At 69.6% G+C, this 57,671-nt stretch carries 50 protein-coding genes and 1 tRNA gene (1 of these 51 running past the window's edge); 18 read left to right on the forward strand and 33 right to left on the reverse strand.

Features of this window, described 5'->3' with window-relative positions:
• The 7 genes from CBQ26_RS19975 to purF form a co-directional block, all read right to left on the reverse strand.
• Positions 1–777: IS66 family transposase (locus CBQ26_RS19975; RefSeq protein WP_088250420.1), on the reverse strand; the 777-nt coding region annotated here is incomplete at its 3' end.
• Positions 778–1,014: 237 nt separating this feature from the next.
• A complete protein-coding gene (locus tag CBQ26_RS19980; RefSeq protein ID WP_229844357.1) occupies positions 1,015–2,166 on the reverse strand; it encodes a M48 family metallopeptidase in 1,152 nt (383 codons plus the stop codon).
• 195 nt (positions 2,167–2,361) lie between these two features.
• The gene (locus CBQ26_RS19985; RefSeq protein WP_088250366.1) at positions 2,362–2,553 is read right to left on the reverse strand and encodes a hypothetical protein; all 192 of its coding nucleotides are present in this window, start codon (positions 2,551–2,553) and stop codon (positions 2,362–2,364) included.
• A 182-nt stretch (positions 2,554–2,735) separates the two neighbouring features.
• Positions 2,736–3,296, reverse strand: coding sequence for a hypothetical protein (locus tag CBQ26_RS19990; protein WP_088250367.1), 561 nt, complete (start codon positions 3,294–3,296; stop codon positions 2,736–2,738).
• Positions 3,297–3,360: 64 nt separating this feature from the next.
• Positions 3,361–3,561: a YwbE family protein gene (locus CBQ26_RS19995; protein WP_088250368.1), complete on the reverse strand. Its 201-nt coding sequence runs from the start codon at positions 3,559–3,561 to the stop codon at positions 3,361–3,363.
• Positions 3,562–3,699: 138 nt separating this feature from the next.
• Entirely contained in the window at positions 3,700–5,025 is a 1,326-nt protein-coding gene (locus CBQ26_RS20000; protein ID WP_088250422.1) for an SIR2 family protein, read from the reverse strand.
• 11 nt (positions 5,026–5,036) lie between these two features.
• Positions 5,037–6,455 (reverse strand): amidophosphoribosyltransferase, encoded by a 1,419-nt coding sequence (purF, locus tag CBQ26_RS20005; RefSeq protein ID WP_088250369.1) that lies wholly within the window; start codon positions 6,453–6,455, stop codon positions 5,037–5,039.
• 107 nt (positions 6,456–6,562) lie between these two features.
• Here purF and CBQ26_RS20010 point away from each other — a divergent pair, with 107 nt between their 5' ends.
• Positions 6,563–6,916, forward strand: a complete 354-nt coding sequence (locus CBQ26_RS20010) for an endonuclease domain-containing protein (RefSeq protein ID WP_088250370.1) — start codon at positions 6,563–6,565, stop codon at positions 6,914–6,916.
• A gap of 101 nt (positions 6,917–7,017) precedes the next feature.
• Here CBQ26_RS20010 and purL read toward each other — a convergent pair whose 3' ends face one another.
• The 6 genes from purL to CBQ26_RS20040 all read right to left on the reverse strand — a co-directional run bounded on the left by purL (position 7,018) and on the right by CBQ26_RS20040 (position 13,444).
• Positions 7,018–9,246 (reverse strand): phosphoribosylformylglycinamidine synthase subunit PurL, encoded by a 2,229-nt coding sequence (gene purL, locus CBQ26_RS20015; protein WP_088250371.1) that lies wholly within the window; start codon positions 9,244–9,246, stop codon positions 7,018–7,020.
• 127 nt (positions 9,247–9,373) lie between these two features.
• Positions 9,374–9,847, reverse strand: coding sequence for a DinB family protein (locus tag CBQ26_RS20020; protein WP_088250372.1), 474 nt, complete (start codon positions 9,845–9,847; stop codon positions 9,374–9,376).
• Positions 9,844–10,515 (reverse strand): phosphoribosylformylglycinamidine synthase subunit PurQ, encoded by a 672-nt coding sequence (gene purQ, locus CBQ26_RS20025; RefSeq protein WP_088250373.1) that lies wholly within the window; start codon positions 10,513–10,515, stop codon positions 9,844–9,846. The genes CBQ26_RS20020 and purQ overlap by 4 nt, the downstream gene beginning before the upstream one ends.
• On the reverse strand, positions 10,512–10,787 hold the full coding sequence (purS, locus tag CBQ26_RS20030; RefSeq protein WP_088250374.1) for a phosphoribosylformylglycinamidine synthase subunit PurS: 276 nt from the start codon (positions 10,785–10,787) through the stop codon (positions 10,512–10,514). Before purS ends, purQ begins: the two co-directional genes overlap by 4 nt.
• A gap of 94 nt (positions 10,788–10,881) precedes the next feature.
• Complete coding sequence (gene purC, locus CBQ26_RS20035; RefSeq protein ID WP_088250375.1) at positions 10,882–11,610, reverse strand: phosphoribosylaminoimidazolesuccinocarboxamide synthase; 729 nt, start codon at positions 11,608–11,610, stop codon at positions 10,882–10,884.
• Between the two features lie 370 nt (positions 11,611–11,980).
• Entirely contained in the window at positions 11,981–13,444 is a 1,464-nt protein-coding gene (locus tag CBQ26_RS20040; RefSeq protein WP_088250376.1) for a DR2241 family protein, read from the reverse strand.
• Between the two features lie 47 nt (positions 13,445–13,491).
• Between CBQ26_RS20040 and CBQ26_RS20045 the strand changes: the two genes are divergently transcribed.
• Positions 13,492–14,058, forward strand: a complete 567-nt coding sequence (locus CBQ26_RS20045) for a peptidylprolyl isomerase (protein WP_172418186.1) — start codon at positions 13,492–13,494, stop codon at positions 14,056–14,058.
• A gap of 113 nt (positions 14,059–14,171) precedes the next feature.
• Here the strand turns inward: CBQ26_RS20045 and rpoZ are convergent, their stop codons facing one another.
• The 3 genes from rpoZ to CBQ26_RS20060 form a co-directional block, all read right to left on the reverse strand.
• Entirely contained in the window at positions 14,172–14,471 is a 300-nt protein-coding gene (gene rpoZ, locus CBQ26_RS20050; protein WP_055363817.1) for a DNA-directed RNA polymerase subunit omega, read from the reverse strand.
• 130 nt (positions 14,472–14,601) lie between these two features.
• On the reverse strand, positions 14,602–16,089 hold the full coding sequence (gene gnd / locus CBQ26_RS20055) for a decarboxylating NADP(+)-dependent phosphogluconate dehydrogenase (RefSeq protein ID WP_088250378.1): 1,488 nt from the start codon (positions 16,087–16,089) through the stop codon (positions 14,602–14,604).
• Positions 16,090–16,184: 95 nt separating this feature from the next.
• Positions 16,185–16,259, reverse strand: a tRNA-Thr gene (locus CBQ26_RS20060).
• A 109-nt stretch (positions 16,260–16,368) separates the two neighbouring features.
• On the opposite strand from CBQ26_RS20060, the gene bshB1 reads away from it, so the two are divergent.
• Positions 16,369–17,103 carry a bacillithiol biosynthesis deacetylase BshB1 gene (bshB1, locus tag CBQ26_RS20065; protein WP_088250379.1) on the forward strand — a complete coding sequence of 245 codons (735 nt, stop codon included), beginning with the start codon at positions 16,369–16,371 and terminating at the stop codon, positions 17,101–17,103.
• Between the two features lie 21 nt (positions 17,104–17,124).
• Here the strand turns inward: bshB1 and CBQ26_RS20070 are convergent, their stop codons facing one another.
• Genes CBQ26_RS20070 through CBQ26_RS20080 form a run of 3 tightly spaced genes read right to left on the reverse strand, consistent with a single transcriptional unit; the run spans position 17,125 to position 19,195 of the window.
• Positions 17,125–17,703, reverse strand: coding sequence for a hypothetical protein (locus CBQ26_RS20070; protein WP_143342221.1), 579 nt, complete (start codon positions 17,701–17,703; stop codon positions 17,125–17,127).
• 47 nt (positions 17,704–17,750) lie between these two features.
• Positions 17,751–18,740: a ParA family protein gene (locus CBQ26_RS20075; RefSeq protein ID WP_088250381.1), complete on the reverse strand. Its 990-nt coding sequence runs from the start codon at positions 18,738–18,740 to the stop codon at positions 17,751–17,753.
• Complete coding sequence (locus tag CBQ26_RS20080; RefSeq protein ID WP_088250382.1) at positions 18,740–19,195, reverse strand: peroxiredoxin; 456 nt, start codon at positions 19,193–19,195, stop codon at positions 18,740–18,742. Before CBQ26_RS20080 ends, CBQ26_RS20075 begins: the two co-directional genes overlap by 1 nt.
• A 213-nt stretch (positions 19,196–19,408) precedes the next feature.
• Here CBQ26_RS20080 and CBQ26_RS20085 point away from each other — a divergent pair, with 213 nt between their 5' ends.
• The 3 genes from CBQ26_RS20085 to CBQ26_RS20095 all read left to right on the forward strand — a co-directional run bounded on the left by CBQ26_RS20085 (position 19,409) and on the right by CBQ26_RS20095 (position 23,138).
• Positions 19,409–20,500, forward strand: coding sequence for an acyl-ACP desaturase (locus tag CBQ26_RS20085; RefSeq protein ID WP_088250383.1), 1,092 nt, complete (start codon positions 19,409–19,411; stop codon positions 20,498–20,500).
• A gap of 335 nt (positions 20,501–20,835) precedes the next feature.
• Positions 20,836–21,750, forward strand: a complete 915-nt coding sequence (locus tag CBQ26_RS20090) for a polysaccharide deacetylase family protein (protein WP_088250384.1) — start codon at positions 20,836–20,838, stop codon at positions 21,748–21,750.
• Positions 21,747–23,138, forward strand: coding sequence for an MFS transporter (locus CBQ26_RS20095; protein WP_088250385.1), 1,392 nt, complete (start codon positions 21,747–21,749; stop codon positions 23,136–23,138). Before CBQ26_RS20090 ends, CBQ26_RS20095 begins: the two co-directional genes overlap by 4 nt.
• On the opposite strand, the gene prmC is transcribed toward CBQ26_RS20095, so the two are convergent.
• The 12 genes from prmC to CBQ26_RS20155 form a co-directional block, all read right to left on the reverse strand.
• Entirely contained in the window at positions 23,135–23,992 is an 858-nt protein-coding gene (gene prmC / locus CBQ26_RS20100; RefSeq protein WP_088250386.1) for a peptide chain release factor N(5)-glutamine methyltransferase, read from the reverse strand. The genes CBQ26_RS20095 and prmC overlap by 4 nt on opposite strands.
• A gap of 4 nt (positions 23,993–23,996) precedes the next feature.
• Complete coding sequence (locus CBQ26_RS20105) at positions 23,997–24,578, reverse strand: Jag family protein (protein WP_088250387.1); 582 nt, start codon at positions 24,576–24,578, stop codon at positions 23,997–23,999.
• A gap of 24 nt (positions 24,579–24,602) precedes the next feature.
• On the reverse strand, positions 24,603–25,085 hold the full coding sequence (locus CBQ26_RS20110) for a low molecular weight protein-tyrosine-phosphatase (protein ID WP_088250388.1): 483 nt from the start codon (positions 25,083–25,085) through the stop codon (positions 24,603–24,605).
• Positions 25,075–26,346 (reverse strand): DUF418 domain-containing protein, encoded by a 1,272-nt coding sequence (locus tag CBQ26_RS20115; RefSeq protein ID WP_088250389.1) that lies wholly within the window; start codon positions 26,344–26,346, stop codon positions 25,075–25,077. Before CBQ26_RS20115 ends, CBQ26_RS20110 begins: the two co-directional genes overlap by 11 nt.
• 88 nt (positions 26,347–26,434) lie before the next feature.
• Complete coding sequence (locus CBQ26_RS20120; protein ID WP_280522613.1) at positions 26,435–27,574, reverse strand: cytochrome P450; 1,140 nt, start codon at positions 27,572–27,574, stop codon at positions 26,435–26,437.
• 5 nt (positions 27,575–27,579) lie between these two features.
• Positions 27,580–29,019, reverse strand: a complete 1,440-nt coding sequence (locus CBQ26_RS20125; protein ID WP_172418187.1) for a phytoene desaturase family protein — start codon at positions 29,017–29,019, stop codon at positions 27,580–27,582.
• A gap of 82 nt (positions 29,020–29,101) precedes the next feature.
• Positions 29,102–29,818: a hypothetical protein gene (locus CBQ26_RS20130; protein ID WP_088250391.1), complete on the reverse strand. Its 717-nt coding sequence runs from the start codon at positions 29,816–29,818 to the stop codon at positions 29,102–29,104.
• A gap of 108 nt (positions 29,819–29,926) precedes the next feature.
• Entirely contained in the window at positions 29,927–31,042 is a 1,116-nt protein-coding gene (locus tag CBQ26_RS20135; protein WP_088250392.1) for a glycosyltransferase family 2 protein, read from the reverse strand.
• Positions 31,039–31,746 carry a 1-acyl-sn-glycerol-3-phosphate acyltransferase gene (locus CBQ26_RS20140; RefSeq protein ID WP_308430636.1) on the reverse strand — a complete coding sequence of 236 codons (708 nt, stop codon included), beginning with the start codon at positions 31,744–31,746 and terminating at the stop codon, positions 31,039–31,041. The genes CBQ26_RS20135 and CBQ26_RS20140 overlap by 4 nt, the downstream gene beginning before the upstream one ends.
• Complete coding sequence (locus CBQ26_RS20145; protein ID WP_229844359.1) at positions 31,736–32,782, reverse strand: carotenoid biosynthesis protein; 1,047 nt, start codon at positions 32,780–32,782, stop codon at positions 31,736–31,738. The genes CBQ26_RS20140 and CBQ26_RS20145 overlap by 11 nt, the downstream gene beginning before the upstream one ends.
• A complete protein-coding gene (locus CBQ26_RS20150) occupies positions 32,779–33,204 on the reverse strand; it encodes an NUDIX domain-containing protein (protein ID WP_342351790.1) in 426 nt (141 codons plus the stop codon). The genes CBQ26_RS20145 and CBQ26_RS20150 overlap by 4 nt, the downstream gene beginning before the upstream one ends.
• Positions 33,205–33,296: 92 nt before the next feature.
• On the reverse strand, positions 33,297–34,832 hold the full coding sequence (locus tag CBQ26_RS20155) for a phytoene desaturase family protein (protein ID WP_088250394.1): 1,536 nt from the start codon (positions 34,830–34,832) through the stop codon (positions 33,297–33,299).
• A gap of 98 nt (positions 34,833–34,930) precedes the next feature.
• Between CBQ26_RS20155 and CBQ26_RS20160 the strand changes: the two genes are divergently transcribed.
• From CBQ26_RS20160 to CBQ26_RS20175, 4 genes are all read left to right on the forward strand, one after another.
• The gene (locus CBQ26_RS20160; RefSeq protein ID WP_088250395.1) at positions 34,931–35,338 is read left to right on the forward strand and encodes a GNAT family N-acetyltransferase; all 408 of its coding nucleotides are present in this window, start codon (positions 34,931–34,933) and stop codon (positions 35,336–35,338) included.
• A 78-nt stretch (positions 35,339–35,416) separates the two neighbouring features.
• Entirely contained in the window at positions 35,417–35,689 is a 273-nt protein-coding gene (locus tag CBQ26_RS20165) for a helix-turn-helix transcriptional regulator (protein ID WP_088250396.1), read from the forward strand.
• The gene (locus CBQ26_RS20170; protein WP_088250397.1) at positions 35,686–36,171 is read left to right on the forward strand and encodes a hypothetical protein; all 486 of its coding nucleotides are present in this window, start codon (positions 35,686–35,688) and stop codon (positions 36,169–36,171) included. Before CBQ26_RS20165 ends, CBQ26_RS20170 begins: the two co-directional genes overlap by 4 nt.
• 145 nt (positions 36,172–36,316) lie before the next feature.
• The gene (locus CBQ26_RS20175) at positions 36,317–36,547 is read left to right on the forward strand and encodes a hypothetical protein (RefSeq protein WP_088250398.1); all 231 of its coding nucleotides are present in this window, start codon (positions 36,317–36,319) and stop codon (positions 36,545–36,547) included.
• A 22-nt stretch (positions 36,548–36,569) separates the two neighbouring features.
• On the opposite strand, the gene CBQ26_RS20180 is transcribed toward CBQ26_RS20175, so the two are convergent.
• Together CBQ26_RS20180 and CBQ26_RS20185 are read right to left on the reverse strand one after the other, a co-directional pair.
• The gene (locus CBQ26_RS20180; RefSeq protein ID WP_088250399.1) at positions 36,570–37,178 is read right to left on the reverse strand and encodes a GNAT family N-acetyltransferase; all 609 of its coding nucleotides are present in this window, start codon (positions 37,176–37,178) and stop codon (positions 36,570–36,572) included.
• Positions 37,175–37,600 carry a ketosteroid isomerase-related protein gene (locus CBQ26_RS20185; RefSeq protein WP_088250400.1) on the reverse strand — a complete coding sequence of 142 codons (426 nt, stop codon included), beginning with the start codon at positions 37,598–37,600 and terminating at the stop codon, positions 37,175–37,177. The genes CBQ26_RS20180 and CBQ26_RS20185 overlap by 4 nt, the downstream gene beginning before the upstream one ends.
• Positions 37,601–37,804: 204 nt before the next feature.
• Here CBQ26_RS20185 and CBQ26_RS20190 point away from each other — a divergent pair, with 204 nt between their 5' ends.
• The 8 genes from CBQ26_RS20190 to CBQ26_RS20225 form a co-directional block, all read left to right on the forward strand.
• Positions 37,805–39,214 (forward strand): hypothetical protein, encoded by a 1,410-nt coding sequence (locus CBQ26_RS20190; protein WP_308430637.1) that lies wholly within the window; start codon positions 37,805–37,807, stop codon positions 39,212–39,214.
• Between the two features lie 137 nt (positions 39,215–39,351).
• Positions 39,352–40,416 (forward strand): A/G-specific adenine glycosylase, encoded by a 1,065-nt coding sequence (gene mutY / locus CBQ26_RS20195; RefSeq protein ID WP_229844361.1) that lies wholly within the window; start codon positions 39,352–39,354, stop codon positions 40,414–40,416.
• Positions 40,417–40,506: 90 nt separating this feature from the next.
• The gene (locus CBQ26_RS20200; protein ID WP_088250402.1) at positions 40,507–41,337 is read left to right on the forward strand and encodes an isoprenyl transferase; all 831 of its coding nucleotides are present in this window, start codon (positions 40,507–40,509) and stop codon (positions 41,335–41,337) included.
• A gap of 391 nt (positions 41,338–41,728) precedes the next feature.
• Positions 41,729–42,226 carry a hypothetical protein gene (locus CBQ26_RS20205; protein WP_088250403.1) on the forward strand — a complete coding sequence of 166 codons (498 nt, stop codon included), beginning with the start codon at positions 41,729–41,731 and terminating at the stop codon, positions 42,224–42,226.
• A 52-nt stretch (positions 42,227–42,278) separates the two neighbouring features.
• The gene (locus CBQ26_RS20210) at positions 42,279–44,600 is read left to right on the forward strand and encodes a DUF11 domain-containing protein (RefSeq protein ID WP_088250404.1); all 2,322 of its coding nucleotides are present in this window, start codon (positions 42,279–42,281) and stop codon (positions 44,598–44,600) included.
• 164 nt (positions 44,601–44,764) lie between these two features.
• Positions 44,765–47,554, forward strand: a complete 2,790-nt coding sequence (locus CBQ26_RS20215) for a DUF11 domain-containing protein (RefSeq protein WP_308430639.1) — start codon at positions 44,765–44,767, stop codon at positions 47,552–47,554.
• A gap of 2 nt (positions 47,555–47,556) precedes the next feature.
• On the forward strand, positions 47,557–52,326 hold the full coding sequence (locus CBQ26_RS20220) for a DUF11 domain-containing protein (protein WP_088250405.1): 4,770 nt from the start codon (positions 47,557–47,559) through the stop codon (positions 52,324–52,326).
• Between the two features lie 937 nt (positions 52,327–53,263).
• On the forward strand, positions 53,264–57,671 hold the 5' portion of the coding sequence (locus CBQ26_RS20225) for a beta strand repeat-containing protein (RefSeq protein ID WP_172418188.1). Its footprint extends 512 nt past the window's final position; 4,408 of the gene's 4,920 nt are visible here — the first part of the coding sequence; the start codon lies at positions 53,264–53,266; the stop codon falls past the right edge of the window.

Raw genomic sequence — 57,671 nt, forward strand, 5'->3', positions numbered from 1 at the left:
ACGGAACGTCCCCACCCAGGCGTTCTGAGCGCCGATCCGCCAGCCGGTGTCGTCGTGATGCACGTAGGGTGCTTGCTGGATCTGTGTCTGCAGCGCGTCGACGTGGGCCGCCAGGGCGCTGCCGTCGGCCGCAAGCCGCTGTGCGGCTTGCGTGATCGCACCCTGCGTGATCTGGAGGCCGCCGAGGAGATCCATGACCCGACCGATACGGCGGACCGGCAGGCCCAGCTCGTGATGCAGGGTCTGAAGGGTGGCGTGCAGGACGGGTCCCAGGCGGTGAGAGGTCGCACCGACCTGATTGGCTTTCAGGTCGGGATGGTCACCACGCGGTGCGTGGTGACACTGCGGGCACTCCATGACGCGCACGTGGTACTCGGTGACCTGCATGGCGTTGTGGGGGACGAGTTCCGTGACCCAGGCCTTGTCCTGACGGGTGAAGATCAGCAGGCCCGTGAACCCACATCGAGGACAGGTGTTGGGCGTTTTGACTTCTACGGTGGCTGTGATCTGCTCTGGCGTGGGTGGGGCCTTGTGGGTGAAAGTACCTTCACCAGGACGGCGTCCTGGTGATTTGGGATCGGCGGTGCGCTTCTCCCGGCTGAAGGGGGCGGCGTACTTGCGTTCCCGCCGTTCGAGTTCCTCCATGCGCTTCTTCAGGCGGGAGATTTCCGCTTTGAGTGCTTTGTTCTCGGCGATCAGTTGGTCGATCTGCTCGGACTGACGACGGATGATCTCGAAGAGATCCTTCTCAGTCGCCCCAGTGCCCATGGACAGCATGGTAACGGCAGGAGTGCCCGGCCGGAAGCCGGGCACCCGAGCGACCGCTAATCACAGACCGCCGGCAATCCGGTGAAGTTCCGGATTGCCGGCTCCACGTCCGGAACCCGTTTTACTCCTTCTCGCTTCGCTCGGATTGAACGGGCTTTGCAGCCCATTCAATCGGAGTCCGTATCAGTCGGCTGCGCCGACAGCTCCCCTCAAGGGGAGCCAGGGGCAGGGCAGAGGGGGTGGCGGTCAGCTGTGCAGGAGGTACTGCCGCCACTCCTGCGCCTGCGTCTCGATGGGACGCACGAACGGCCCGAGTTCCAGGCGGATCCACTCGGCCGTCTTCGGCGGGAGATGCACCGTGCCCGGTTCCGGGCGGGCCTGCACCACCTGCATGCGGTCCACGGTGGCCGGGTGCGAGTCGTCCAGACTCGTTCGGGCCAGCGCGGCCCGCTGCGCCGCCCACTGCTCTTCCGGGACGGTGTCCAGCATGAACGCATACTCCGCGAACGCGTGCGGACGCTCCGGCATGTGCCGCTGCTTGTGCAGCGCGCTGTCCAGCAGGTGCGCCATGTGCATCCGGTCCAGCATCACCACCACCGCGTCCGACCCTGCCACGCGCGCCGCCATCAGGTCCGCGCGAAACTCCGCGGCCTGACTGTCCGCGCCGATCAACCAGGCCAGATACCCCGCCTGAAGGTGCGCTATCAGCAGCGGCAGCAGCGACAGGAACGTCACGTAGCCACGCAGCAGCATGGTCAGGCGAGCCTCGCGCGGGCGATCCGCCCCGACCCCCACCAGCAGCGAGAACGCCAGTCCGATCACCCCGCCCCGCGCGGGGTCGCCGTTCCGCAGGTGCGCCAGCTCGTGCGCGACCAGCCCCACCTGCCCCTGCGGGGACAGCGACCACCACAGCGGCAACCCCAGCACCAGCACCGGCTCGCGCCGCCACCCCGCCAGACCCATCGACGCGTTCACCTGACCATTCACGAACACCCGTACCGGGCGCGACACGCCCAGCTCCGCCGCGACGTGACCCACCAGCGCGTGCAGTTCCGGTGCGTCCTGCGCCGACACCTCATGCCCTTCCGGGCGGTACGGACGCGGAAACGCCAGCCACATGAACCCTAGCAGCCACAACGCCCCGAACGCAGCCACCCACCGGACGAGTCTGGAATGCCCACCCCACCCCAATGCGACCAGCAGCCACCACACGCCCACCAACGCCACCACGGCAGCCACCAACACCACCAGCCACGCCACCACCAGCCCCCACACGGCCCGGCCCGACGTACGCGGCGACGCCGCCGCCAGGAACGCGTCCCGCACCCGCGCGGACTCCCGGTCCACCACGCCCTGCCACACGCGCCCCAGCGCCCCCTGACCACCCTGAACCGTCATAACCGGCCCAGCATAAGCAGCCGCACGCGCCCGGACCGCCGCATCCTGGGCACACCCCGGTGGGGGCACACGCCAGAGCGGGCGCACCGGGGAAACCCAGCAGGACCACCCAGGTCAGCCCGGCGAGGGTATCCACATGGACGCCCGGACGCGTCGTCCACATGGACACAGCATCCGGGCGGGCCAGAGAGCGTATTACTCTGTCAGGCTGCGGTTCAGGCGGGCCTTGTCCTCGGCGATCTTGCCCAGGATGAAGAACGTCGGCGCCCAGTGACCCACGAACAGACCGTCGCGTTCCTTGTCGGAGGACTCGTTCTGGAAGTACTGCGTGGCACTCAGGACAATCGAAACGAACCCGGCCGCGTACAGAATGTTATGCAGTTTCATAGACTCCACCCCTCACCGGCCCGCCGCCCACAGGCAACCCACCGGCCCCACCGAAAAGACCGCACCCCACCCGGCGCGGGGTGCCTCGACCATCCCAGCAGACTCCACACCCGGCCCGCCGAACGTACCCGATGCGACCCTGTGAACCCACACCCAAGAACACCTGAACGCCCCGCCGCCCATTACCCCCCGCAGCGCCCGAAGCGACCCAGCGCCGCGCGCCCCTCCGGCGTGCCGCCCGGCACCTCCGCGCCCGCCAGCGAGATGAACGACCACCCGCCCCGCGCGCCATGCTCGACCACCAGATAGTGCGTTCCGGCCCCCAGCGTCCGCGCCAGCGTCGGCCCGCGCCACCCCACCACGCCATGCCCCGAGTACGCCGAGTACGGCCCGGACACGCCCACCGCGCCCCAGCCGTCCGGCACGAAGTCCGGCTGCCCCGACCCCACCGGCACGCCCGGCCCCACCAGCCACAGGCGAGGACGGTAAGCCGCATCGCACGCCGAACTGACGAACACCGCCACGTCCAAGCGGAAGCCCGCCCCGGTCGATAGGGCGTACCAGTCGCGGCCCCCCGCGCGGCCCTGCACGGTGATGACCTTCGACACGGTCGGCTGCGGGACCCGGAACGCCGAATCCAGGGTGCCGCTGCCCGGATTGAACAGCGGCTGATGCGCCCCCGCCCCCGCGCAGAGAAGGAAACCAGCGAGGGTCAGGACGCGCCATACCCGGAGGTTGCTCATGCCCGCAGTGTGACGGCAGGCAACGGCACGTTCCGTAGGCGAAGGCGCAACCGGCAGGGGAGACCTACTCGCCTGGCGTGACCACCGCCTGTACGCGCCCGACCTGCCCGCTCGTCAGGCGCACCTTGATCCCGTGCGGATGCGACGGCGAACGCGTGAGCAGTGCCGCCACCACGCCCCGCGTCAGCCGTCCGGTCGGCTGATCCTGCTTCTGAACGATATCCACGGTCACGCCGGGCTGAATCTGCGAACGAAGAGGAGTCATGAGGACAGGGTACGGGAGACTTGTGCGCATGTCATCCGCCGACAGTGAAAGTAAATATGTCTACTTTGGACAGAAATTTGTTAAATTTCCAGTTCCCAATCAATACCGCTCATTACTTTGCCGAGTAATATAATTGCATTATCCGAATACTTGTGTATGCCGTTCTTGCCTGTCGATATATTGATGATATTTGTTGTCGGTAGATTTTATGTCCATTCCGGTATTCTCAAAAATCGTTTTAAATAGTCGTTGTAGTATGTGTTGATTTATTCCCAATTCTCTTTTTATGTCATTGAAACTAAATCTAAACAATGTGCTTAGATTATCTTCTTCAAGAGGTGTTATCCCCAGTAAAGAAGCTAGCTCATCTTGATCGTCTGCTGCTTTTGATATGGTTTCAAAGCTATAATCTATTTTTCTCTGCGGTATATCGGTTCTAACTAATTGACACATTCTGCTCATCAAGTTGTTGAGTAGATTCGGGTCAACTCCGCTAAGGGTGGTTTGTTCTCCAAATAATTGAAAAACCCATCTAAAGTCTTTGGCGACAATGCAATTCACTCGAATGGATCGGTCTTCGCTTAAAAATATGACCTCTTCTCTTTTTAGGTCTTTCGATGATATTTCACTTTCGTATTTTAAGAAATATATATTATCCATTCCTATATTATTCTTGCTGAGAATTAAATCTATATCTTGCAATATTAGTTTAATGTTTCTGTCGTCAATGCTATAGCCGACAAATAGAATCGGATGTTCAATAAAATAGGTCAGTAGTTTAGCGCTAAGGTACTTTTTGGTATCAATGAATTCATTATAGTCATCGATTGTGGCAATGATACTTTCTGGAGCGGAAACGCTTCCGTGAATTTTATATATTTTTCCAACCCAAAAAGGCTGAACAGTTAAGACATCCTCGCCAATGATTGATGAGTAATTGTCAAAAATTGATTCCAGTATACAATCATAATTAGTTGTAATTACGGTATTTGGTCTAATGTGTCTTAGGAGAACTATTTCCTCTTGGTATTCTGAGGATAAACTATCGTGATCAAATATAAATGACTTTATAACTTCACATATTGTATGCTTAAAAAATATTTCTTTGTATCTACTATTGAACAAATGATCTGGAAATTCGGACTTGCCATCAGACCAAGCATATTCATAGAATGATGAAGCCAGAGTGGTTCCTATTTGCTCCTGAGTCTGACCGCTTTGCTTGTAATAGTTATAATCCCTAAGTAGGGGATTATTGGAGCTGACTGCTGACAGTAGTCCGTGCCAGTCTGGGGCATCGGAGTAGCGCCTGCTTAAGCCAGATCCAACAAATAGAACTGGCTGCGTCATTTTCTGACGCAGCACTTCCCTCACTCTAGATGTTATGCCACTCCTGTAACCTAAATACTCTTCGGATTTCTCAAAATTGAGTTTTCCCTTCGCCATTTCAGCCTCAAGAGTCATGTGTGGAGAACTTACACCTCTAGCGCCAGCTTGTCCACATCATTTAACAACGGCGTTCCAGCTGGGTACTCCCCGTTGAAGCAGGCGAGGCACAGGCCGGGGCCGCTGACGGCTTCACGGATGCCCTGCTCACTGATGAAACTCAACGTGTCCGCCCCGATCAACTCGCGGATCTCCTCGATGCTGTGCGTACTGGCGACCAGTTCCTTCCGCGCGGCGGTGTCGATGCCGTAGAAGCACGGGTGCTTGATGGGCGGGCTGGACACCCGGAAGTGAACCTCGGTCGCGCCCGCCTCGCGCAGCAGGTTCACGATCTGGCGGCTGGTGGTGCCGCGCACAATAGAGTCGTCCACGAGGATCACGCGCTTCCCGGCGACGGCGCTGGTGGGCGAGAGTTTCATCTTGACCTTCAACTCGCGCGCCTCCTGCGTGGGCGCAATGAACGTGCGGCCCGCGTAGGGGTTCTTGTACAGGCCGTAATCGAACGGAATGCCGCTCTCGCGGGCGTAGCCGATGGCGGCGCCGATGCCGCTGTCCGGGACGGGCACGACGATGTCCGCCTCGACCGGGTGTTCCCTGGCGAGCTGGTGGCCCATGCGGATGCGGCTCTCGTGGGCGTCCACGCCGTCCAGGCGGCTGTCGCTGCGCGCGAAGTAGATCCACTCGAACGCGCAGGGCGTGGGCTTGCGGGGTTCGACCATCAGGGAGTGCAGGCCCGTGCGGTCCACCCAGACGAGTTCGCCGGGCTGCACGTCCCGCAGGAGTTTCGCGCCGACCGTGAACAGCGCGCACGGTTCACTGGCGATCACGTACGCGCCGTCCTCACGCTGCCCGATCACCAGGGGGCGCACGCCGTTCGGGTCGCGGAAGCCCAGCAGTTGCGTGCGGCTCATCAGCACGCACGCGAAGCCGCCCTTGAGTTGCTTCATGGCGGCGGCCGTGGCTTCCACGAGGTCCATGTGGCTCTCGCGGGCGATCAGGTTCAGCATGACCTCGCTGTCGTTCGTGGTGGCGAACAGCGCGCCTTCCATCAGCATGGCGTTCCGGACCTCGCGGGCGTTCACGAAATTCCCGTTGTGCGCCAACCCCAGGATGCCCTTGTTCGTGCGGGTCGTCAGGGGCTGCGCGTTGAACCGCAGGTTACTGCCCGTCGTGCTGTAGCGGACGTGCCCGATGCTCACGCGGGCATTCGCCAGTCGCACGCTGTCCAGGCGCCGCTCGTCGAACACCTGCGTCACCAGCCCCAGGTCCTTCTCCACGTGGAACTTCTCGCCGTCGGATACGCACATGCCCGCCGCCTCCTGCCCACGGTGCTGTAGCGCAAAAAGGCCCAGGTACGTGAACCACGCCAGGTCCGCCGGTTCCGGCGAGTACATGCCAAACACACCGCATTCATCCTGCGGCTTATCAAGAATCGGATCAAAGATCATGCGAGGCTCCAGAGGAACGGAAGGTGCGGGAACGCCGGTCTGGTCGCCCCCTCACCCCCGGCCCCTCTCCCACGAGGGGAGAGGGGAGAAGGGCGGTACAGTTCGGTATGACGGTGCGTGCGGTGAAGCGCGGGACGGTGCGGGCGCGGCAGTTGCGGCGCGATCAGACGGACGCGGAGGCGAAGCTGTGGCGCGTGCTGCGGAGCCGTGGGCTGGGCGTGAAGTTCAGGCGTCAGTACCCGGTCGGGCCGTACATCACGGACTTCGCGTGCATCGAGCGTGGACTGGTGGTGGAACTGGACGGTAGCGGGCACGCCACCCCGGAAGGCCGCGCCCACGACGCCGAACGCACCCGGTACCTGAACGCCGCCGGATTCCGGGTGCTGCGTTTCTGGAATAACGAGGTACTGACCAACCTGGATGGCGTCGTGCAGGTCATTCAGGCGGCACTGGTGGAGTGACCCCTCACCCCGGCCCTCTCCCCAGGGGAGAGGGAGAACGGCAGGGCGTCCCGGACTCCCCTCTCCCCTGGGGAGAGGGGCTGGGGGTGAGGGGTGTCCTTTCATCCCAGAATCTCCGCGAGGGGGGTCGTAAAGGCGTGGGTGAGGGCGCTGAGGGTCACGCTCAAGTGTATGTGGTGGTCGGGGAGGGCAATGGTGACGGTGTCCCCGCCGCTGGTGCCGAGGCGGGTGAACGGGACGCCCTGGGCGGTCAGGGCCGCTTCGGTGCCTGCGTCGTCGGGGGTGGCGATGAGGATGCGGGCGTGCGCTTCGCCGTACAGCAGGGCGTCGGGGCGGGTTTCTGCGGGGGCGTTCAGGGTGACGCTCAGGCCGGTGTGGCCGGCGATGGCCATCTCGGCCAGGGCGACGGCGAGGCCGCCTTCGGCGCAGTCGTGCGCGGTGTCGGTCAGGCCCGCGCGGATCAGGTGCAGGGTCGCGTCGATGACGGCCTGCTCGCGCGTCAGGTCCAGGGCGGGGACGTGTCCGGCTTCGAGGCCGTGGACGGTTTCGAGGTACTGGCTGGCGCCGATGGTGTCGGCGTGCTCGCCGATCAGGTAGAGGGTGTGGCCCTCGCCCTTTAGGTCCAGGGTGGCGCGTTTGGTCACGTCGGGCAGGACGCCGACCATGCCGATGGTGGGGGTGGGGTGGATGGCGACGCGTTCGTCGCCTTCGGTGTACTGGTTGTACAGGCTGACGTTCCCGCCGGTGACGGGGGTGTTGAGATGACGGCAGGCGTCGGCGATGCCGTGCACGGCGCGTTCCAGCTGGTAGTACACCTCGGGCCGGTGGGGGTTCCCGAAGTTGAGGTTGTCCGTGATCGCCAGCGGCGTGGCGCCCACGCAGGCGAGGTTGCGGGCGGCCTCGGCGACGGCGGCGGCGGCGCCCGCGTACGGGTCGAGGTACACGAAGCGCGGGTTGCAGTCGCTGGTCGCGGCCACGCCCATGCCGGAGCCCTTGACGCGCATGACGGCGGCGTCGGCGGCGCCGGGCACGACGACGGTGTTCGTCATGACCTGATGGTCGAAGCGCTGGTAGATGGGGCGCTTGCTGGCAATCGTGGGGTGACTCAGCAGGTCGGTGAGGACCGCGCCCAGGTCGCCGGGGACAGGCACGCCGCTCAGGTCACGCTCGCGCTTGGCCCTGATCTCGTCGGATTCGATGCCCTCGCGGGTGTACTTCGGCGCCTCGTTCAGCAGGTCCACGGGGAGGTCGCAGACGACCTCGCCGCGCCACGTCAGGCGGTAGTTCGTGTGCCCCTCCACCTGCCCGATGGTCACGACGTCCAGTTCCCACTTGGCGAGCAGGTCCAGCAGGTCCTGCTCCTTGCCCGGAACGGGCACGAGGATCATGCGCTCCTGCGATTCGCTCAGGCACAGTTCCATGGGGACCATGCCGTCCTCGCGGGTGGGGACCAGATCGAGGTCCATGGTGATGCCCAGCCCGGCGCGGTACGCCATCTCGCAGGTGCTGCTGACCAGTCCGGCGGCGCCCATGTCCTGAACGCCCGCCACGACGCCCGCCTGGATGGCCTCCAGCGTCGCCTCCAGCAGCAGCTTCTCCATGAACGGGTCGCCCACCTGCACGGCCGGGCGGTCCGCCTGAGACGCGTTGCTCAGGTCGGCGGACGCGAACACCGCGCCGCCCAGTCCGTCCCGCCCGGTCTTGCTACCCACGTACACGATGGTGTTCCCGACCTCACCCATCGTCCCCTTGGCCAGATCCTCGTGGCGCAGCAGGCCCAGCGCCATCACGTTCACCAGCGGGTTCTCCTGGTAGCTGGGGTGGAAGGTCACCTCGCCGCCCACCGTCGGCACGCCGATCGCGTTGCCGTAGTGCGCGATGCCCTCCACCACGCCGTTCAGCAGGAAGCGGGTGCGGGGGCTGTCCGGGTTCCCGAAGCGCAGGGAGTCCAGCACCGCGAAGGGCCGCGCCCCCATCGCGAAGATGTCACGCAGGATGCCGCCCACGCCCGTCGCCGCGCCCTGCACCGGCTCCACCGCCGACGGGTGGTTGTGGCTTTCCATCTTGAACGCCACGCCCCACCCGTCCCCGATATCCACCACGCCCGCGTTCTCACCGGGACCCTGCAGCACCTGCGGCCCCGTCGTGGGGAAGTGCCGGAACAGCGGCCGCGAGTTCTTGTACCCGCAGTGCTCGCTCCACATGGCGCCCACGATGGCGGCCTCCAGCGCGTTCGGCTCCCGGCCGATGCGCGTGACGAGCAGGTCGAATTCTTCTGTGGACAGGCCAAACGTGCCCGCACGGTCGCGGAGGGTGGCGGCTTGCGTCATTGAAGCTCCTTGAGAACCAGGGCAGTCTGCCCGGGCGGAAAAATCAGGGTCGGGGAAGAGCCGGTAGGAGAGGGGCGGATCGGGAAGGGGCGGGTGGGCAAGGGGCGGGTGGACAAGGGAATGGGCGTCAGAGTGGCGCTTTCAGCGCCTGCTTCAGCTGGCCCCGGTGGTAAGCGGCGTGGCGCAGGTGCAGGTTCAGTCCGGCGAGGCGTTCGCGGGTGCCGGTGGGCGCGGCGGGCGAGCGCAGCAGGTCGTTCAGTTCGTCGTCCCGCAGGCCGCGAATGGTGGCGATCAGGACACTGCCGACCTGATCGAGTTCGGTCAGGATGGCGTCCTTTGGGTCCGTCTCGGTCAGTCGGGGCGTGCCCAGGAACTCGCCGATCCACGCGGAATCCTCCCAGCCCAGGTGGGCGTAGGTGGGGCTCAGGTCCTGCAACGCGAAGAAACGCAGCCACTCGGCAATGTGCAGGGCGTGCCACGCGGGACTGTGGCCCAGGCGCGGCACGGCGAATTCGCTGTCCGGAACGGCGTCCAGGGCGGCGCGCAGGGCCGCGAGTTCCTGTTCGTACGCGTCGGCCAGGAACGCCTGCACGGTCGTCACGCGGGAGCCTGGGCGCGCACGAGGCTGTCGAACAGGCCCCGCCCGTCCTCGCTGCCCAGCAGGGCCTCCACGGCCCGCTCGGGGTGGGGCATCATGCCCAGCACGTTCCCGCGTTCGTTGATGATTCCGGCGATGTCGTTCAGGCTGCCGTTCGGGTTGTCGGTGTAGCGGAACACGACCTGCCCGTTGCCTTCCAGCCGCGCGACCGTCTCGGGGTCGGCGTAGTAGTTGCCCTCGCCGTGCGCGATGGGCACCTCGATGACCTGCCCCTTCGTGTACGCGCCGGTAAAGGCCGTGCCAGCGTTCTCGACGCGCAGGTGCACGGGGCGGCACAGGAAGTGCAGGTCGCGGTTGCGACTCAGCGCGCCGGGCAGCAGGCCGGACTCGGTCAGCACCTGGAAGCCGTTGCAGACGCCCAGCACGAAGCCGCCGCGTTCGGCATGCGCCTTGACGGCCTGCATGATCGGGCTGCGCGCGGCAATCGCGCCGGAGCGCAGGTGGTCGCCGTAAGAGAAGCCGCCGGGCAGGAACACCAGCTCGGTGCCCTGCGGCAGTCCGGCCTCGGTGTGCCACACGAACTGCGCGTCCTGATCGAGGAGCAGTTGCGCGGCGTGCAGCGCGTCGCCGTCGCAGTTGCTGCCGGGAAACTGGATGACGGCCGTCTTCACGCGCCGACCAGCTCCTCACCCTGTTGTTCACTGATCTCCCAGCGGGCGTCCTCCATCACGGGGTTGCTCAGGACGTTCTCGGTGATGTCCTTCAGCTGCGCCTCCACGTCCGCGCGGCTGCCCGAGAGGGTCAGTTCGATGTACTTCCCGACGCGCACCCCACCCACGTTCCCGTGATCCAGATGAGACAGCGCCCGCTCAACGGTGCGCCCCTGCGGGTCGAGAATGCTGGGCTTCAGGGTCACGAACACTTTCGCTTTAAAGGTGGACATGGTGGGGCTCCTTCGGAGGGCAGATGGCAAGAGGCGGATGGCGGATGGTCAGGAGGGCTGGCGCAGGTGGGTCGTGGCGGTCGGCCATCGACCTTCAGCCATTTGCGCCCGGTGCGGTCACGCGCCGGAGCATTTCCGCGTAGGCGTCTTCCACGCCGCCGAGGTCGCGGCGGAAGCGGTCCTTGTCCATCTTCTCGTTCGTCTGGGCGTCCCAGAAGCGGCAGGTGTCGGGGCTGATCTCGTCGGCCAGGACGACCGTGCCGTCCGCGAGCGTGCCGAATTCCAGCTTGAAGTCGATGAGGCGCACGCCGCGCGCCGCGAAGTACGGCACGAGGAACGCCTGCACGTTCAGCGCCAGTTCACGGATGCGCTTCAGCTGCTCGGGGGTGGCCCAGCCGAGCGCGACAGCGGTGTCCGTGTTGATCAGCGGGTCGCCGAGCGCGTCGCTCTTGTAGCAGTACTCCACGACCGGGCGGGACAGCGTGGTGCCTTCCTCGACGCCCAGGCGTTTGCTGAACGACCCGGCGGCCACGTTGCGCACGATGACCTCGACCGGGATGATCGTCACGGCCCGCACGCGCTGCTCGGTGGTGGACAGCAGCTCGATGAAGTGCGTGGGCACGCCCGCCGCCTCCAGCTGCGGGAAGAGGTGCGCGGTGATCGCGTTGTTGATCGCGCCCTTGCCGCCGATCTGGGCTTTCTTGACGCCGTTGAAGGCGGTCGCGTCGTCCTTGTACTCCACGATGTACTCGGCGGGGTTCGCGGTCGCGTACACGCGCTTGGCCTTACCTTCGTACTTCAGTTCGCCTCGGCTTGCGGTCATGCGTCCTCCAGGGGGGTGGGGGCGGCCTGGGCGGGCGTGTCCCCGGAATGTAGGAAAAGCGTCCCCCGGCAGGCGGGGCGACGCTGGAATGTCGCGGTGCTGAACATGTGAAGCCTCCATCGCCGTCTCTCGGACGGGCTTACCGCCCTTGTTTCACGGCGCGCGGCCGGGGCGGGGCGTCTCACAGGACGCGGGTGGAAGAAAAGGGAAGTGCAATCCACCCCCCACGCGGGAGGGCTGATCACCGCCTGACAGCGTAACACCCCCGCGCGCCGGAACGCCGGGGGTGTTCAGAGGACTCGGACGAACGCCACCCACGATGGGGCAGACCGCGCTGTTCAGGGACCGCACCTTTCAGTGACCGTGCCGTTCAGTGGCTGTGCGAGTGCCCGCCGCCGCCGCGTTTCCCGCTGACTTCCTCGCGGACCTCGGCCACCACGAACGTGCAGGCCTCGGCGCAGGGAATGCCGCCCGGCACGCCGTTCAGGAACGACTGCGTGAGCTTGTGCCCCGCCCACAGGCGCGTGCGCAGGCATCCGGTACACACGTCCTGCGCCACGTGCTCCACCTGCGCCGGCGTCGCCTTCTGCACCTTGGCGTAGATGCCCGTCTGCCGCCGCGCCGTGGTCGCCCAGGGCGTGGGCCGCAGCGCGTGGCAGTCGTGCGCGTACGTCTCCTCGATCACCGCCGGGTACACGTAATGCATGGCGCGGCGCAGGTCCGCCTCGCTCAGCACCGCCCGCCAGCCGCGCGGCAGGTTCCGCAGCGTGTGCACGGGCCGGTGCTCGCCGCCGTCCGTGAAACGCACCTGATCCCGCACGCCCTCCGGCGTGACCAGCGTGGTCAGGTCCGCGCCGGGGCGGCCCTCGTCCAGGGCGTTGCGCAGCTCGAACACGCCCAGTTCCGGCGTGACCAGCACCTCCCCGACCCGCAGGCCCGCGCGCGCGCCCTTCAGGAACGCCTGCCACGCCGCCTCGTGCCCGCGTTCGGTGTCCCCGCCCGGCCCGCCCGCCCCGCTGGCCTCCTCCGCGAGGTGCAGGATCACGTCCGCGACGGCCGCGTGCGTGCCCACCGGCCTGGCGTAGAACACCTGCTGGTGCCCGTGCGGGTTCTCGGTGAAGTCCGTGACGGTGCCGGTCAGGCCCATGTCCTCGGGAATGGTTTCCAGGGTGTGCCAGCCCTCGCTGGCGAAGAACGGCACGACCACCACGCGCGGCGAGCGCACCGTCTCGGGCCAGGTGCCCACCTTGGGGTCCTCGTCGAGGAACAGCGCCTGCACCTCGGCGAACTGCCCGGACTCGCGGATGCGGTCGGCGTTCTGGTACACGATCCGGTTGCTGTTCTCGTTGCGGGTCGTGCCGTGCCCCAGCACGATCAGCGCGGTGTCCTCGGGATTGGCGTCGGGCAGGACCTCGCGCGCGCGCGCCAGGATCACGTCCGTCATGCTGGGGTGCACACCGTACGGCAGGGTGTAACGCACGGTCCGGCCGCCGATCACGCGGGCCACGCCCTCGGGCGGCACCGGCCCCTGGTGCCCCAGGCCCATCTCACGCGGAATCACGGTCTCCGTGAAGTACCCCTCGCTGATGAACATCGGAATGACCGTCACGTCCGTGCTGGCGGTCGTCTTGAGCACCTGCCGCAGCGACGGTTCCTCCTTCCAGTAGCCTTCGATGACCTCGTCGAACAGCCCGCGCTGACGGATCAGTTCCGCATACCGGTACACCGCGACCGCCGACTCACCGTTCAGGTGAGATCCATGACCAATAAGCACCAGGGAACGCATACGCACCGACTGTACCGCCCCCCCGCGACCGGAATTGTCCCGGAACATGCGGTCCCCTGACCCGCCCCCCCGCCCCGGCAGGTAGACTGTGCCGCATGAGCGACCTCTATCAGGCAGACGGTTTCACGCCCAGCCCCGAACTCAGCGCCGAACGCCGCATCAGCTTCAGCCGCGCCCCGGAACTCGGGGACGGCATCGAGCCCGGCAAGGCCTACCGCGCCGTGCTGGAAACCAGCAAGGGCCGCCTGGTCGTCGAACTGCACGCCGACGACGCGCCCGTCACCGTGAACTCCTTCGCGTACCTGCTGCGCCACCACTACTACGACGGCATCAAGTTCCACCGCGTCATCAACGGCTTCATGGCGCAGGCCGGCGACCCCACCGGCACCGGCGCCGGCGGCCCCGGCTACGACTTCGAGGACGAACCCAACCCCCACCGCCACCAGGGCAAGGGCGTCCTGAGCATGGCCAACCGCGGCCCGAACACCAACGGCAGCCAGTTCTTCATCACCTTCACCGACACCCCCCACCTCGACGGCCGCCACACCGTCTTCGGCCGCGTCGTGGAAGGCCTGGACGTGCTGGACCGCCTGACCCGCATCGAGCCCGGCATGCGCGGCACGCCCGACGTGATCGAAACCGCGTACCTCGTCGAGAAGTAAGACCGACTCCAATTGAAGGGGCTGCAAAGACCCTTCAATCCGAGTTCGTATCACCTCGCAGTAACGAGAAGAAGACAGCGCCCCGGTGTGGGCGCTGCCTTCTTGATGGGGGTTCAGTCGCGTTCGCGTTCGCGTTCGGCGTTCAGCTGGGCCTGAAGCTGCGCCTGCCGCTGCCGTACGTAATCCTGCTGGAAACGCGGCTCGTCGATCAGGTTCGTGCCGACCGTGAGTTTCCCGGTCGCCAGTTCCCGCATGGCCTGCGTGACCAGGTTCCGGTGCCGCACGCGCTGCTCGACCGGCAGCACGCTCGGCGCGCCGGAACGCAGCTGCAACGCGCGCTTGGCCGTGACCACACTCAGTCGGTACTTGCTGTCCGTCATGGACAGCAGCTTGTCGATGTCTTTTTCCGCCATTCTCGCAACCTCCCTGAAACACGGCCGTCCCGCGTGAGGCGGGTGGGTGTTCCGTCAGCCCCCCACTGTAGCCCAGCGGGGGCGGGCACACCAAGCGCCCGGCCCACAATGCCCCCGCCGCGGGCGACGGTCAGGCGTTGTACGTGCTGCTGGCCGTGTCGCCACCCCGCCCGGTCCAGTTCGTGTGGAAGAACTCGCCGCGCGCACGGTCCGTGCGTTCGTACGTGTGCGCGCCGAAGTAATCCCGCTGCGCCTGCAGCAGGTTCGCGGGCAGCCGCTCGGCGCGGTAGCCGTCGTAGTACGCCAGGGCGCTGCTGAACGCCGGGACCGGCACGCCCCCCACCACGGCCGCCGCGACCGTCCCGCGCCACGCCGCCTGCGCGCCGCCCACCGCGTCCCGGAAGTACGGGGCGAGCAGCAGGTTCGGGAGGTCCGGCTGCGCGTCGAACGCCTCCTTGATGCGGTCCAGGAACGCCGCGCGGATGATGCACCCGCCGCGCCACATCTGCGCGATCTGCCCGTAATCCAGCGTCCACCCGGCGTCCCGCGCACTCAGGTGCAGCAGCTGGAAGCCCTGCGCGTACGCGGCGATCTTGCTGGCGTACAGCGCCTGCCGCACGCCCTCGATGAACGCCTCCCGGTCGGCGGGCGCCGCGAAGGTCGGACCGCTCAGGACGCGGCTGGCCGCCACGCGCTCGGCCTTCAGGGCGCTCATGGCGCGGGCGTACACGGCCTCCGTGATCGTCGCGGCCGGACTGCCGGCATCCAGCGCCGCCACCGACGTCCACTTCCCGGTGCCCTTCTGCCCGGCGGCGTCCAGAATCACGTCCACCAGCGGCTGCCCGGTCAGGTCGTCCGTCTTGGTCAGGATGTCGGCCGTGATCTCGATCAGGTAACTGTTCAGCTCGCCCTCGTTCCAGCGGGCGAACACCGCGCCCGCCTCCGGGGCGCTCAGGCCCGCACCGTCCCGCAGCAGCTGATACGCCTCGGCGATCATCTGCATGTCGGCGTACTCGATGCCGTTATGCACCATCTTCACGAAATGCCCCGCGCCCTCCGGCCCCACCCAGTCGCAGCAGGGCGCGCCGTCGGCCACCTTCGCCGCGATGCTCTGGAAGATCGGCCTGACCGCCTCCCACGCCGCCGGATTCCCGCCCGGCATGATGCTCGGCCCGGTCAGCGCGCCCTCCTCACCACCCGACACGCCCGTCCCCACGAACAGCAACCCGTCCGCCGCGAGTTCCCGCGTGCGGCGCGTCGAATCCGCCGGGTGACTGTTCCCCCCGTCGATGATGATGTCGCCAGGGCTCAGCAGCGGCCGCAGGTGCCCGATGAACTCATCGACCGCCGCGCCCGCCTTCACCATCAGCATCACCTTACGTGGAGCCTTCAGTTGCCCCACCAGTTCCTCCAGCGACCCGGCCCCCACGATGGACTTCCCGAGCGCACGGCCCCCCGTGAACGCCGTGACCTTGCTGACCGTCCGGTTGAACGCCGCGACCGTGAACCCCCGGCTCGCCATGTTCAGAATCAGGTTCTCACCCATGACCGCCAGCCCGATCACACCGATATCCGCCACCGCGCCCTGCCCGCCACCTGTCACCGCGTCATTCGTCATGCGAATAAGCGTACACCGCACACCAATCGGCGCTGGAACCCTGTCAACACAGCCCCCACACCGAAGAACCCCCGCACGCGGCGGGGGCTTTTCTGTGGGGCCAGAGGTCGGATTTGAACCGACGACCTACTGATTACGAATCAGTTGCTCTACCCCTGAGCTACACTGGCGGGTATGAATTGAGCTGCTCCACGCGGAAGCTCAAAAAGTATATGGAGTGCGCCGGGGAGTGTCAAGGCGCCGGGTGCGGGCCTCGGCGGCCGCTCTATGCTGGCGGGCATGGTGACCGCAGGAACCCCGGAGGCGTTCGAGACGATTCATGGCGTGGCGGGGCCGCTGGACTGGCTGTGCCTCGCGCCGCACCCGGACGACGCGGAGATCGGCGCGGGCGGCACCCTGATCCGGCTGGCCCGCGCGGGGCGCGCGGTGGGCATTCTGGAACTGTCGCGTGGCGAGCGGGGCACGCAGGGCACGCCGGACGTGCGCGTGGCCGAGTGCGCCCGCGCGGCGGCGATCATGGGCCTGACGTGGCGCGGGCAGCTGGGCCTGCCGGACGGCGAGCTGCGCGACACGCTGGAAGGCGCGCACGCGCTGGCGTCGGTGCTGCGCGCGGTGCGGCCCCGCGTGCTGGTCGTCCCGCACCACCACGACCGCCACCCGGATCACTTCGGCACGTACCACCTAAGCAAGCGGGCCGTGCATCTGGCGCAACTGGCGAAGGCGGACCTGCCGGGCGAGCCGCACCGGGTGGGCCGGGTGCTGCTGTACCAGGGGAACGCGGACATCACCCCGAACGTGCTGGTGGATGTCGAGGCCGTGCAGGACATCTGGGAGGCCGCGATCCTGGCGCACCAGAGTCAGTTTTCGGGGGCGGCCATCTCGGAGACGGTCACGCCGGAGATCGTGGAGCGTCGCCGCGCCCGCCTGACGTACTGGGGCACCCTGGCGCGCGTGCGCTACGCCGAGGCCTTCGAGGCGGACTCGGCGCTGCTGGTGGACCCCCTGGCATTGTGAGAAGAAACTTGCCTTCGCTCGTTATTCGGGAACGGTCAGCCCGACGTTTCTGGCGAGACGATTCTGCCGTTCAGGCTGTGTGGCGAGAGCTATAAGTAGTTCCTGGAATTCCTGCGGGTTGATCAGGGCAGGCATGAGGAATTCCTGCGGCGCGGTGAAGATCAACGCCAGGAGATCCGCTGCGGTGTGAGCTTCGTTGTCGCTGCCGTGGAGCAGCAACTCGATCAGAACAGCACGCACCGCATCCACACTCTGAATCAGGTTCATCTGGATGTGTTCCCGTTCGTGGATGGACAGCCGGTGACTGGGTGAGCCACTGGCGACCTCGTAGATCGCGTTGAGCAGCCACGGACGGCTTGCCGGGGTAGCGTGCCTCAGTCCAGCGAGCAGGGCGGGCAGCACCTTCGGGCCAGCCGGGTACAGAGAGCCCTGGATGACCGCCACGTTGTCGATCTGCCAGTAAAGTTTCTCCGCTTCGTCAGTCGTGTGACTTGCGGGGAGATCGCGGATCGCGACCAGAAGATCTGCGATCCGCTGGGCACCCCTTCCGTCGCCGTTCCACACGTCATCTGGTGTCAGGTCAGGGTCTGGGTGTCGCATGTTCCCGTTCACTGAGTAACCATCAGTTCTTTTTCCCAGGCTGCCGCTCAGTCCTGCTGCGGCCAGTCCCGGTAGGGGAGGGCGGGGTGTGGGCGGCTGGCGAGCAGTTCCTCGATCTCGTCGGCAAGGTCCAGGCCGTACTTGTACGCGCTCTGCCCGGCGACCACGCCGCCGCCGTACTTCTCGCGGTAGTTGGCGGGCGTGCGGTCGAAGGTCATGGCCTCGGCGCTGGCGTTCGTCTGGGGCAGCACGGTCGTCAGGATCGGGGGGGTGCGTTCGCCGGTGCCGGCGAAGGCGCGTTGCAGATCCTCGGGAAGGCGTTGCAGGCCCTGGCGGTGCTGGCTGCTCTGACTCTGGTACTTGGTGATCAGGACGCCCAGCGAGCTCAGGCGCAGGTTGCGGGCGCGGCGGATCTCGGCGATGCGTCCGGCGATCTGCGGGATGCCGTAGGTGCTCAGGCGGTCGGGGATGGTGGGGATCAGGTAGTGGTCGCTGATTTCCAGGCCGTTCTGCGTGACGAACCCCAGGTTGGGCGGGCAGTCGATCAGCACGTAGTCGTACGTGTCGAAGTGCGGCGCGACGAACTTCTTCACGACTTCCATCGGGCCGGTCGAGTAGTAAGTGCGGCCCGCGATGTCCTGCATGCGGTCCTGCACGTCGATCAGCCGGATGGAGGAGGGCAGCAGGTCCACGCGGCCGTAGCGGGTGCCTTCGGGCAGCTGGTCCATCACCTCGGGCGGCACGCGGTTGAGGTTGCTGGCGCCGCGCACGATGGCGCGCGTGGCGTCGAACGTGAAGGTGCCGTCGCCGCGCAGCAGGTCCAGGAACAGCTGCGCGAGCGTCTGCCCGTCCTCGTCGGCCTGCGCCCAGCGTTCCTCGCCGATCAGGGCCAGGGTGGCGTTCGTCTGCGGGTCCAGGTCGATGACCAGCACGCGCTTCTGCTTCATGAACGCCAGCGTGTCGGCCAGTTGCACGGTCGCCGTGGTTTTCGCCACGCCGCCCTTGAGGTTGATGAAACTCAGGACGACCGGTGCCATCAGAGTTCGCGGATCTTGGCCAGCACGGCCTCGGGCCGCACGGTGTAGTCGCCGGTCTTCTCCTCGACGTGCTGGTAACGCACCACGCCGGAGCGGTCGATCAGGAACACGGCCCGGCCGCTGATGCCCCGGTCGTCGATGGCCACGCCGTACGCGCGGGCCACGTCGAGTTTCATGTCGGCCAGCAGCGGCACCTCGATGCCGTACTCGGCCGCCCAGGCCTTGTGCGCGTGCACGGAGTCGCGGTTCACGCCCAGCACGACCGCCCCGGCGTCCGCGAAGTCATCCTGGCGGCCCGAGTACTCGGGAAGCTGCATGGAGCACACGGGACTGAAATCCAGCGGGTAGAACACCAGCACCACGGCGCTGTGGCCCCGGTAACTGCTCAGGGTGATCTGCTCGCCGGTCGAGGCGGGCAGGGTGAAGTCCGGCGCAGGCTGTCCCACAAGGCTCATGCCCGCAGTGTAGCGGGCCGCGCCGCCCAGGGCAGCCCGAGTTCCGGCAGCGGCAGTGACCGTGGCCCGGCCTGGGGGGAGCTTTGAACCGCGTCCCGCTTTGCCCCCCCTGCCCGGCGCGCGGGTCTACCCTGGGTGGGTACCGTCCCCGGCGTCTGCACCGTTCACGCGCCGCCCGCACCCCAGCCGGGACGGCCCCGAGGAGGAATTCCCATGGCCGACGTAATGCCCCCCAACATGCTGAACGACCGCCCGCGCACCCCCGCCGGGCTGCTGAGCAACGCCGAGAAGGACCGACTGATCGAACGCGGCTTCCTGGGCCTGTACCGCTGGTACACCGCCCGCAGCCAGGAGACCCGCAACTGGAACCCGGACCGCTCCTTCGACTGGCGCGCCATGAACAAGGACCTGCCGCCCGAGCTGATCACGGTCATCCAGGGGTTCTTCGCCGTCGAGCAGTACGCGCCGGACTTCACCAGTAACCTGATTCACCTCGTGCGCCGCAGCCACGGCCGCTCGCACTTCCAGATGCGCTGGGGCAGCGAGGAGGAAAAACACGCGGACGCCTGGGAGAACGCCGTGCTGTTCAGCGGCCAGCGCAGCCCGCAGTGGATCGCGGAGTACAAGGACCGCCTGAAATCCCAGACCTGGGAACTGCCGTTCCCGGACGCCATCCACAACCTCGTGTACACCGTGTTCCAGGAACGCGCCACACAGCTGAACTACCTGAACATGATGAAGATCGCGCAGGGCAAGAGCGACAAACCGCACCTGCGGGGCGTGACCGACCCGGTCCTCGCGAAGGTCGCGCAGACCATCGCCGTGGACGAGGCAGCGCACTACAACTTCTTCCTGGAAGGCGTGCGCATGTACCTCTACTACTACCCGGAACGCACCCTGAACGCCATCCGGAACGTCATCGGGCAGTTCAGCATGCCCGCCGCGACCCTGGTGCCCAACTGGGAGCACTTCTACGAGACGGTGTACCGCGCCGGCATCTACGGCCCCCGCGACTTCCAGCGGGACGTGATGCAGGTCGCCTTCCGCAACATGGGCATCGAGAGCCGCAAGGCCCTGGAAGAAGGCATCCGCAAGACCCGCGAGGTCCCGGACTTCGACGGCGGGAACTTCAAGACGACCGCCATCTGGGACACCTTCGACTACGGCGCCGTGGAAGGCGACGTGAAACGCCTGCACGTGAAGATCCAGGATTACGAGAAGGAGATCGGCTTCGATCTGTACGACCCGACCGAATTCATCGAGAACCCGGAAAAACCCGCCAGCACCCAGGCCGCCGACGACTGATACGGACTCCGGTTGAATGGGCTGCAAGGCCCGTTCAATCCGAGCGGATGCGAGTGGGAGAGAAACGGGTTCCGGACGTGGAGCCGGCAATCCGGCGACGTTCCGGATTGTTGGCGAAACAAACGGAATCCGTATGATACGGCCCGCCTGAAGCCCGCCCGCGCCCTGTGCGTGTGGCGGGCTTCCGCTTTCCTGTTCAGGGCGCGTGGGTGGGCAGGGTGGTGCCGGGCGTGACATGCTGGCGGTGTTCCTCTGTCTGGCGTCCGTTCCGTCACCGTTTCGTTTTCACCTGAGTGCGCGGCCCCGTCCGCTGCGCGCCCATCAGGAGGCCGCGTATGATCCCACCGACCTCACCCCCGAACCCGGCGCTGGCCGCGCTGGGGTACGCGCCGGACGACCGCGTGGTGATCTTTCACGCGGACGACCTGGGCATGTGTCAGGCGACCGTGAGTGCCTGCCTGGACCTGTTCGGGGCGGGCACGCTGTCGTCGGCGTCGGTCATGACGACCTGTGCGTGGGCGCCGGCGGCCGCCGGGGTGGCCCGTGAGTTCCCGGACGCGGACCTGGGCGTGCACCTGACCCTGACGAGCGAGTGGAGCGAGTACCGCTGGTCGGCCCTGAGTACCCGCGACCCGGCCACGGGCCTGCTGGACGCGCAGGGCCACCTGCACGCGACGGTCGAGGCGGCCCGCCTGCACGGCGTTCCGGCGGCCGTGCGTGCCGAGATGGACACCCAGATCCGGCGGGCGCTGGACCTGGGGATCGAGGTCTCGCACGTGGACGCCCACATGGGCGCCGTCGCGCACCCCCGCTTCCTGCCGGATTGCATCGAACTGGCCCTGCACCACGGCGCGGTCCCGATGTTCCCGCGACTGGACACCGCCGGGTGGCGCTCGCACGGGCTGGACGCGCGGGACGCGGCGCAGGCGGCGCAGTTCACGCAGACCCTGGCGGCGCGCGGGCTGCCGCTGGTGGATCACCTCGTGATGCTGCCGCTGCACCGGGGCGGGGATCAGGTGCCGCTGATCGAGGACCTGCTGGGCAGCCTCCCGCCGGGCCTGACGCACTTCATCCTGCATCCGGCGCGGGACACGCCGGAACTGCGGGCCATTGCCAGCGACTGGGCGGGCCGGGTGGCGAACCACGCGGCGTTCATGGACCCGCGCCTGCCCGGCGTGATCGAACGCAGCGGCGTGAAGGTCACCTCCTACCGCGCGTTGCGGCCGCTGCTCGGGACGGCCCGGCCATGACGTCCGTCCCCGCACCGGCGCCCGACCTGACCCCGGACACGGCGCCCGACACGACCCCCTCGCAGCGCTGGCGGTACGCGGTCATGAACTTCGGGCTGACCATCCCGGCGCAGACCGGCAGCTTCCTGCTGCTGTACTACGTGGACGACCGCCGCATGGACCCCGCCTGGGCCGCGACCGCCCTGACCTGCTTCGCCGTGTACAACGCCGTGAACAACCCGGTCATCGGGTTCCTGAGCGACCGGACCCGCTCACGCTGGGGGCGGCGCATTCCGTTCGTGCGGTTCGGGTTCCTGCCGGCCCTGATCCTGTTCGCCCTGCTGTTCTGGGCGCCGTTCGACGGCGTGAGCAGCCCGGTCGCGCTGCTGGTGTACTTCGTGGTCGTCTGGACGCTCTGGGAGACGGTCAGCACGGCGGTCGGCACCGGCTACCTGGCGCTGCTGCCCGAGATGTTCCGCACCTTTCAGGAACGCACGGACGTCGCGTGGCGCATGAACGCCGTGCAGGTCGTGGGCCTGCTGATCGGACTGGCGCTGCCGCCCCTGCTGGCCGGGCTGCTCGGGTGGGGCGTCACGGCGACCCTGCTGGCCGCACTGGCCGCCGCCGCGATCCTGTCCGGGCTGGGCAGCCTGTTCGAGCGTCCGGGCGCCGCCGCGCCGGGCCTGGGGTTCTTCCGGGCGGCGGGCGTCACGTTCCGCAACCCGGCGTTCCTGACCGTCGTGGCCGCGCAGACCATGCGGTTTTTCTGCACCGGCACCCTGGCGACCGGCATGGGCTTCTACGTGCGCTACAGCCTGGGCGAGACGGGCGGCGCCGCCACCACCCTGCTGCTGGCCGCCGCGTTCGTCACGGCCGGCGCGGCCCTGTGGCCCTGGCGGACCTTCGTGACCCCCCGCCTGGGCGCGCGCGGCACGCTGATGCTGGCCTTCGCGCTGGGCGCCGCCTCGCTGATCCCGCTGGCGCTGGTCAGCACGCTGGCCGGCGCGCTCGCCTCGACCGTGCTGTTCGGAGTGGCGCTCTCCGGCATGATCCTGATGGGCGACGTGATCCTGGGCGACGTGATCGACGAGGACGAACTGCGCACCGGCGAGCGCCGCGAGGGCCTGTACTACGGCATGTCCGGCTTCATCACCACCCTGAGCGCCGCCCTGACCGCGCAGGCCTTCGGGGCGGTCACGCGCGCCAGCGGCTACGACCCCACCCTGACCACGCAACCCGACACGGTGGCCGGCGGTTTCCGGTTCTTCATGACCGTCCCGCCCATCGCGGGCGCGCTGCTGGCCGTGGCGCTGCTGGCCCTGTACCCGCTGCACGGCGAACGCCTGAACGCCGTGCGCGCCGCCCTGGCACGGAAACGACTGGAACGGGCCGCAGCGGGCGGAGGTTAACCCGGCTGCCCGGTCCGCCGCGCCTGCACGAAGCGTTCCCGGCCGGTCAGGTCGGCGTGCAGCTGGGCGTCCCAGCCGCCCGCGCGCAACTCGGCGGCCAGCGTGGCGGCGTTGCGCGGGTCGAGTTCCAGCCACAGCGTCCCGCCGCCTGCCAGGACGGGCGGGGCCTGTGCGGCCAGTCTCCGGGCCAGGGTCAGGCCGTCCGGGCCGGAGTACAGCGCCAGTTGCGGGTCGCGCTGCACTTCGGGGTCGGCGTGCGCGCGGTCCCCGTCCGGCAGGTACGGGGGGTTGCTGACGATCAGGTCGAACGGGCCGGTCACGCCCGCCAGCAGGTCCGCGTGCATCCACGTGACTTCCAGGCCGTTCAGGGCGGCGTTCTCGCGGGCCAGGGCCAGGGCCTCGGGGCTGAGGTCCGTGGCGGTCACGGCGGCGCCGGGGCAGGCGGCCTTCACGCCCAGCGCCAGCGCGCCCGTGCCGGTACCCACGTCCAGCACGCGCGGCGCCGCCAGGGCACGCCGTTCCAGTTGGCGCAGGTCCGGCAGCAGCAGGTGCAGCAGCCACTCGGTTTCCGGGCGGGGCACCAGGGCGCGCGGGTCGCAGCGCAGCCGCACGCCGCCCCACTCGACCTCGCCCAGGATGTGTTGCAGCGGCTCGCGCGCCGCGCGGCGGTCCAGCAGCGCCGCGTACCGCGCCTGACCGTCCGCGCCGACCGGTTCGTGCGCGCGGGTCAGCAGCGCCGTGGGCGTCAGGTGCAGGGCGCTCAGCAGCAGTTCGCGGGCGTCCACCTCCGGGGAGGGAACGCCCGCGCTGCCCAGCCGCGCCGCGCCCTGCCGTAACAGGTCACGCAGCTGCACGCCCTTACCCGTGGCGGGGTTTGATGATCAGTCGCCGGGCGTTGCCCTCCCCCATGGACTCGCTCATCACGTCCGGGTGCTCTTTCAGGGCAATGTGAATCACGCGACGCTCGGAGGCCGGCATGGGCTGCAATTCGTGCGGCTCGCCGCTCTTGGCGACCTGCACGGCCAGCCGCTCGGCCAGTTTGCTGAGCGCCTCGGCCTGCCGCTTGCGGTAGCCGCCGATGTCCACCCGCACGCGCAGGTTCCCGCGTCCCTCCTGCTTGGCGAGGACCGTGTAGGCCAGCACCTCGATGGCGCCCAGCGTGCGGCCGTCCCGCCCGGCGAGTTTCGCGGCGTTCTCGCCGGTGATCTCGGCTTCCAGCGCGTCGTCCGCCTGCGTGACGTTCACCTGCAGGTCCGGGTCGATGCGGCCCAGCAGGCCCCGCAGGAACGCTTCCAGGGTGGAACGCGGGTCCTCGGCTGCGGCCTCCAGCGTGGGGGTGCCGGTCAGGGCGTCCGGAGCGGGCGGCGGCAGCTCGCTCTCGTCGGCGTCGCTGATGCCCAGCCCCGCGAGGTAGTCGTCGAGGTTCGTGCGGTTATCCATGCCCCGCAGTCTAGCGCGGCCCCCTCACGAATTTCCCACGGACTGCCCGGCCGCGAAGGTGCGGGCGCTGCGCTCCAGCATGTCGTACATCTCCTCGAATCCCTGCGCGCCCCCGTAGTACGGGTCCGGCACGTCCGCGCCCGGCGCGAGCGGATCGAAATCCCGCATCAGCTGCACGCGCGCCTCCGCGTTCGGGGGGCTCAGGCGGCGCGCGTCCGCGAGGTTCGCGGTGTCCATCGCCAGGATCACGTCCTGCTCGTAGAAATCCGCCGCCGACAGCTGCCGCGCCCGGCTGTCCAGGCTCAGGCCGTGCCGGGCGGCCACCTCCCGGCTGCGCGGGTCAGCGGGGCGGCCCACGTGCCAGTCGCCGGTCCCGGCGCTGCTCACCACGGCCGTCACGCCCGCCGCCTCCAGTTCGCGGCGCAGCAGCGCCTCGGCCACCGGACTGCGGCAGATGTTTCCCAGGCACAGCGCCAGCACCCGCAGCGGTCTTCCCTTATCCGTCATGCGCCCGATTCTGCCGGACGCGCGGGCCGTACACCACCCGCCGGACCAGTCCCTCCACCGGACCCTGCCCGAAACGGGCCAGCCACCACGCGCTCAGCGGCACCTGCGCCAGCCCCACAAGCAGCGCCAGCGCCAGCGTCTGCGCCGCGCCCCACACCACGAACTCGCCACTGTACGGGAACGCCTCGCCCGCCCCTGCGGCCGGGGTGCCCGACACCCACCCGAACCCCTGGTGCAGCCCGTACGGGTAGAAGATCAGCGTCATGACCACGCTCTGCGTCAGGTAGTTCGTCAGGGCCATCCGCCCACTCGCCGCGAAGAAGCGCCACGCGCCCAGCCGCCCGGACGCGGCCAGCAGGCCCAGCACGCCCACGTACCCCAGCGCGCCCGCCAGCCCGCCCGCCATGCGGACCGGCAGGGCCAGCACGCCCGCCGCCACGTCCGGGCGGGTGTTCAGGTACGCCAGCAGCGCGCCCAGCGGCAGGCCCACGCCCAGGCCCCCCAGCGCCAGCCGCCGCAGCAGCGGACGGTGCTCGTCCGGGCGGGTCAGCAGGCTGGTCTTCGCGGCCGCCGCGCCCAGGAAGAACAGCGCCAGCAGCCACGGCCCGTTGAACAGACTGCCTTCCAGCAGCAGCGGCCAGAACTCCGCGGCGCGCGCCTGCACGTTCGCGGCGTAACCGGGTAGCAACCCGGGCAGCGACGTGAAGCGCGGCGCGGTCTGCGAGGCGCTGCCCAGCGCCGCCAGCAGCCCCAGCCCCAGCCACCACGCGCCCAGCACGCCCGCCAGCCGCAACAGGCCCCGCGCCGTCATGTGCGCCACGAGCAGCAACGCCAGCGCCAGCACCGCGTAATTACTGATGATGTCCCCGTGCCACACCAGCACGTAATGCGCCGCACCGATCAGCAGCAGCGCCGCGTGCCGCCGCAGGAACACGCCCACGCCCCGCCGGGCCAGCAGACCCGCCGCGCCCCACCCGAACAGCATCGCGAAGATCGAGATGAACCGACCGTTCGCCAGCACGTCCGTCACGACCTGCGCCGCGCGGTCCAGGCCCGATTGCCGCCACTCCAGAAAGCCCGCGAAGTCCTGCATGTTCACGATCAGGATGCCCAGCAGGCTCATGCCGCGCAGCACGTCCGGCAGCACCGAGCGGTCCTGCACCGGCCCCCGCTGCAGCTCCTGCGGCGCGGGCTGCGGCGGAACGGCGTCGGGCGGCAGCGGCGCGGCAGCGGGATCGGCAGACGGCGCGGGATCGGTCATGCCCGCAGGCTAGCAGTCGGCCCGACCCGCGACGGGCAAGCCTGCGCGGCCACCGACACCCGCCCCCACCGTCCCGCAGGGCGCGGGGTCAGGGGGACGCAGGGGTCGGCTGCACCATCAGCGGCCCGCGCGGGCCGAGGGTCAGGCCCGGCAGCGGCGTGGGGTCGCCCCGCACGGCCCGCAGGGGCGGCAGCGCCCCCAGCGTGTCGTGAATCAGCATCTGCGCCAGATGCATCCCCAGGCACAGGCGCTCGCCGCCCCCGAACGGCAGGTACGCCCACGCCGGGGGCCGGGCGGCCCAGCGGCCCGGATCGAACTCGGCGGGGCGGTCCCACAGGGCCGGGTCACGGCCCGACAGGTACGGCGAGTACAGCGCCAGCGCCCCGCGCGGCAACCTCACCCCGTTCCAGTTCAGGTCGCGGCTCAGGCGGCGGCTGCCCATCCAGCCCGGCGGGAACAGCCGCAGCACCTCCTTCAGCACCGCCGCGTGATGCTCGGGCGCGTGCCACTGCGGATGCTGCGCCAGGAACCAGATCGCATACGCCAGCGCGTGCGTGGTCGTGTCGTGCGCCGCGGCCAGCGACACCCGCGCCTCCTCCAGCCCGCCCGGCAGCGGCGCCAGCACCGCCAGCAGGTCGTCGTGCCCCCGACCGGTCAGGCGCGCGTGCGCGAGGCGGCGCAGCTCGGCGTCCACCCGCGCGAACAGCAGCGGACGCGGAATCGCGGGCACCGGGAACGGGCGGCGCAGCGGCGCCAGGAACGCATGCAGCAGCCCGGCATCGAACTCTCCGCTGAAGTACGCGGCGTTCAGCAGCCGCAGTACCGCGCCGTCCGCCCAGGCCAGCGCATCGAACTCGCCGCCCGGCACGCCCGGCAGGGCCGCCCGCGTCCGCGCCTGCAACGCCAGCAGGTGCGCCCGCCCGAAGCCCGGATTCATCAGCGCGCGCCGCCCCGCGTGCCCCGGCGCGTCCGACAGGATCACCCCGCCCGACAGGTACGGCACGATCCGCGACAGGCTCCCCGCACTGCGGAACGTGCCCAGGTCCGTCAGCACCGCCCGGTTCCACGCCGCCCCCACCCCCACCACCGCCGGGAGGCCCAGCCGCAACCGGAACACGTCCACGCCCGCCGCGCGTGCCCGCGCCGCACCCTCCCCGATCAGGGGCAGAGGCGACAGCGCCCAGTCCTGCAGGTGCCCGTTCCCCGGACGGGTCGGCGGTTCGGGCAACGTGCTCAGAGCCCGAATGGCCAGACCTCCGTCCCGCGTGGGACCTGACGGCCGTCCAGGTCGTCGAAGGGCAGGCCCAGCAGCTGCCCGGCGCCGTTCCAGCCGCTCAGGACGCTCAGGGGTACGCCGCCGCCGGGGTGGACGGTGCCGCCCACCTGCACCAGATTCCGCGCGTGCGGCAGCGTCCAGCCGGGGCGCAGGCTGCCGCTCAGGCCGTGAGGGGCGCGGCCGTACAGTGCGCCGGCGCGGGCGGTGCGGGCGTACTCGGCGGGCGACAGCGCCTGCCATTCCTGCACGGGCAGCGGCCCACCCTCGCTGGCCCGCAGGCGGTCCTGGAGGCGTGCCAGCAGCCACGCGCCGTACTCGCGCGGGTCGCCGGCCACGGCGGGGTCCGGCGGGGCGTTCACGAGCAGGAAGGCGCGCGTGCCGTCCAGGTGCAGGTACAGCGTCGGGTCGCGCGGGAGGCGCCCGGCGCGGATGTCCCGCCACTCGCGGGCGTACTCGACCGGCCAGTAGATGTGGTGCGCCTGCCCCCGGTCCTCCGAGAGGCGCAGTTGCAGCGCGAAGCCGCTCACGCCGCGCGGGGTGGGTTTCTCGCTCTCGCCCAGCCAGGATAGCGTCAGGGCGCGGTCGGCGGCGCTGACCCAGGCGTCCGCCGCAAACGCCCCCTGGCTGGTGTGGGCGCCCAGCACCTGCCCCCCGTGCGTGCTGAGGCTGGTGACGCGCGTCCCGAACTCGAAGCGCACGCCGAGCGCCACCGCCTGCGCGTGCAGGGTGCGCGCCAGGTCCAGCAGGCCGCCGCGCAGGTGCCACACGCCGTATCCGAGTTCCACCCACGCGATGTTGTGCAGCACGGCGGGCGCGCGGTACGGGTCGGCGCCCAGGTACGTGGCGAAGCGCAGCCAGAACGGCGTCATGAACGGCCCCGAGCGCACCAGTCGCCGCAGCGGCACGAGCGGCGCGGCCCGGCGGCCCCGCGTCAGGGCGTAACGGGCCAGCCGGGCCGGGCCGGGCGGCGGCGTGAACAGGAACGTGTCCTGCGCGTCCAGGTACATGCGCCGCGACGAGGCCAGCAGCGCCCCGTAGCGCCGGCCCTCGGCGCGGGACAGTTGCGCCAGCGTGGAGTCCAGACTGCCCGCCACGTGCAGCGCCTCGGGCGCGAACACCCGGCCGTCCGTCCCGTGGTACGCAGTGGTGGGCCGCGCGGCCGTCAGGGTGGGCGTCGGCAGGTCCAGGCGGGCATGCAGCGCCCGGAACACCTGCGGCATGGTCACGACGGTCGGGCCGCTGGAGAACTCCGGGAAGCCCAGTGCCGCCTTCCCGCCGGGACCGTCCAGCGCGTCCAGCACCGTCACCCGCGCCCCGGCCCGCGCCAGTCGCAGGGCCGCCGCCAGCCCCGCGAAGCCCGCCCCGATCACCGCGACATGCCCCGGCTGCCGCCTCACGCCCCCACCCCCCGACCTGTGCTCACGCTGCCGAGCATAGAGCAGCGGACCCGGCCCGGAAGGTACGGGCGCCCCCCGGCCCTCAGCGGGCGCGGCTGACTGAGTACGCCAGCAGCGGCTCGCGGCTCAGGACCCGCCCGGCCCGCTCGACCCGCAACTCGCCGCCCGGAGCCCGCGCGGTGCCCACGACCAGCACGTAAGCGTACCCGCCCCGGTTCCAGCGGTACTCGTCCCGTTCCCCGCCCGTGGCGTGCGCGCCGCCCGTCAGCTGCACGCCCGGCGTGCCGTCGCGGTTGCGGCTGGCGTACGTGACCTTCCCAGCGGCCTCCCACACGGTCACGCTGTGCCGCGCGGTGGCCGCCACGACCGCCGCCTGTGGCACGTAGCGGCAGTTGAACGACCCGGCAGGCACGCGGAATTCATTCACGTGCGTCATGCGGTACGCGGGGTCCTGCACGTTCTGCACGTTGCTGCTGTGCACGAAGAACCCAGGGGCCGGGGCGCCGCTTCCCGCGAAGGTCAGCAGCGTGTACACCTGACCCGCCCCCGCGTCGTCCGCCCCGACCGTCACGGCCACCTGCGAGCGCACGCCGCCCACCCACTGCGTCAGCGTGCCCGGCCCGGCCCCCGTGCCCGACAGCGCCAGCACCCGCTCCGGCGTGTCGCACCAGAACCGCACCGGCTGCCACCCACCCGCCCCGACCTGCGCGAACGACGCCTCGGTGAACCCCGCCCCGGACGCCACGGGCAGGAACGACAGGAGCAGGGCAGCCCCCAGACGGACGCGGTGGGACGACATACCCCGAGCCTCCGCCCCACACCTGAGCAGTCCATGAAGCCCAGTCCGCCCGGCCTTCAGGAAAGTTCCCCTCTGCCCAGGGGGTGAGGGGTCACTGCCGGTCCTGCGTCACTGTCTGTACTCGCGGCCCTTCCAGGTGACGGTGCGGCGCAGGGCGCGGCGGTATACCGGCAGTGCCAGCAGCGGCGTGAGGGGTCCCAGCAGACCCTCGGCCAGGTCGGCGGGGGCGCGGCGACCGGCGACCACGCTGACCAGCGTGCGTTCCAGCAGCCCGGCCACGCGCAGGGCCGTCCAGCCGGGGCCGCGCAGCCAGGGGCGCAGCAGCCACGGCAGGGTGTACGCGCCCAGGTGCCCGGCGGCGGCCAGCAGCAGCAGCGGCCGCGAGTGAAAGTGCAGCGGCAGGACGTTCTTGCCGAAGCCCTCCACCGACTCCGGGTAGGTGCGGTACATGCGCACGCCGATGCACGCGCGGCCCAGCGCCGTGGACACCAGGAACCCCTGCGCGCCCAGGTGCTGCGCGAGGCGGGTGTCCTCCAGCACCTCGGCCCGGACGGGCACGTACCCGCCCACGCGGCTCAGCGCGGCGCGGCGGAACGCCATGACCTGCCCGTTGGCAATCGAGGTCATGGGGTGGCGCAGGCGCGTCAGCGGAAACGGGAAGTACGACAGCACCGCCGCGTCCACCAGCGGGGTCAGCAGGCGGGCGCCCAGGCCCGCGTTCGACTGCCGGGGCTGGATGCTCAGCAGGTCCGCGCCCGAACGGGTCAGCTCGCGCAGCAGGCCGCCCAGCGCGCCCGCGTGCCAGTCCACGTCCGCGTCCGTGAAGACCAGCACCTCACCACGCGCCGCGCGCAGCAGTTGCTGGCAGGCCCAGGGTTTCCCGTTCCAGCCGTCCGGTCTGGGCTCGCCCGTCAGGACCCGCGCGCCCAGGCGGCGGGCCACGTCGGCGGTTCCGTCGCGGCTGCCGTCGTCCAGCACCAGCACCTCGAAGGCGCCCTGGGCCAGCACGCCGGGCAGGGTGCGCGGCAGGTTGTGCGCCTCGTCCCGCGCCGGAATCAGGATGGACACGCGCGGACCCCCGCGCGGGGTGGGCGCGGGCCGCAGGCGCGGGAAGGTCACGGCGTTCACGGCCAGCACCGCCGCCTTGGTCGCCAGCCAGCCCAGCAGCAGCGCCTGCACGGGCCGCTGCGCCCGCTCCCACGCGGCAGCCCACTGAATCCTCATCCTCTGTCCCCGGTGATCCAGATCAGCAGTCTGGAGGGCAGGTCCACCCGCTCCGACCGGCTCGCGCGGCCCGGCACGGCCCGCAGGTACCCGGCAGGCGGGGCCTCCGGGTCGCTGTCCAGCAGGTCGGCGTCCAGCGCGGCCAGTTCGCGTTGCAGGGCGCCCTCCAGGTCTGGCCCCGCCACCGGGCACCCGAAGCGCACGAAGGCCTCGGGTGCCTGCGCACCGCGCATCACGACCCGCAGCGCCACCGGCACCAGCGGCATGCCCGCCGCGCCCGCGATCCACGCCGCGCCCGGCTGCATGGCCCGCAGCGGCCCGGCCGGCTGCACCGCGCCCTCCGGGAACACCACCAGCCACCCCACCCGCGCCCGGCGCACGCCCGCCCGGACCTCGTCTACGCGCACCGCGCCCACGCGCCGCAGGAACGGAAAGCGCGACAGCTGCCGCGCGCCCATCAGCACCGCGAACTCATCACCCGCCCACAGGGCCGCCTCGCGCAGCACGTACCCGTCCCACCAGGAATGATGGTTCGGCGCCAGGACCGCGCCACCCACCGGGACCGGACCGCGCACCCACACGCCGCCCAGGCCGGCGCGCACGCTGCGGCTCACGCTGCGCGACAGCAGCCACGTCGCCCAGGCGTGACGGTCCCCCCCAGCCTGCCCGGCCCCGGACCGGGTGGGTGCGGACCTATCCGGCACGCGTCACCGCACGCCGACCCGGCCGCAGCGCCCGCGCCAGCCCCAACCCCAGCCCCATGGCGGCCAGCGTCACCGCCGCCTCCGCGTAGCGGCCCACCAGCACCAGCCCGCCCGGCAGGAAGAACGCCTCGGTCGCGTACACCACCCGGAAATCCAGGCCCTCACCGGCGCGGCGCGCACCGGGCAGCAGACTCAGGGACGGCACGCGGCTGGGCGGCACGTTCCCGTCCACCCGCTCCAGCCAGCCGGGCAGCGCCCAGCCCACCCCGGCCCGCCCGAACAGCCCCGGCGCCAGCCCCGTGAACACCCACGACAGGCCCCATCCGACCGCCCACCAGCCCAGGAAGTTCTGCACCGGCGCGCCCGCCCACAGCGGAAGCGGGTCCGTCCACGTCCAGTACCCCTGCGCGGTCATCAGGGGTTCCAGGCCCACGTCCCACAGCATCATCAGCGCGCCCGCCAGCCACGGCCGCCCGCGCGACAGGCTCGTGGCCGTCAGCGTCAGCGCGAACCACCCCAGCGGCACGATCAACGGCACGGTCAGCAGCGTCGGGGCGGGCGCCCCCGCGTACGTGTACTCCCCGAACGGAATGCCCGTCCGGCTCCCCAGCAGTTCCACGCCCAGCCCCACCCCGAACGACACGACCAGCATCAGCGCCGCCCGCAGCCATCCCACGCGCTCCCACACGAACGCCAGCGCCGCCGCGCACAACGCCGCCGTACTCGCCAGCCCCAGCACCGGGAACCCCTCCGGCCACAGCGGCACCGGAATCTTCAGCGCCACGTACAGCGCCACCAGCGCCATCCAAGGCCGCGTCGCCGCCAGCAGCCCGGCCAGCCGCGCCCCCAGCACCTCCGGGAACTCCGCGCCCAGCGCGTCCCCCGCCAGCGCCAGCACGCCCGACAGAGGCAACCCCAGCGCAATCAACGCCCAGCCCACGGCGTTCCCGCCCATGACCAGCAGCGCCCCCAGAAACGCCACACCCAGCGCCGCGAACGCCAGCCCGGCACGCCACACGGTGGGGGAAAACCTCACGCCCGCACCGCCGCCAACGCCGCGAAGTACGTGCCGGTCGCCTCCGACACGTCACCCGGCAGGGCTGCCAGCGGCCACCAGCGCACCTGCGCCGCGTCATCCGAGGCGCACGGCTCCCCACCTGCAAAGTCGGCCGTGAATACGTGCGTTTCCCAGGCGACTACATTCCCGTCCAGGTACGTGTGCCGGTGCGGGAATATGCCCAGTGAGCGCAGCGCGCCCACGCTTAGGCCCGTCTCCTCCTGCAATTCCCGCCGCGCCGTGTCCTCCGGCGACTCCCCGGCGTCCGCGCCGCCGCCCGGCACGTCCCACAGGTCGTTATCGCCCCGGCGCACCAGCAGGACTGCCTCACTCCGGATAACGGCTACCCCTGCACCCACGCGGCGCCTCGGACGCAGCCCCCGCCACCAGCGCCGGATCACACGCGCCCCCGGCGAGATGGACGGAAGTGCAGAGAAACGGAAGTGCAGAGAAAGAGTGTCCATCCTCCATCCTCTATCAACCATCAACTCCCTCACCGCCACCGGCGTCTCGTCAGGTCTTTCACGAGGACCTGCGCGGCGTTGCGGCCCGACGCGCCCATGATGCCGCCGCCGGGGTGGGTGCTCGCGCCGGTCAGGTAGAGGCCCTGCACGCCGGGCCAGCGGTACTGGCTGGCTTTCATCCAGGGGCGGAAGGAGAACATCTGGTCGAAGCTCATTTCGAGGTGCATGACGTTCCCGCGGTGCAGGCCGAGGTTGGTTTCTAACCACTGCGGGGTCTGGACGAGTTCGCCGACGATGGTGTCGCGGGTGCCGGGCGCGTAGTGTTCGAAGGCGTTCAGGATGTTCTCGCGGGCCTCGGCCGTTCGGGTTTCCCAGGAGCCGCTGCTCAGTTCGTAGGGGTAGTACTGCGCCCAGAGCCACAGGGCCTCGCCGCCGGGCGGGGCGAGCGAGTCGTCCACGGCGCTGAAGCTCATGGCGATCAGGGGCGGGTCGCTGGTGGGTTCGCCCGCGAGGTACTCTCCGTAGCCTTTCATGAGCTGCTGTTCGTTCTTGATCAGCAGGCCCAGGCCGACGCGGCTGTCGGGTTCCCGGTGGTTGCGGTATTTGACCTTCTCGCTCAGGGCGAGGCGCAGGACCATGCCGAAGCCGTTGCCCACGCGGACCTGCCGGGCGGCGGCGGGTACATGCTCGTCCGGCAGGGCGCCCGCGGTGGTGAGGACGTGCGCACCGGACACGACGGCGCGGGCGGTGTACGTCTCGCCGTTCTCCAGCCGGATGCCCTGAGCCTTCCCATCCTTGACGAGGATGTCCTTCACGGGCGCGTTCACGAACACCTGCCCGCCATCGGATTCGATGGCGCGTTTCAGGGCTTTCGTCAGGCCGCCGCTGCCACCCTTGGGCCGCGCCACGCCGCCCTCGTGGTACAGCGGGTGCCACAGCAGAAACGGCGCACTCAGCGGGTCGCTGGGCGGCGGGCCGCTCTGCGCGGCCATCCACACCAGTGGGGCGCGGACCCGCTCGTCCGTGAAGTACTCCCGCGCCACGTCCCCGTACGGGCGCAGGATGCGCGGCAGTTGCTCCATCCAGTCCTTGCCCTTGCCGCTGGACACGACCATCTTGCCCATGTCCAGCGGTCCCGGCGCCGAATTGAACAGGTCCGCCACGGAGCGCGCGAACGGCGTCCAGTCGTCCAGGAATTTCGTGTACGCCTCGCCCTGACCGGGGAACAGTGCCTCCAGTTCCCGCGCCGTGCGCCCGGCGTCGCGGTGGATGAACCAGGGCGTCTCGCCGTCCGACGCGTGGAACATCGGGTCCACATCCAGGTAGTGCAGGCCGTGCCGGGTCAGTTCCAGTTCCCGCACCACGGGCGTCATGCGGATCAGGATGTGCGCGCTCCCGCCGTAATCGAAGCGGTACCCCGGCACGAGTTCCTCGGTGCTGACCGCCCCGCCCACGATGTGTCGCCGCTCGAACACGCCCACCTTCAGGCCCGCCTTCGCGGCGTACGCGGCCGTCACCAGCGCGTTGTGGCCCGCTCCCATCACGATCACGTCGAAATCCGGCATCACGCGCAGTCTGCCACGCCCGCGCCCCGGCAGAGCGTCACCCCGCACGCAGAAGCGGCCCGCCCACTCCCCCCGCCGCGGCCGGTGCATCATGGACCATGCCGCCCTTCCGCATCCGCCGCCTGGGACCCGGCGACGAGGCCGCCCTGGAACGCCTCGCGCACGACGAGACGGACTTCACGGACGAACCGCCCAGCCCGCCCCTGACCCTGGACGCCGCCCGCGCGTACCTGAACGACCCCGGCGTGTGGCACTGGCACGCCGAGGACGACAGCGGCGACCCGCTGGACGTGATGTTCGAGGAGATCGGCGTCCGCCAGTCCTGGCGGGGGCGCGGGGTGGGCCGCGCCCTGGTCGCGGCCCTGCACGCCCACATGCGCGAACAGGGCATTCGCAACGTGTGGGTGGCCGCCGACAGCGAGGAGGCGCAGGCGTTCTACCGCGCCTGCGGGTACGACACCGACGAGTTGCAGGGCGTGATCCTCAGCCGGACCCTGGACGGCTGAACCTGCGCGACAGAGGCAAGAGCAGACAGATAGTCTTCCATATTGACTTTATGTTGTATAAGTACAACAATACGTACCATGGTTGCCAAGTCCGCCGGGCGTTCCGCCGCCCTTACCCTTTACAACCGACTCCCTGTCCTGCGGGCCGAGCGGGGCCTGTCACGCCAGGATCTGGCTGCCGCTGTCGACGTGAACTACCAGACCATCGGCTACCTGGAACGCGGCGAATACGCGCCCAGCCTTGACCTCGCCTTCCGCCTCAGCGACTACTTCGGCCTGCCCATCGAGGCGATCTTCTCCCGCGCGCCCTTCACCCCCCTCAGCGAGAAAGTCTACGGAGGTTCAGCATGAACACCGTCATTCCCGTCCGCCCCCTGCCCACACAGGCCCGCCGTCGCCAGATCGTCACCGTGTATGCGGCCGGGCTGCTGACGGCCCTGACCGTATTTCTGCTGCGCCTGACCGGTTCGTTCGACGCGGCTTTCGACGCGGGGCGCGGACCCATACTGGCCACCCTGGCCCTGGCGACCGCTGCCATCCTTCTCGGAGTGGCGCACCTTGCCTTTCCGGATCGTCTGGGGCTGCCTCGTGCCGATGCTGCGTATCTGGATGAACGGCAGGCCTCGCGGATCGCGCAGGCGAACTCATTGGCCTACCGCTGGGTGGTCAAGGTACTCCTGTTCTGCGTGGTCCTCTTCGTCTTCTTCGGTCCCAGCCTCCCTGCTTTCGAACGACCGGATGGCCTTCAGGGTGTCGCGCTCCTGACTCTGCTGTTCATCCCTTTTCTTCCCACTGCAATTCTCGCCTGGACCGAGCCCGACACAGCCGAGTAAACCCAGTACGGGTCCGTATGGATCGGGTGAGAGTCTCCGGGAATGGAGTTGACAACCGCCTGCCTTTCCGGCTGGAGGCCGAAACAGACGGAATTCGTCCCAGCAGACAGAGGCGAGTAAGAGTGAGGGGGGTACGCTGTGACGCATGTTCGGTCGTCGCGTGCCCCCCCATATCGTGTTCGCCTCTAGCGTTGCGCTGGCCGCGTTGTGTGCGGTGCTGGCGTTCCTGGCCGCGCAGTCCCAGAGTTGGGTGTGGGTGGCGGTGGCGGCGGTGCTGGCCGTGTGGTTCGCGGTGGATGCGTTCCGGTCGTTCTCGTGGGTTCAGGAGAAGAAACGCCTGGATGCCGAGAAGGCCGCCCGGAACGGTCACCGCTGAGGGGCCGCCACCACCTTCTGCCTCACTGTGACTGCCCTGCGGTCGCGGTTTTCCTGATCCAGTAGCGCATGGGTTTGGGCGTTTCGTGGTCGTCGCCCAGATCCTTCCAGCTCAGGGTGGTGGTCAGGTCCGGGCGTTCGGTGTAGCCGCGCGCGGCCCAGAAGGCGTGGTGCGTGCGGTACGGGGTGGGCCGCGCCGGGTGGTTGTCCGGGCGCTGTACAGCGCAGAACGCGGTGGTGTGCAGGCCCAGGCGTGCGGCGTGCGCCTCGCGGTGGTCGAAGAAGGCGTGGCCCAGGCCGCGTCCGCGGTACTCGGCGGTCAGGACGCTCTCGCCCAGGTACAGCACGTCCTGCGGGTCGAATTCCGGGGCGTGCAGCGGCGCGCGGATGTCGTCGGTCTCCTGCGCGAGCGGCAGGGCGCTGCTGGCCCCGACGATGGTGTCGCCGTTGCGGGCCAGCACGATGATGGCGTCCGGGGCGTCCAGGTACGTCTGCAGGTAGCGTTCCTCGTAGGCGGGGTCGCCGTCGTACAGGTACGGGTACGCGCGGAACACCAGGGTTCGCAGGCGGGCCAGCGCGGGAATGAACGGGGCGAGGTCCGCGCCGCCGACGGTGGTGACGCTCAGGCTCAAGCGCTGCCCTGCTCGACCTGCCGGGTCCAGTCCGCGAGGTTGTAGTAGTTGGTGACGCGCGCGATCTTCCCGCCGCGCAGGTCGAAGAACGCCCCGACCGGCAGCACGTAGCGCTGCCCTTGCGCTTTGGGCAGGCCGGGGTCGGTTCTCAGGTACTCGCCGTGAATGACGAACTCGGCGCTGGCGCGCGTGCCGTCCGGGGTGGCCATGACGACCACGTCCTCGGCCCGCTCGCGGTAGTGGGCGTCCATCTTTGCTAGGAAGGCCCGGAACGCCTCCAGGCCGGTCTGGGTGTCGCCCTCGTTGATGTCGTGTCGCACGTCGTCGGTCAGCAGGGCCAGCATGCCCGCCGCGTCGCCGCGGTTGAAGGCGTCGTAGTAGGCCTGCACGAGCTGAACGGCTGTCTGGGTGGCGTCGGTCATGCCCGTCAGGATACGGCAGTCGCCCGGCCGGGCCGTCCGTGCGCGCGTCATGGAACGCCCAGGCTTCCCTCATGAGGCCCGGCCATGCTGCCCTGCGGGGAAATGTGCGGTCACGCGCGAGTATTTCTGCTACTTTAGGAACAATTTACCCACACCTGCCGCGCCCAGAACGCCCAGGGACGCTTTCAACGGAGGAGTCAACGCGTGAAATCAATCCGGTACATCGTTACCCGCCCCTGCCTGCAGGAAGGCAGCCTGCGCCTCCTCAAGTACCTGGAAAGCACCTTCCCGAACGCGGGACCGGCCGTACTGGTCGACGAGAAGGGCGAGGAGCACGCGGTGCAGGTGGACCTGGACCGCATGCGGGTGTGGGGGCTGGGCGGGCTGTACCACGCGCAGCACCTGGGCGTGAACGACGTGCTGATCCTCACGCTGCTCGCTCCGGGGCGCTATCAGGTCGAGACGGTCGTCAAGCCGCACGCGCCGCAGCCGCCGCCCCGCCGGGAGGTGCCGCGCGTCCCGGAGACGCGGCGCGTGGTGGTGTCGTCCACGCCGCACGTCCGGGAGGTCCGCCTGCAGGAGGTCCGTCCGGAAGCGCCGGCCACCCGTCCCCCTGAACCGCGCCCCGCCCAGGCTCCCGAGGCCCGCTCCTCCGAGGGCCGCGCCGCGCGTCAGCCCGAGCCGCGCGTGACCGAGGTGCGCGCCGCCGATGCTCGTTCCGCCGAGGTCACCCCGCAGCGGCCCGCGCCGGTCGCCCTGACCCCGGACCTGCCGGCCGCCGGAACGGGCGGAACGGCCGTCCCCGCCGGCGGGAGCAGCGCCGTGCGTCCCGTGGTGTCCGGACGCTCCGCCGCGCCGCTGCGGACGCTGGACGTGACCTTCGAGACGCCGGAACGCACTCCGCTGGCAGCCGGGCCGGTCGCCAGCGGCCCGGTCCTGTCCGCCGCGTCCCTGGACGCCGAGCCGCAACTCGCGGAACTCGCGCGCCTGACCGGCTACCGCCTGGAACACCTGGGCGGCGGCGTGCTGCGCCTGAACGCCGAACTCGGCACCCACGGGTACTCGGTGCTCGTGGCGACCAGCGAGGCCGCGCTTCAGACGCCCGCCTGGAAGGAGAACGCCGACTACTGCGTGCTGCTGACCACCGAGGACGGCCGCCCCGCGAACACGCCCTGCCTGACCCGCGAGGCGCTGACCGCGCTGATCGAGCACGCCCACCTCGCGCCGCTGTCCCCGGTGGACCTGCGCGGCTACTGGAAGGCCGGCAGCATCGACCTGGAGTCGGCGGCCAGCGTGGCGGAACTCGTCAGTTCCCACCTCGCGCAGCGCGGCGCGTTCAGCTTCGTGCTGCTCACGCTGTCGCAGCAGCCGGCGCACTCGGTGGTCAGCGTCCCGCGCCTCGCGGAGCGGCTGGGCAGCGGCGTGAACTACGCCGAGCTGGGCAGCATCCTCGACACCCTGACCCGCCCGCCGTTCCTGGCCCTGACACCGCTGCCCGGCGGGCAGTACCTGCTGCGCGTGGGCGTGCCGGACCTGCTGAACGAACTGGCCGAGTACGCCGACGGCGTGCGCCGCCGCGTGCGTCCCGCCGCGCGTGAGGCCGTGCCCGCCTGAGCGTCCCTGCCCCCGACGCGCCCCCCGGACCCTGACAGGCCGGGGGGCGCGTCCATCCAATGGGGGCCAGTGGGGGCCAGGGGGGGATGGTGTCCGCCGCGCCCGTCGCGTCCGGACGGGCGCCCTACACTGCCCCCGTGTCCCCGTCCGCCGCTGGCCCGTCTGTTGCGCCCCCGTCCGTTCCGGTCTCCCCGCTCCCGCTTCCGGAGCTGCGCGCGGCGCTGCTGGCGTGGTTCGACCGCACCGGCCGCTCCCTGCCCTGGCGGGCCGGCGCCGAGGGCGCGCGGGACCCCTACCGCGTGTGGGTGGCGGAAATCCTGCTCCAGCAGACGCAGGTGGCGCGTGGGCAGATCTACTATGACCGCTTTCTGACAGCCTTCCCGACCGTGCAGGCGCTGGCCGACGCGCCGCAGGAGGCGGTCCTGAAAGCCTGGGAGGGCTGCGGGTACTACGCCCGCGCCCGCAACCTGCACCGCGCCGCGCAGCAGGTCGCGCAGGACGGCTTCCCCGGCTCGTACGACGGGTGGCTGGCCCTGCCGGGCGTCGGGCCGTACACGGCGGCGGCCGTCAGCAGCCTCGCCCTGAACGAGGCGCGCGCCGTGAACGACGGCAACGTCCGCCGCGTCCTGGCCCGCCTGCACGCCGAACCGCAGCCCACGCCCGCCTGGGTGCAGGCCCGCGCGGACGCGCTGCTGGACCCGGCGCGGCCCGGCGCGTGGAACGAGGCGGTCATGGACCTGGGCGCCACGGTCTGCACGCCCGCCGCGCCCCGCTGCGACGCCTGCCCGCTGCGGGTGTGGTGCGCGGCGTTCGCGTCCGGCACGCCCGCGGCCTATCCGGCCCCGAAGGTCCGCGCCGCCGCGCAGGAGGTGACGGTCGTGGCGGTGCTGATCGGCACGCCGCACCGCGCGGTTCTGGAACGCCGCAGCGGCGCGCTGCTGGGCGGCCTGATGGGCCTGCCTGCCGAACCGCTCGCCGCCGGCGAGACCGTGCAGGACGCCCTGACGCGGCTGTGCGCCCGCCTGCCTGCCCGTCCCGGCGCGTTCCTGGGCCGCCTGACGCACGCCATGACGCACCGCCGCGTCACGCTGCACCTGCACGCCGCGCAGGCCGACCTGCCGCTCCGCATGGTGGCTGACGAAGCCCTGTCCCGGCTGGATCAGAAGGCGCTGGCCCTGGCCGCGCAGCCCGCCCTGCTGTAGCCCGCGCTGCTGTGACCGCCCCCACACGCGCGGCCGCCGCTTCGTCCGTTCGGGGGACGCGCCGCCCGCCCGCCGCGTTAGACTGGGCGCATGTCGTCCGAGCCGCTCAAAGTCGCAGTCCAGACCTTTCAGAAAACGCGGAATGCGACCCGCGGCGCCCTGCTGTGGGGCTATGAACAGCGTCTGGCCCGCGAGGTACGCGCCCACGGGCACCTGCCCCGCCACCTGGGCCTGATTCTCGACGGAAACCGCCGTTTCGCGCGCGCCAGCGGCCTGCAACGCGAGGTGGGGCACTCCATCGGGGCGGACAAGGCCCACGAGGTGCTGCAGTGGTGCCTGGAACTCGGGATTCCCGCCGCGACCATCTGGGTGCTGTCCACCGACAACAAGAGCCGCGACCCCTCTGAACTGGCGCACATCCTGGGCCTGCTGGAAAAGGAAGCCCGCAGCCTCGCTACCGACCCCCGCATTCACGCCAACCGCGTCCGGGTACGCGCCATCGGGCAGCACGACGGCTTTCCGCCGCAGGTGCTGGCCGCCCTGAAGGACCTGGAAGAGAAGACGGCTCACTACGACGGCATGCGCCTGAACATCGCCGTCGGGTACGGGGGCCGCGAGGAGATCGTGGACGCCGTCAAACGCCACCTGACCGCCCAGGCGCAGGCCGGGCAGACCCTGGCGCAGGCAGCCGCCGACCTCGGGCCCGACCACATCAGCGCGCACCTGTACGCCGCCGACATCCCGGACCCGGACTTCATCATCCGCACCAGCGGCGAGATCCGCCTGTCTGGATTCATGCTGTGGCAGAGCGTGTACTCCGAGTACTACTTCTGCGACGTGTACTGGCCCGGCTTCCGCCGCGTGGACTTCCTGCGCGCCCTGCGGGACTTCCAGGGCCGCGACCGCCGCTTCGGCCGCTGACGCGGGGCAGGACAGGCGGCGGGGTCAGGAGCGGTCAGTTCCTGACCCCGCCGCCGTGTCGGGCGGCCGGACACCGGCTCTTCATGAAGATGCCCCGCTGCCCCTGACTGGAGCGGTACCGCGCCGCTGCCCGACACCCCTGACGGGGGAGTGACGGGATGCGCTTGACCCGGCCGCCCTCGACTGGCAGGCGAGATTTCCTGATTTCGAGCGGTTTTTCACGTTCCTGGCAGCGGCGACCAAACGGCCGCGCAGTCCCGGATCGTCCAGCAGCGTCCGTGAGGCCCTCCAGACCTGTAAGCCGGTCGTAAGACCCACCTTCCTACGCTGCGGGCAGTTCCAGCCCCTGGTCTGCCCCAGGCAGTCCTTCCGCCCCCGCCAAGGAGATCGCATGAAGACCCGTACCCCCATCCTGCTCACCGCCCTGCTGGTCGGCACGGCCCTCGCGCAGGGCGCCGCGCCGCTCAGCCTGAACCTCAACATGTCCCTGGTGCGCAGCGTCAAGGTGGACGGCAAGGTGACCGAACAGTTCTCGCCCAGCCCCAGCAACGTCCAGCCCGGCGACCTGATCAGTCAGGTGGTCAACGTGCGCAACACCGGGAGCCGGTCCATCAAGAACGTGCCCGTCACGCTGCCTGTTCCCAAGAACACCGTCTACGTGGCCCCCGAGAAGGACATGAGCGTGGCCCGCACCGAGTACTCCATCGACGGCGGCAAGACCTTCGCGGCCGCTCCCCTGAAGAAGAAGGTCACCGTCACCGAGAACGGCAAGACGGTCACCCGCGAGGTCGAGGTCAAGCCCAACGAGTACAACGCCGTCCGCTGGACCATCACCGAAATCAACGCGAACCAGACCCTGAAACTCGGCTACCGCATTCAGGTCCGCTGAGACGCTGCCCCGCCCCCGAACACCGCGCCCCCCCTTTCCCCGGAGGAACACCATGAAACGTAGCACCCAACTGATCGCCCTGATGGCCGCCCTGGCCGCCGGTTCCGCCAGCGCCGCCGGCACCCTGGCCGGCACCACCATCGAGAACACCGCGACCGCCAGCTTCGAGGACCCCGCCAACGCCGGCTCCACCCTGAACAGCACCTCGAACACCGTGCAGACCGTCGTGCTGCCCAAGCCCGACTTCGACATCGTGTACACCACCAGCGGCATCGCCGACGGCAACACCCTGACCAGCACCCCGGTCGTCACCACCGGCGCAGTTCCCGGTCAGGTCATCGAGACGCCCTACTCGCTGGTCAACAAGGGCAACACGCCCCTGAACATCGTCGTGAACGCCGATACCACGGGCAGCGCGGCGGGCGCCACCGTCAGGTACTACCTCGTGAACACCGACGGCAGCCGCGGCGCCGAGATTCCGGCCGGATCGGCCGTTCCCGTCGCCGCTGACAACCCCGCCACGACCGGCGTGGACGAGGGCATCGTGAAGATCGTTCAGGTCATCACCCTGCCCACCGATCCGGCCCTGATCAGCCCCACCAGCGTGTTCGGTGCGTCCCCCGAAGGCACCGTTCTGGGCACGGCCGGCGCCGACCCCCTGGTCACCCCCGGCAACGGCTACGCCAGCGGCACCACCGTCCAGGAAGAGAACAAGGCGGTCAACACCGACCTGCAGTTCACGCGAGTCACGGTCTTCGCCCCCGCGCTGGACAACAACCCCAACACGAACCCCGGCACGCCTGTCGACAGCGCCGGTAACCCCCTGCCGCCGGCCAGCGTGCCGCCCGTCACCAGCGTGAACGTGCCCACCGAAGTGGTCGGCAAGCCGGGCGACAACACCCCGGTCGTCAGCGCGCCCGGTTACGTCACGCCCGCCCCCACCACGCCCCCCGCCACGCCCAGCCCCGTGCCCGGCGGCGCGACCGACCCGACCCCCGGCGGGACGCCCATCGCCACGAACGTGGCCGGTGACGAGCAGATCGCCTACCCGGCTGCCGACCTGAACGCCACGCCCGACCGGGTCGTGTTCACGAACACCCTGACCAACACCGGCGGCACGACCGACGTGGTGCAGCTGTTCCCGACGCTGGCTGACGGCACGCCCGACCCTGCCTACACCTTCGACCCGGCCACCGGCGTGTTCACGAACCCCACGACCGGCGTGACCATCCGCTTCCTGGATCCCGTGACGGGCGAGCCCATCAGGGTGTCCACCGATCCGAACAACCCGACGGTCGCGCAGTACCCCACCGTGACCGTCCCCAACGGCAGCACCGTGGTGTACCGCACCGAGGTCACGTACCCCGACGTGAACGATTCGGCCCCGATCGCCCCGGTCACCGTGCTGATCGGCGCGGACTCGCTGAAGGACGCCGACCTGGTGTCGAACAGCAACACCCGCAACACCATCCTGCCGCCCGCCGCGCAGTTCGGTGACGCCACCGGCGCCCAGGGTGCCGAGGCGACCCCCGCCCCGATCCAGACCGTGAACCCCAACGGACCGACCAGCGGCGCGACCAGCCCCGACTTCACCGACGCGACCGCCACCTTCCCGATGGACGTCGTGAACAACGGCCAGTACAACGACAGCTACACCCTGAGCGGCACGGTCACCCTGATCGACGCCGTGACCGGCAACCCCGTGATCGTCCCGGTCCTGTACTACGCGCCGGACGGCTCGCTGCTGCCCCGCGTCAGCAACGATACTGCCAGCCCCGACTACAACAAGTTCATCACGCCCGTCGTGGCGCCCGGCACCGAGTACAAGCCCGTGGCGGTCATCCAGGTGCCGGCTGGCACGCGCACCGGTGATTACACCGTCACGCAGAACGCTGTGGGGAACTACAGCACCATCCCCATGACCGACACGAACAACATCATCCGCGTGGCCCCCGCCGGGTCCGTGGCGGTGGCCAAGTTCGTCGCCAAGGCTGGCGTGGTCGCGGGCAGCAACCCCATCAACACCATTCCCAACCCCGCGGACTACACCGCGACCGGCGCGACCGGCGCCAGGCCCGGCGACAACATCAGCTACCGCATCATCGGGAAGAACACCTACAACACCAGTGTCAACGGCTTCTTCCTGAGCGACACCGTGCCCGCCAACACCACGCTGTTCAGCGTCGCCCTGACCCCCGCACCCAGCAAGACCATCTACCGTGTCGACGGCGGCGCCTGGAGTGCCGCGGCCCCCACCGGCCTGGCCGCCGGAACCAAGATCGACGTGGCAGTCGATGCCGACAACAACAACCTGCCTGACGCCCTGGCCCCCGGCGCCACCCTCAGCGCCGACTTCATCGTCACCGTCAACTGAGCTGACCCGGACGCGCCCTGCACTGACGCGGGGCGCGTCTGTCACACCAGCCGCACATTCCTTTCAGCTCGACCCAACAGCAGACCTGATATTGCATCCCTCCGCACATTTGAGTGCGCCGCCCTACCTTCCCGCGCCCTGCCCGCGCCCCAAAGGAGACCCCCGTGACCCGCTTCCCCCACACCACCACGATGCTGACCGCCCTGCTCGTCCTGGCCGCTCAGGCCGGCGCGGCCCGCACGCCGGCCGGGACCGAGATCACCAACCAGGCGCAGGCCGAGTTCGTGCCGCCCGCCGCGACCGACCCGGTGCGGGCCGTGTCGAACACCGTCGTGACGGTCGTGCAGGCCGTGTGTTCGGTCAGCGTCACCCCGGACGGCACGGTGCCCCAGCCCGGCCAGAGCGCCACGCTGCTGCCCGGTGAGCGCGCCGCGTTCGCGTACACGGTCGTGAACACCGGGAACACCACCGGGAACTTCCCGGTCCTGGCGCGCAGCGAGACCGAGAGCACCATCGCCCCGGCGCTGCGGGTCGTGCGCGACCTGAACGGCAACGGCCAGCCCGACACGAACGAACCCGAGGTCACGGAACTCACCCTGGCTCCCGACGACCGCGCAGCGCTGGTGCTGGTCGTGGACACCAGCGACGCGCAGGGCGACGCCTACGTGAACCTGATCGCCAGCTGCGCCGGCGGGCAGAACGCCGACAGCAACAACGTCAGCCGCGTGCGCGTCGGGCCGCCCCCGGTGCTGGGCGTGCAGAAGTCCTTCACGCCCGCCCTGGTGCGGCCCGGCACCGAGACGACCGTGACGGTCAGCACCAGCAACACCGGCCAGGGCGAGAGCCGCGAGGTGATCCTGACCGACCTGCTGAGCGACCAGATCGCGCAGGGCCTGACCTTCGTGCCCGGCAGCGCGCGCACGAACACCGGCACGCTGGAGTACACCCAGGACGGCGTGAACTGGACGGCCGCCGAGATCAGCCCGGTCCGGGGCGTGCGGGTGCGCGCCGCGAGCCTCGCGCCCGGCGCGACCATCACCCTGACCTTCCGCATGCTGGCCGGCGCGGAGGCCGAGAACCGCGTCATTCCGAACACCGCGACCGCGCAGACGGGCGGACGCAGCGTGAGCGGCAGCGCCAGCGCCGACGTGCGCTACCTGCCGGCCGTGGCGATCGGCCCGGTCGGCGTGCCCGAAGCGCCGGAGGGAACGCCCGCCGACACGCAGAGCCGTCCGTTCGCGGTGGTGGGGCAGCAGGTGTGCTTCGACCACACCGTGAAGAACACCGGGGACGTGCGCGACAACTTCCGCGTCACGGTCACGTACCCGGTGGGTGGCGCGACCAGCGTGCTGTACGGCGAGAACGGCCAGCCGCTCGCGCAGCCGCTGACGCTGGACCCCGGCCAGACGGCGTTCGTGCGTATCTGCTACGACGCCCCGCAGGCCGGGCCGCTCGAGGCGCTGATCACCGTGAACGGCGACCGGGGCACCAGCAACACCACCCGCGACCTCGTGGGGAACGTTGAGGCGACCTTCCCGGAACTGGCGAAGTCCTTCACGGCCACCACGCAGGGTGACGCCGGGCAGACCGTGACCATCCCGGCCGGCGGGACCGTCGCGGCCGGCGACACCATCACGTACACCCTGACCGTCCGCAACCCCTACACCCGCCCCCTGACGAACGCGGTCGTGACCGATCCCATCCCGGCGCACGTGGACTTCGTCAGCGCCAGTGCCGGCGGGGTCCTGGGCGGGCAGCCCGGCGCGCAGACTGTCACCTGGAACCTGGGCACCCTGGCGCCCGGCGAGACGCGCACCCTGACCATCACCACCCAGGTCAGCACCCGCGCGCGGGACGGCGAGTCCCTGAACAACGTCTTCAACCTCGTCACGACCGAACTGAGCACCCCCATGCCCAGCAACGAGGTCCGCACGCCCGTCTGGACGGCCAAACTGGTCATCCTGAAGAGCGTCAGCGCCCCGGAAGCCACCTACGGCGACCGCCTGACGTACACCCTGAAGATCACAAACGAGTCGGCCACGACCGCCATCACCGACGCCGTCGTGACCGACACGCCCGCCCGCGGCCTGGAGTACATTCCCGGCACGAGCACCCTGGCCGGGCAGCCGCTCGCGGACCCGTCCATCAACGGGGGCGTCCTGACCTGGAACGCGGGGACCATCCCGGCGCGCGGCACCATCACCATCACGTACCAGACCCGCGTGACGCCCGAGGCGACCGGCGACCTCGTGAACACCGTGCAGGTCAGCGGGACCGGCGCCGGCGGCGTGGCCCGCGCCATCGCCAGCAACCGCGCGGTCGCCACCACGAAACTCAACCCGCTGAAGTTCGCGCCCATCGCGGACATCGTGGGCACGGTGTTCGTGGACCGCAACCGCAACGGCCTGTTCGACCCGCTGCTGGACACCCCGGTCGAGCGGGCGCGCGTGCTGCTGGCCGGCGGGCGGCAGGTTGTGACAGATCCGAAAGGCCGCTACTCGTTCCCGAACGTGCCCATGGGCACCCACGCCCTGCGCCTGGACCCGAACACCACCCCGTACCCCCCGCTGAAGCTGCCGCAGGAGGGCGGCCTCAGCGGCACGCAGACCGTGCACGTGCGCGGCCTGACCAGCGTGGACTTCCCGCTGGCACCGCTGGGAGGCGACATTGCCGCGCTGCGCCGCACGACCCTCACGGTGGGCGACGTGACCCTGAACAAGGCCGTGTACGCCACCGAGGGCGGGTACGTGGTCATCCTGACCCTGAACACCCCACGCGCCCTGGACGGCGTGACGCTGCTCGACCCGCTCCCCGAGGGCGCCGTTCTGAAAGAAGGCGGACATACTTACTCCGGTAGCCTCGCAGCAGGTGAAAGGACTTTCACCTACCGCTTTGACTGGAAGGGCGAGCCCCGCGCCGCCACCACCGACCCGGTCCTGAGCTGGAGGTACTGAACGTGCAACCCGACTTCAAGCGACTCGCCACTGCGCTCACGGCCCTCCTGGCCGTCAGCACCGGTGCCGGCGCACAGGAAATCAGCACCAGCCTGCCCCTGACCACCGTCGGGGACCAGCTCACCTGGTCGGTCGGCGATCAGGACCTCGCGCTGGACGTTCCCATCGAGGGCGCCGTGCGCCTGGAACTGTACAGCCCCCGCGTCGACCAGAGCGACTACCGCAGCGACACCTACTACGGCGACGAGCAGTACGACGCCAACCGCAGCGACGTCACCACCACCTTCACCCTGACCGGCAGCGACGGCCAGGTCGTCCTGACCCGCACCTTCACGCCCGGCGCGCACGACTGGGAAACCCTGTTCGACCAGACCCTCCCCGCCGGCCGTTACCGCCTGAAAGCCGTGACGCAGGGCAACGGCAAGAACACCTTCGCCATCCGCCTCGCGGGGATTAGCGCGTCCGTCAGCGCCGACCGCCTGAACGTGAACGTCCACTCCCAGGACTGGGTGCCGGCCGTGAACGTCAGCAGCGACGGCCAGAACCACGTGCTGCGCATGTACGACGGCGACGGCCCCCAGGAACTGCAGGCCCGCCTGCGCGACGAGCAGGGCAACGTCACGCCCCTGACCGTCAGCGCCGACCTGGGCTTCACGGACCTCGCGCTGCCCGCCCGCGCCGGCAACTACACCGTCGAACTGCGGCAGCCGGCCACGGCCCGCCAGTTCAGCAACACGGTCGGGTTCAGCCTGACCCGCGCCGGCACGCCCGAACCCATCACCATCAGCCGCGTCGACCAGACCGGCCTGCTGCGCGTCACCGCCGAACTGGTCCTGCCCGGCAGCGTCACTCCCACCACGATCGACGCGCTGGTCGGCAAGTCCACCGTCACGGTCGGCGGCACCTTCTCGCAGCGCGTCGCGCCCGGCACGTACGCCGTGGTGCCGAACCCCGTTCCCGGCGCGGACGTCGCCGTGGACACCAGCAGCGTCAACGTGCCCCGCAACGGGCAGGGCGAGGCCCGCATCCAGGTGCGCCCCACCGCCAGCCTGACCCTGAACAGCGACAAGCTCGACGTCTGCGTGGGCGACACCGTCACCCTGACCGCCCGCGCCGCCACCGCCTACGCCGGCGAGCTGCCCCTGGACCTGACGCTCGACACGCCGGGCCTGGACATCCAGGGCCTGAACAGCGTGCAGGGCACCCTGAGCGCCGCGCGTCCCGGCGAACTGCGCGTCACCGGCACCGCCACCCGGAGCGGCCCGCTGACCGTCACCGCCCGCCTCGCCCCGTGGGGACAGGAGCAGCGCGTCACGCTGAACGTCCTGGCCGACAGCACCGCCCTGCAACTGGGCCGCGACGCCCTGCCGGACGCCACCCAGGGCGACGAGGTCACCGTCACGCTGCGCGTCACGAACACCTCGGCGCGGCCCGTGCCGTACCTGCTGCTCGACACGCCCGGCAGCGGCCTGGAAGCGCTGGAATCCACCAGCTTCACCGGCACCCTCGCCGCCGGCGAGACCCGCAGCCTGAGCTACCGCGCCCGCGTGACCGCCACCGGCACCCTCGACCTGAACGCCAGCCTGCGCACCCCGGACTGCGCCGTCACGCAGACCGCCGCCGGGCAGCTGAGCGCCCGCCCCGTCCCGGCCGCCGAGGCGCCCACGCAGCGCCGCTCCAGCAACGTCACCCTGCCCTTCGACGCCCCCCGCCAGGCGACCGAACTGATCGTCACGCACCGCACCCCGGCCGGCGCGACCCTGGTGCCCGGCAGCAGCCGCCTGGACGGCCAGCCGATCCCCGACCCCGTCCGCGGCCCCAGCGGCACGCTGTACTGGGTGCTGCCCGAACCCGCCAGCAGCCCCGCCACCGCCAGCGGAGCCGCCCTGCGCGGCGCCGTCACCTACGACCTGCTGCACGAGGGACCGCTCCCCACCCTGGACGCCCCGGCCCTGCTGGCCCGCTTCCGGGGAGAACGCAGCGAGAACCTCGAGGGCCGCGTCGACCTGAACGACCTGAACGCCGCCCAGAGCGTCACCGCGCCCGCCGCGACCGTCACCGAGAACGCCGGCGCCATCAAGTTCCCGCTGAACGGCTCGCAGGTCCGCATCCGCGACCGCATTAGCGTCGTGGTCGAGGTGCCGGCCGACCAGACCGCCCGCCTGAGCGTGAACGGCACGCCCGTCCCGGACGACCAGATCGGCGAGGTCACCACCGACGCCGAACGCGGCACCCGCCGCGTCACCTACGTCGGCGTGCCCCTGCGGACCGGCGCGAACACCCTCCAGTACGGCCAGGACAGCGTCCAGGTGCAACTGGTCGGCGCGACCGCCCGCGTGGAAGTCCTGCCCGGCGACCTGATCGCCGACGGCAGCACCCCCCTGCGCCTGCGCCTGCGCGCCCTGGACGCCAGCGGCAACCTGACCACCCAGTCCACCCTGACGCTGCGCAGCAACCTGGAGCCGCGCACCCCGGACCAGAACCCCACCGAGGCCGACTACCAGATCACCCTGGTGGACGGCGAGGGCGAACTCGTCCTGAACCCCCAGTCGTCCCCCACTACCCTGAAACTCGGCGTGCTGGTCGGCCAGGAAGTGCGCCCCTACACCTTCGAGGTCCGACCCGACAGCAGCCGCGTCGGCGTCGGCGTGGTCAGCGCCACCCTCGGCCTGGACGGCAACCTGAACCTCCGCGACGACCTGACCTGGACCGCCCGCGCCTCTTACGAAGGACCGCTGGCCGGCGGGAAACTGTACGTCGCCGCCGACAAGGACGGCCTGCCCACCGACCGTAACACCCTCAAGCGCTTCAGCGTGTACGGCGACAGCAGCACCGAGAGCGTGCCCCTGCAGGGCATCGACCCGGTCGCGCTCAGCTACGACCACCCCGCCCTGCGCGCCGAGTACCGCCAGACCAGCCTGCCCATCGACGTCCTGCCGGTCGGCGAGCAACTGACCGCCCTGACCGTCACCAGCAAGAGCAACCCCCAGGTGTCCGCCTTCGCCGCGCTCGTCCCGGACGCCCGCGTCAGCGAACAGCGCCTGACCCCCGAAGACACCCGCCTGCTGCGCCTGAACAACCCCAGCCCCGTCACCGAAGGCAGCGAAACCCTCGAACTGCTCACCCTGGAACGCGACACCAGCAAGGAACTGCGCCGCGTCACCCTGACCCGCAACGTCGACTACATCCTCGACTACCGCACCGGCATCATCACCCTCGCCCGCGCCCTGGACCGCACGGACACGCAACTGAACGACCAGATCGTCCTGGCCAGCTACCGCCTCAGCGACCCCATGACCCAGCGCCGCGCCGCGTTCGGCGCGCAGGTCAAGTACACCGGCCAGAACTACACGGTCGGCGCGGCCGCCATCAGCCTCGACCAGACCGTCACGACCGGCGCCCGCGCCACCTACGACAACGGCACCACTCGCGCCGACGGCCTGCTCGCCTACTCCGGCGGATTCCAGGCCAGCGCCGACCTCAGCACCACCCTCGGCCAGAACACCATCCAGGCGCGCGTGCGCTACCAGGACGGCACGTACAGCGGCCTCGCGCCCTTCACGCCCGGCCTGACCACCAGCGCCAGCATCGACAGCCGCCTCACCCGCAACCTCAGCAGCAGCGTCCAGGCCGAATACCACAACACCCTGGGCACCGCCGCCACCGACACCAGCGGCGGCAGCGTCACCGGCCGCGCCGACTACCGCCTCGCGCCGTTCAGCGTCGGCGCCGGCCTCAAGTACGCCTTCGGGGACCAGTACGGCGTCGGAGCGGTCGTCAGCGCCGGCTACCACCAGAAACCCCTCGATGTGGACATCACCCACACCCAGCCGCTCACCGGCAACCTCGACCCCACCACCACCATCACCACCCGCTACGCCATCACCGACGCCGTCAGCGTCGGCCTGAGCGACCAGATCAACTGGAACAAGGGCCACACCGCCGCCCTGACCCTCGACAGCCGCCTCGGCAACACCAACTACCAGGTCGCGTACGACCTCCCGAACGCCGGCGGCCAGGGCAACCGCGCCCGCTTCGGCGTCACCACCACCCTCCCCCTCACCGACCGCCTGACCGCCGGTCTGCGCGGCAACGCCACCTACAACATCAACACCGCCCAGACCGAACTGGGCGCCGGCGCCGACCTGCGCTACGGCACCGACCGCGTCACCGCCACCGCCGGTACCGACCTCACCCACACCGCCCGCGGCTTCGGCGTCGTCCTGCGCACCGGCATCACCGGCAGCCTCAGCGACCACCTGAGCCTCACCGCCGACGGCCTGATGGAATTCGGCGCCGGCAAGAACGGCCAGCGCGCCGCCATCGGCTACGCCTACCGCAACCGCACCTTCAACTCGCTGGGCACCGTCCGCTACGTCAACGGCACCCTCGCCGGGGGCCAGCCCGAACTGAGCAGCAACTTCGCCGCCGAGTACCGCCAGCCCACCTGGGCCGTCCGCGCCGGACTGGACACCCGCACCCTCCTGAACGACCCCGGCAGCTTCACCGCGCAGTTCGGCGCCAGCAGCACCTACTACGTCACCGAGCGCTTCGGCGTGGGCATCTGGGGCCGCGCCATCACCCAGCCCGCCAGCCAGACCACCCAGTACGGCTACGGACTCGAAGCGTCCGTCCGCGCCCTGCCCGGCACCTGGATCACCGCCGGCTACAACCCCGCCGGATTCACCGGCATCGGCACCACCTACACCAAGCAGGGCGCTTACCTGCGCCTGGACCTGACCATCGACGAAACCCTCGGCCAGAACAGGTAACCCGCACCCACCCGGTGGGGGAGAGGCGGCCCGCCCGGCCGTACTCTCCCTCTGTTTTTCTTCATGAGGACGCAGTTTTCCCCGACCTTTGTAAGGCCGTCGCAAGAAGTCACGCACGACAATTTCACGAAATGACCCGCCCCCCACCCCACCCGGAAAGCGAGGACCACACATGACCGCACCCCCCAGATTCCTGCGTCACCTTTTACTGGTCGCGACCGCCATCTGCTCAACCGTGGCCGGCGCGTACCAGATTAACGGCAGCTTTTCCGGACCGGGAGGTGTCAATAACGCCAACACGGCGGGGCCAGTCTCAGCGGGGTACGTGTCCGGACTGACAGTCACAGGTCAGACCAGTAACATCAATACGTCGTTCTTTTACGGCACGGCAACCGAACTCATCTCGGCAACACGTCTGAATACTCTGGGTAACCCGCCGGCCGCAGCCTACGCGCCAGGAGTGTCGTTGACAACGCCTGCCCTGGAATTTGACGTCGAATCAACCGGCTGTTCTACGGGGGCCCTGAATGTCGACGTGCCGTGTAACAGGGGCAGCGTCACCTTCACTTTCAGCCGCCCGGTGACGAACCCGATCATGCACGTTTCGGGTATCGGCGGTACATCCAGTGGCGGAACCAACGGCAGTGTGTACGATAACCGCGCCCGTGCCAGATTCAATGTGGCGACCCCTGGCGTCTCCCTGTCGGCGGCCGGTACCCCTACCAACCTCGCCGTGACGGCAACGACCCTCACGACGGCCTCCAATAATCCCAGCACAAATTGCCAGGCGCTCACCAACGGGCGGGGAACGACGGCCGGTTGCGGAAGTGTCGTTCTGAACGGGACGTTCACCAGCGTCACGTTCAATATGGAACTCATTGCCCGGCGAATCAACGGTACGGACCCCACACCGGACACTCGTCTGACGGACGACGGTTTGACCCTGGCGTTCACCGTGAACGAGGACTTCGGGGACGCTCCGGCCAGCTATGACTCCACTGTTGCCGCAAGTCATGTGGTGGGCGATCTGAAGCTGGGCGCCACGATTGACGCCGAGAACCCTGATACCCTGAACGGTGCGACGGCCGTCGCGTCCAGCCCCAATGCTGTTACGGCTGGTGCGGACAACAACGGCACGAACGGCGACGGGGCCGACGAGGACGCCATCACGACGTTCCCTGCATTGACGACCGCCGACAACGCTTACAGCCTGACCGTGCCGATCAGCGGGGCCAGCGCTGCCGGGCGGGTGTGCGGCTGGGTGGATTACAACCGCAACGGTGTCTTCGACGTTGGAGAGCGGGCCTGCGCCCCCTTCGCGGCCGGCGCCACCAGCGTCACCCTGAACTGGACGGGACTGACCGGCCTGACCACCGGAACGAACTACGTACGTCTGCGTGCCAGTTACAACGTGACAGGCGTAGAGGACCCTACTGGTCGTCTGGACAGCGGTGAGGTCGAGGATTACCGCCTGACGATCACTGCCCCGACCTTCAACGTCAGCAAGTCCTTCGCGCCCACCACCGTTTCTGCGGGCGGCGTGACGGCCCTGAACATCACGGTCACCAACCCGTATCCGTTCGCCACGAGTGCCCTGGCTGTCACGGACAACATTGCCGCCACCATGGGCCTGAGCCTGCCGTTGCCGCTGCGGGTCACGGCAAACTCCTGCGCGGGCACTATTGTCACGGGGACTGGCAACACGGTCCTGACGACCGGTGGCGCAGCCATCGAAAGCAATGACGGGGCCATCCGCCTCACGGGTGGCAGCATTCCCGCGAACGGGTCGTGCAGCGTGACCGTGAACGTCACCGTGACGGACGCTGCGGCCACCACCCGCACGAACACCATTCCCGCGGCGAACGTGACCGGCACCGTGAACGCCCAGGCCGCCACGGGCGCTGCCCCCGCCACGGCCAGCCTGACCACGACCGCCAGTGCGGCGGGCGCCGCCTACACCTGTGACGCGCGCTTCTACCAGATCCGTCAGGACACCAGCACACTGCTGTCGAACCTGTACCTGCTGGACCGCAATAACCTGGGAACGGGCGGCACGGCGCAGTGGAGCACCGGATTCGGCCCTGGCCTGAACGCCCTGGCGTTCAACAAGGGAGACGGGTACTTCTACGCGCTGAACATCACGCCCTTCACGACCGGAACGCCCTTCCGCCTGTACCGTCTGGGTCGGAGCGGCGCGGTCGAGGTGTTCAACACGACCATTCCCACTGGCGGCAGCATCGCCTCGGCCGCCGTGGATTCCGCCGGCGTGATGTACGTTCACAAGCTGGCGCAGGAAACGCCGCTGTACCGCATTCAACTGCCGACCACGACCGGCGGCGCCATCAGCATGCTGGGCACCCTGACGCTGTCGCAGGCCCTGCCGATCTTCGATCTGGCGTTCAACCCGGTAAACAGCCTGCTGTACGGCGTGTTCACGCCGGGCGGCGTGATGGAGATCACCCCCGCGACGGGCGCTTCCGTGCTGCGCGGCACCTTCCCTGCGTTCACGACCACCAACGCCATCGGCAGCGCGTTCTTCGACGTCAGCGGCACCCTGTACGCCTACCAGAACGGCGGCACATACGGCACCATCAACCTGTCCACCGGGGCGTTCACGCCGCTGGCGACCGGGGCGGTGGCCGCGCAGTCCGACGGCGCGTCCTGCGTGTTCCCGGACAACCGCATCGACACCGTGAAGTCCGTGGGAACCGTCACTGCTGTCAGCGGGCTGGTGTTCGACGTGCCTTACACCGTGACCGTCAAGAACACCGGGCCGGTCAGCAACCCGAACGTGCAGATCACCGAGGATCTAACCCGCACCTTCACGACCGGCACCCTGAGCATCGTGGCCGGCCCGACCGTCACGAGCGGCGCGGTCACGGCGAACACCGGCTTCAACGGCACCTCGGTGACCTCGCTGCTGACCGGCACGAACACCATGGCGGCTGGAGCCAGCGCCACCGTGACCTTCACGGTGCGTGTGTCCTACCCTGACGCGGCCAGCCTGCCCGCCAGCGGCAGCGTCCTGAACAACACCGTGTACGCCAGCACGACCGGCAGCGCCAACCCCGGCTATACCTTCGTGGGCGGCGTGCCGATTCCCCCGGTGGACCTGCTGGCGACTGACATCTCGACGAACGGCAGCACCCCGCCCGCCACGGCGAACGGCGACACGCAGTCGCCCACGCCCGTCACGCTTCCCGACATCGCTGATCTGGCGATCGACAAGAGCGGCCCGGCTGCCGTGGGCAGTGGCGGCAGCGTGACGTACACCATCCGCGTGTGGAACAACGGACCCCGCTCTGTGACCGGGGCCAGCGTGACGGACAGCCTGCCGGCCGGGTTCACGGTGACGGCCCTGAGCTGCGCGCCGAGCGGCACGGCCACCTGCGGCACGTCCAGCTTCACCGCCAGCAGCGTGAGCATCACGACCGGCACCCTGAGTCTGGACACGAACACGGCCAACGCCGTGCCGGACGGCAATTTCCTGACGTACACCCTGACCGGCACCGCGACGGCCAACGGCACCCTGAGCAACACCGCAACGGTCAGCTCGACGACCGCGTCGGAAACTGTCTCTGCCAACAACACCAGCGCCGCCGTGGTCACGCGCGTGGTCGACGCCGTGAACGACCCGGGTGCTGTGACGTTCGGACAGGGCGCTACCTTCAACATTCTGGGCAACGACACCGTGGGCGGCGCGGCGGCCACCACCACCAACGTGACGCTGCCAGTCATCGTGGACAACGGCGGTCTGAATGGGCTGAGCGTGAATCCTGGCGGGCAACTGGTGCTGGCGCCTTCCCTGACGAACCTGCCGGGCACCTACACTGTCACGTACCGCATCTGCGATGCGACCGTCACGACCGCCTGCGATAACGCCACCATTGCCATCACGATCACGCCCGCCGCCGCTGACCTGGGCATCGTGAAATCGCAGCGTCTGGGGACCAGCGGTACCTTCCAGAGCACCCCGCTGAGCGTGGTGCAGGGCAGCGTGGTGCAGTACCAGATCGTCGTGACGAACAACGGCCCGAGTGCCGTGACGAACGCCACCTTCACGGACGCGGTGCCTGCCAACCTGACGGGCCTGAGTGTCGTGAGTGCGACGGGGACCGGGACGACCTGCACGGCTTCCTTTACCGGCAGCACCCTGAACGGTTCGTTCAGCGGTTCGACGGGTCAGACCTGCACGGTGATCATCCAGGGGACGGCGACCACGACCGGCACGTTCACGAACACGGCGACCGTGGCGGCCCCGTCGGGCATCACGGACGGAACGGCAGGGAACAACACCTCCAGCGTGAGTACGACCGTCACTCCCGCCGCTGATCTGGTGATCGACAAGAGCGGTCCGCTCGCGGTCGGCAGTGGCGGCGCCGTCAGCTACACCATCCGCGTGTGGAACAACGGCCCCAGCAGCGTGACGGGCGCCAGCGTGACGGACGCGCTGCCCGCCGGGTTCACGGTGACGGGCCTGAGCTGCGCGGCGACCGGCACGGCCACCTGCGGCACGCAGAGCTTCACGGCCAGCAGCGTGAGCATCGTCACGGGCGCGCTGAGCCTAGACACCACCCCTGCGAACGCCACGCCGGACGGCAATTTCCTGACGTATACCCTGACCGGCACCGCGACGGCCAGCGGCACCCTGAGCAACACCGCCAGCGTGACCACGCCCGCCGGGACGACCGATCTCACGCCCGGCAACAACACCAGCGCCACCGTGGTCACGCGCGTGATCGACGCCGTGAACGACCCGGCCGTCAGCTTCGGCTTCGGCGCGGGCGGCACCGTGACCGTGCTGGGCAACGACACTGTGGGCGGCGCGGCGGCCACCACCGCCAACGCGACCGTCACCATTCAGGACAACGGTGGCATCACGGGCCTGACCGTGAACGCCAGTGGACAGCTGGTCGTGCCGGCTGGCACTCCTGCCGGCACGTACACCGTCACGTACCAGCTGTGCGACGCGACCGTCACGACCGCCTGCGACACGGCGACCGTGCAGGTCACCGTGAACGCCGCCGTCACCAGCGACCTCGCGGTCAGCAAGACCGGCCCGGCCTTCGCGCAGCCCGGCGGGACGGTCACGTACACCATCCGCGCCTGGAATAACGGCACCAGCGCCAGCAGCGCCACCGTGACGGACACCGTACCTGCCGACCTGACCGGCGTCACCTGGACCTGCGCCGGAACGGGCGGCGCGACCTGCGCGGCCCCCAGCGGCACCGGCAACAACGTGAGTGTCGGGGCGACCCTGCCGGTCGATACCGGCGCGGCAACCACGGCCGACACGGCCTTCGTGACCGTCACCGTGACCGCCACCGCCCCGTCTGCCGCCACGC

Origin of the sequence: Deinococcus indicus (assembly GCF_002198095.1) — a bacterium.
Taxonomy (GTDB): Bacteria; Deinococcota; Deinococci; order Deinococcales; family Deinococcaceae; genus Deinococcus; species Deinococcus caeni.

Coding starts and splice junctions, on each gene's coding strand:
- CBQ26_RS19980 (WP_229844357.1), bottom strand. CDS start 2,166: ATGACGGTTCAGGGTGGTCAGGGGGCGCTGGGGCGCGTGTGGCAGGGC.
- CBQ26_RS19985 (WP_088250366.1), bottom strand. CDS start 2,553: ATGAAACTGCATAACATTCTGTACGCGGCCGGGTTCGTTTCGATTGTC.
- CBQ26_RS19990 (WP_088250367.1), bottom strand. CDS start 3,296: ATGAGCAACCTCCGGGTATGGCGCGTCCTGACCCTCGCTGGTTTCCTT.
- CBQ26_RS19995 (WP_088250368.1), bottom strand. CDS start 3,561: ATGACTCCTCTTCGTTCGCAGATTCAGCCCGGCGTGACCGTGGATATC.
- CBQ26_RS20000 (WP_088250422.1), bottom strand. CDS start 5,025: ATGACTCTTGAGGCTGAAATGGCGAAGGGAAAACTCAATTTTGAGAAA.
- purF (WP_088250369.1), bottom strand. CDS start 6,455: ATGATCTTTGATCCGATTCTTGATAAGCCGCAGGATGAATGCGGTGTG.
- CBQ26_RS20010 (WP_088250370.1), top strand. CDS start 6,563: ATGACGGTGCGTGCGGTGAAGCGCGGGACGGTGCGGGCGCGGCAGTTG.
- purL (WP_088250371.1), bottom strand. CDS start 9,246: ATGACGCAAGCCGCCACCCTCCGCGACCGTGCGGGCACGTTTGGCCTG.
- purS (WP_088250374.1), bottom strand. CDS start 10,787: ATGTCCACCTTTAAAGCGAAAGTGTTCGTGACCCTGAAGCCCAGCATT.
- purC (WP_088250375.1), bottom strand. CDS start 11,610: ATGACCGCAAGCCGAGGCGAACTGAAGTACGAAGGTAAGGCCAAGCGC.
- CBQ26_RS20040 (WP_088250376.1), bottom strand. CDS start 13,444: ATGTTCCGGGACAATTCCGGTCGCGGGGGGGCGGTACAGTCGGTGCGT.
- CBQ26_RS20045 (WP_172418186.1), top strand. CDS start 13,492: ATGAGCGACCTCTATCAGGCAGACGGTTTCACGCCCAGCCCCGAACTC.
- rpoZ (WP_055363817.1), bottom strand. CDS start 14,471: ATGGCGGAAAAAGACATCGACAAGCTGCTGTCCATGACGGACAGCAAG.
- gnd (WP_088250378.1), bottom strand. CDS start 16,089: ATGACGAATGACGCGGTGACAGGTGGCGGGCAGGGCGCGGTGGCGGAT.
- bshB1 (WP_088250379.1), top strand. CDS start 16,369: ATGGTGACCGCAGGAACCCCGGAGGCGTTCGAGACGATTCATGGCGTG.
- CBQ26_RS20070 (WP_143342221.1), bottom strand. CDS start 17,703: ATGCGACACCCAGACCCTGACCTGACACCAGATGACGTGTGGAACGGC.
- CBQ26_RS20075 (WP_088250381.1), bottom strand. CDS start 18,740: ATGGCACCGGTCGTCCTGAGTTTCATCAACCTCAAGGGCGGCGTGGCG.
- CBQ26_RS20080 (WP_088250382.1), bottom strand. CDS start 19,195: ATGAGCCTTGTGGGACAGCCTGCGCCGGACTTCACCCTGCCCGCCTCG.
- CBQ26_RS20085 (WP_088250383.1), top strand. CDS start 19,409: ATGGCCGACGTAATGCCCCCCAACATGCTGAACGACCGCCCGCGCACC.
- CBQ26_RS20090 (WP_088250384.1), top strand. CDS start 20,836: ATGATCCCACCGACCTCACCCCCGAACCCGGCGCTGGCCGCGCTGGGG.
- CBQ26_RS20095 (WP_088250385.1), top strand. CDS start 21,747: ATGACGTCCGTCCCCGCACCGGCGCCCGACCTGACCCCGGACACGGCG.
- CBQ26_RS20105 (WP_088250387.1), bottom strand. CDS start 24,578: ATGGATAACCGCACGAACCTCGACGACTACCTCGCGGGGCTGGGCATC.
- CBQ26_RS20110 (WP_088250388.1), bottom strand. CDS start 25,085: ATGACGGATAAGGGAAGACCGCTGCGGGTGCTGGCGCTGTGCCTGGGA.
- CBQ26_RS20115 (WP_088250389.1), bottom strand. CDS start 26,346: ATGACCGATCCCGCGCCGTCTGCCGATCCCGCTGCCGCGCCGCTGCCG.
- CBQ26_RS20130 (WP_088250391.1), bottom strand. CDS start 29,818: ATGTCGTCCCACCGCGTCCGTCTGGGGGCTGCCCTGCTCCTGTCGTTC.
- CBQ26_RS20135 (WP_088250392.1), bottom strand. CDS start 31,042: ATGAGGATTCAGTGGGCTGCCGCGTGGGAGCGGGCGCAGCGGCCCGTG.
- CBQ26_RS20155 (WP_088250394.1), bottom strand. CDS start 34,832: ATGCCGGATTTCGACGTGATCGTGATGGGAGCGGGCCACAACGCGCTG.
- CBQ26_RS20160 (WP_088250395.1), top strand. CDS start 34,931: ATGCCGCCCTTCCGCATCCGCCGCCTGGGACCCGGCGACGAGGCCGCC.
- CBQ26_RS20165 (WP_088250396.1), top strand. CDS start 35,417: ATGGTTGCCAAGTCCGCCGGGCGTTCCGCCGCCCTTACCCTTTACAAC.
- CBQ26_RS20170 (WP_088250397.1), top strand. CDS start 35,686: ATGAACACCGTCATTCCCGTCCGCCCCCTGCCCACACAGGCCCGCCGT.
- CBQ26_RS20175 (WP_088250398.1), top strand. CDS start 36,317: ATGTTCGGTCGTCGCGTGCCCCCCCATATCGTGTTCGCCTCTAGCGTT.
- CBQ26_RS20185 (WP_088250400.1), bottom strand. CDS start 37,600: ATGACCGACGCCACCCAGACAGCCGTTCAGCTCGTGCAGGCCTACTAC.
- CBQ26_RS20200 (WP_088250402.1), top strand. CDS start 40,507: ATGTCGTCCGAGCCGCTCAAAGTCGCAGTCCAGACCTTTCAGAAAACG.
- CBQ26_RS20205 (WP_088250403.1), top strand. CDS start 41,729: ATGAAGACCCGTACCCCCATCCTGCTCACCGCCCTGCTGGTCGGCACG.
- CBQ26_RS20210 (WP_088250404.1), top strand. CDS start 42,279: ATGAAACGTAGCACCCAACTGATCGCCCTGATGGCCGCCCTGGCCGCC.